At 68.5% G+C, this 50,811-nt stretch carries 37 protein-coding genes and 2 riboswitches; of the genes, 3 read left to right on the top strand and 34 right to left on the bottom strand.

Going from position 1 to position 50,811, the window contains the following annotated elements:
* The 27 genes from AZG88_RS46105 to AZG88_RS55920 form a co-directional block, all read right to left on the bottom strand.
* Positions 1-2,214, bottom strand: a 2,214-nt coding sequence (locus tag AZG88_RS46105; protein ID WP_156517771.1) for an AMP-binding protein, incomplete at its 3' end; no start/stop codon positions are given.
* Positions 2,201-3,061, bottom strand: coding sequence for a 3-hydroxyacyl-CoA dehydrogenase family protein (locus tag AZG88_RS46100; RefSeq protein ID WP_061701383.1), 861 nt, complete (start codon positions 3,059-3,061; stop codon positions 2,201-2,203). The genes AZG88_RS46105 and AZG88_RS46100, both read right to left, overlap by 14 nt.
* Positions 3,058-7,500, bottom strand: coding sequence for a condensation domain-containing protein (locus tag AZG88_RS46095; RefSeq protein WP_061701382.1), 4,443 nt, complete (start codon positions 7,498-7,500; stop codon positions 3,058-3,060). Before AZG88_RS46095 ends, AZG88_RS46100 begins: the two co-directional genes overlap by 4 nt.
* 20 nt (positions 7,501-7,520) lie before the next feature.
* Positions 7,521-16,667 carry a non-ribosomal peptide synthetase gene (locus AZG88_RS46090; protein ID WP_061701389.1) on the bottom strand — a complete coding sequence of 3,049 codons (9,147 nt, stop codon included), beginning with the start codon at positions 16,665-16,667 and terminating at the stop codon, positions 7,521-7,523.
* Positions 16,654-18,225, bottom strand: a complete 1,572-nt coding sequence (locus AZG88_RS46085; protein WP_061045022.1) for an amino acid adenylation domain-containing protein — start codon at positions 18,223-18,225, stop codon at positions 16,654-16,656. The genes AZG88_RS46090 and AZG88_RS46085 overlap by 14 nt, the downstream gene beginning before the upstream one ends.
* Positions 18,222-19,274, bottom strand: a complete 1,053-nt coding sequence (locus AZG88_RS46080; RefSeq protein ID WP_061701381.1) for an HAD-IIIC family phosphatase — start codon at positions 19,272-19,274, stop codon at positions 18,222-18,224. The genes AZG88_RS46085 and AZG88_RS46080 overlap by 4 nt, the downstream gene beginning before the upstream one ends.
* A complete protein-coding gene (locus AZG88_RS46075) occupies positions 19,271-20,281 on the bottom strand; it encodes a 3-oxoacyl-ACP synthase (RefSeq protein WP_061045020.1) in 1,011 nt (336 codons plus the stop codon). The genes AZG88_RS46080 and AZG88_RS46075 overlap by 4 nt, the downstream gene beginning before the upstream one ends.
* On the bottom strand, positions 20,278-21,375 hold the full coding sequence (locus AZG88_RS46070) for an acyl-CoA dehydrogenase family protein (protein ID WP_061045019.1): 1,098 nt from the start codon (positions 21,373-21,375) through the stop codon (positions 20,278-20,280). Before AZG88_RS46070 ends, AZG88_RS46075 begins: the two co-directional genes overlap by 4 nt.
* Entirely contained in the window at positions 21,372-21,671 is a 300-nt protein-coding gene (locus tag AZG88_RS46065; RefSeq protein ID WP_005251675.1) for an acyl carrier protein, read from the bottom strand. Before AZG88_RS46065 ends, AZG88_RS46070 begins: the two co-directional genes overlap by 4 nt.
* Positions 21,672-21,715: 44 nt before the next feature.
* Positions 21,716-22,858, bottom strand: a complete 1,143-nt coding sequence (locus tag AZG88_RS46060) for an LLM class flavin-dependent oxidoreductase (RefSeq protein ID WP_005251674.1) — start codon at positions 22,856-22,858, stop codon at positions 21,716-21,718.
* Complete coding sequence (locus AZG88_RS46055) at positions 22,855-23,769, bottom strand: LLM class flavin-dependent oxidoreductase (protein WP_061045018.1); 915 nt, start codon at positions 23,767-23,769, stop codon at positions 22,855-22,857. The genes AZG88_RS46060 and AZG88_RS46055 overlap by 4 nt, the downstream gene beginning before the upstream one ends.
* A gap of 2 nt (positions 23,770-23,771) precedes the next feature.
* Positions 23,772-24,569, bottom strand: coding sequence for a DUF1684 domain-containing protein (locus tag AZG88_RS46050; RefSeq protein WP_061045017.1), 798 nt, complete (start codon positions 24,567-24,569; stop codon positions 23,772-23,774).
* The gene (locus AZG88_RS46045; RefSeq protein ID WP_005251671.1) at positions 24,566-25,930 is read right to left on the bottom strand and encodes an NtaA/DmoA family FMN-dependent monooxygenase; all 1,365 of its coding nucleotides are present in this window, start codon (positions 25,928-25,930) and stop codon (positions 24,566-24,568) included. Before AZG88_RS46045 ends, AZG88_RS46050 begins: the two co-directional genes overlap by 4 nt.
* A gap of 4 nt (positions 25,931-25,934) precedes the next feature.
* Positions 25,935-27,071 (bottom strand): LLM class flavin-dependent oxidoreductase, encoded by a 1,137-nt coding sequence (locus AZG88_RS46040; RefSeq protein WP_061701380.1) that lies wholly within the window; start codon positions 27,069-27,071, stop codon positions 25,935-25,937.
* A complete protein-coding gene (locus tag AZG88_RS46035; protein WP_061045015.1) occupies positions 27,064-28,740 on the bottom strand; it encodes a dipeptide ABC transporter ATP-binding protein in 1,677 nt (558 codons plus the stop codon). Before AZG88_RS46035 ends, AZG88_RS46040 begins: the two co-directional genes overlap by 8 nt.
* On the bottom strand, positions 28,737-29,657 hold the full coding sequence (locus AZG88_RS46030; RefSeq protein ID WP_061045014.1) for an ABC transporter permease: 921 nt from the start codon (positions 29,655-29,657) through the stop codon (positions 28,737-28,739). Before AZG88_RS46030 ends, AZG88_RS46035 begins: the two co-directional genes overlap by 4 nt.
* Positions 29,650-30,639, bottom strand: coding sequence for an ABC transporter permease (locus tag AZG88_RS46025; protein ID WP_005251668.1), 990 nt, complete (start codon positions 30,637-30,639; stop codon positions 29,650-29,652). The genes AZG88_RS46030 and AZG88_RS46025 overlap by 8 nt, the downstream gene beginning before the upstream one ends.
* Positions 30,640-30,642: 3 nt before the next feature.
* The gene (locus tag AZG88_RS46020; RefSeq protein WP_061701388.1) at positions 30,643-32,268 is read right to left on the bottom strand and encodes an ABC transporter substrate-binding protein; all 1,626 of its coding nucleotides are present in this window, start codon (positions 32,266-32,268) and stop codon (positions 30,643-30,645) included.
* Positions 32,269-32,418: 150 nt separating this feature from the next.
* Positions 32,419-32,502: a putative leader peptide gene (locus AZG88_RS55410; RefSeq protein WP_310794466.1), complete on the bottom strand. Its 84-nt coding sequence runs from the start codon at positions 32,500-32,502 to the stop codon at positions 32,419-32,421.
* Between the two features lie 4 nt (positions 32,503-32,506).
* Positions 32,507-32,600: riboswitch (SAM riboswitch) on the bottom strand.
* 47 nt (positions 32,601-32,647) lie between these two features.
* Positions 32,648-34,042, bottom strand: a complete 1,395-nt coding sequence (locus AZG88_RS46015) for an NtaA/DmoA family FMN-dependent monooxygenase (protein WP_061701387.1) — start codon at positions 34,040-34,042, stop codon at positions 32,648-32,650.
* A gap of 15 nt (positions 34,043-34,057) precedes the next feature.
* Entirely contained in the window at positions 34,058-35,116 is a 1,059-nt protein-coding gene (locus tag AZG88_RS46010; RefSeq protein ID WP_061701379.1) for an LLM class flavin-dependent oxidoreductase, read from the bottom strand.
* Positions 35,113-36,174 carry an LLM class flavin-dependent oxidoreductase gene (locus AZG88_RS46005; protein WP_061701378.1) on the bottom strand — a complete coding sequence of 354 codons (1,062 nt, stop codon included), beginning with the start codon at positions 36,172-36,174 and terminating at the stop codon, positions 35,113-35,115. Before AZG88_RS46005 ends, AZG88_RS46010 begins: the two co-directional genes overlap by 4 nt.
* A complete protein-coding gene (locus tag AZG88_RS46000) occupies positions 36,171-36,713 on the bottom strand; it encodes a GNAT family N-acetyltransferase (RefSeq protein ID WP_005251659.1) in 543 nt (180 codons plus the stop codon). Before AZG88_RS46000 ends, AZG88_RS46005 begins: the two co-directional genes overlap by 4 nt.
* Before the next feature lie 11 nt (positions 36,714-36,724).
* Positions 36,725-37,696: an ABC transporter substrate-binding protein gene (locus tag AZG88_RS45995; protein WP_037230740.1), complete on the bottom strand. Its 972-nt coding sequence runs from the start codon at positions 37,694-37,696 to the stop codon at positions 36,725-36,727.
* A 37-nt stretch (positions 37,697-37,733) separates the two neighbouring features.
* Positions 37,734-38,516: an amino acid ABC transporter ATP-binding protein gene (locus tag AZG88_RS45990; protein ID WP_005251656.1), complete on the bottom strand. Its 783-nt coding sequence runs from the start codon at positions 38,514-38,516 to the stop codon at positions 37,734-37,736.
* Complete coding sequence (locus AZG88_RS45985) at positions 38,513-39,493, bottom strand: amino acid ABC transporter permease (protein WP_025433180.1); 981 nt, start codon at positions 39,491-39,493, stop codon at positions 38,513-38,515. The genes AZG88_RS45990 and AZG88_RS45985 overlap by 4 nt, the downstream gene beginning before the upstream one ends.
* A gap of 144 nt (positions 39,494-39,637) precedes the next feature.
* A complete protein-coding gene (locus AZG88_RS55920; RefSeq protein ID WP_368681154.1) occupies positions 39,638-39,712 on the bottom strand; it encodes a putative leader peptide in 75 nt (24 codons plus the stop codon).
* 7 nt (positions 39,713-39,719) lie between these two features.
* A riboswitch (SAM riboswitch) is annotated at positions 39,720-39,816 on the bottom strand.
* Positions 39,817-40,028: 212 nt separating this feature from the next.
* Here AZG88_RS55920 and AZG88_RS45980 point away from each other — a divergent pair.
* Positions 40,029-40,796: a sulfite exporter TauE/SafE family protein gene (locus AZG88_RS45980; RefSeq protein WP_061701377.1), complete on the top strand. Its 768-nt coding sequence runs from the start codon at positions 40,029-40,031 to the stop codon at positions 40,794-40,796.
* A 76-nt stretch (positions 40,797-40,872) separates the two neighbouring features.
* Complete coding sequence (locus AZG88_RS45975) at positions 40,873-41,664, top strand: HAD-IIA family hydrolase (RefSeq protein ID WP_005562415.1); 792 nt, start codon at positions 40,873-40,875, stop codon at positions 41,662-41,664.
* Positions 41,665-41,685: 21 nt separating this feature from the next.
* Here the strand turns inward: AZG88_RS45975 and AZG88_RS45970 are convergent, their stop codons facing one another.
* A complete protein-coding gene (locus tag AZG88_RS45970; RefSeq protein WP_231914437.1) occupies positions 41,686-42,201 on the bottom strand; it encodes an LppA family lipoprotein in 516 nt (171 codons plus the stop codon).
* 17 nt (positions 42,202-42,218) lie between these two features.
* A complete protein-coding gene (locus AZG88_RS45965; RefSeq protein ID WP_061701375.1) occupies positions 42,219-43,883 on the bottom strand; it encodes an alpha/beta hydrolase in 1,665 nt (554 codons plus the stop codon).
* Positions 43,884-43,975: 92 nt separating this feature from the next.
* On the opposite strand from AZG88_RS45965, the gene AZG88_RS45960 reads away from it, so the two are divergent.
* On the top strand, positions 43,976-44,296 hold the full coding sequence (locus AZG88_RS45960; RefSeq protein WP_061701374.1) for a type VII secretion target: 321 nt from the start codon (positions 43,976-43,978) through the stop codon (positions 44,294-44,296).
* A 68-nt stretch (positions 44,297-44,364) separates the two neighbouring features.
* On the opposite strand, the gene AZG88_RS45955 is transcribed toward AZG88_RS45960, so the two are convergent.
* The 5 genes from AZG88_RS45955 to AZG88_RS45935 form a co-directional block, all read right to left on the bottom strand.
* Positions 44,365-45,273: an alpha/beta fold hydrolase gene (locus AZG88_RS45955; protein WP_063886969.1), complete on the bottom strand. Its 909-nt coding sequence runs from the start codon at positions 45,271-45,273 to the stop codon at positions 44,365-44,367.
* Positions 45,274-45,424: 151 nt separating this feature from the next.
* Positions 45,425-46,408 carry an ABC transporter permease gene (locus AZG88_RS45950; protein ID WP_082833656.1) on the bottom strand — a complete coding sequence of 328 codons (984 nt, stop codon included), beginning with the start codon at positions 46,406-46,408 and terminating at the stop codon, positions 45,425-45,427.
* 2 nt (positions 46,409-46,410) lie between these two features.
* Positions 46,411-47,982, bottom strand: coding sequence for a sugar ABC transporter ATP-binding protein (locus AZG88_RS45945; protein WP_082764839.1), 1,572 nt, complete (start codon positions 47,980-47,982; stop codon positions 46,411-46,413).
* Positions 47,983-47,998: 16 nt separating this feature from the next.
* On the bottom strand, positions 47,999-49,306 hold the full coding sequence (locus AZG88_RS45940) for a sugar ABC transporter substrate-binding protein (protein ID WP_061701372.1): 1,308 nt from the start codon (positions 49,304-49,306) through the stop codon (positions 47,999-48,001).
* A complete protein-coding gene (locus AZG88_RS45935) occupies positions 49,299-50,471 on the bottom strand; it encodes an agarase (RefSeq protein WP_197436330.1) in 1,173 nt (390 codons plus the stop codon). Before AZG88_RS45935 ends, AZG88_RS45940 begins: the two co-directional genes overlap by 8 nt.
* Positions 50,472-50,811 lie beyond the last annotated feature (340 nt).

The following is a 50,811-nucleotide window of genomic DNA, read 5'->3' as shown; positions in this document are numbered from 1 at the left end:
CACCGGCACCGGCCGCAACCACCCATCCAGCACCACCACCTCCACACCCACCGCCGGACCCCCCACCGTCACCGCACCCCCCGCCACCAACGCACCACTGACCGTCGCCTGCACCGTCACCTCCGTCGGCCCATACGCATCGAACAACTCCCGCCCCGCCGCCCACCGCGCCACCAACTCCGGCCCCAACACCTCCCCCGCCACCACCAACACCCGCACCGACCCCAACACCCCCGACTCCACCGTCGCCAACACCGACGGCGTCACAAAACAATGCGTCACCCCCTCCACCGCCAACCACTCCCCCAACGCCGCACCCCCGAACACCCCCACCGGCGCCACCACCAACCGCGCCCCCACCGAAAACGCCATCAACCACTCGTACACCGACGCATCAAAACTCGGCGACGCCACATGCGACACCCGACACCCCGACCACAAACCAAACCGAACCCGCACCTCCTCAACCAAATTCGCCAAACCCCCATGCGTCACCACCACCCCCTTCGGACGCCCCGACGACCCCGACGTATACATCACATACGCCGCATCCCCCCCCCACAACCGCCGCACCCGATCCCCATCCGACACCCCCACCCCCGACACCCCCACCACCACACCCCAATCATCAACCCGCAACCACTCCACCACCGACGGCAACACCACCCCCGACACCGACAACCCCACCACCGCACCCGAATCCACCAACAACTCCCGCACCCGCACCTCCGGCAACCCCGGATCCACCGGCACAAACGCCGCCCCCGACTTCACCACCGCCCACACCGCCACCACCAACTCCACCGACCGCGGCACCGCCACCCCCACCACCACACCCGGACCCACACCCCGCCCGATCAACACCCGCGCCCACCGATTCGACCACTCATCCAACTCCCCATACGACAACTCCACACCCCCACACGACACCGCCACACCACCCCCACCCAACCCCACACCCCCCGCCAAAATCTCCGGCAACAACCGCACCCCCACACCAGCCCTACCCCGCACCGGCACCAACACCCCCCGCTCCACCACACCCAACACATCCACACGAGCCAACGGTGTATCCGGTGCCTCGACCGCGGCGGCGAGAATGTGGGAGAGGCGCTGCGCGTCACCGGGACCGTGCACGTCGACGGTCCAGGAACCGTCCCGGTCGTCGACCTCCACGAACACCCCGCCACCGGCGGAGTCCCACCGCTTCACGACGGCGACGGCACCCGCGCCGATGCGCTCGACGCCGAGCGGTTCCCGCATGCCGCCCGCGACGGACCACGAGTCCACCGGACCATCTGTGGAAGCGAGGAACCGGTGTCTCCGGGATCTCCGCAGTTGCAGACCCACGTGCCGTGTCAGCGCATCGAACGTGAGTTGCGGTGCGAGGGAGAGCCTCACGGGTGTGGTGGACCCTTGCGACCGGTGCCCGACCACCACGTCGTCGACGGCCGTGCGGCTGTGCCAGTACACCGCCAGCGCGGCGAGTAGGACGGCGGCGGGACCGCCACCGCTGCGGCGTGCGAGCCGTACGAGCGCGCCGTCGGCGGGAATGGTGAACGGGCCGAGGTTCTCCTCCTCGGAGATCGGACCGGGCGGGGTCTCGTGTCGCGGCGCTCCGGCGAGCAGGTGCTCCCAGTAGCGGCGGTCGTCCGCCCACGAGTCGCTCTCGCGGTACCGCGCATCGGAGGTCAGCGGGACGGAGGGCGACACGAACGGCCGGGACTCCTGCGGCGGGGTGGGGGCGGATTCCCCCGACACGTAGGTCTCGGCGGTGCGGTGGACGATCGCCGTCATGCCCGGTTCGTCGTTCACCAATCGGTGGTAGCGCTGGAACCACCCGTATCGGCCGTGCGGCAGTCGGAACAGGACGTGCACGTACAGCGGTCCGGTGCCGGGGTCCATCGGGCGGTTCAGCTCGTGGTCGATCCATGTCGTCACGAGTCGGCCGGGGTCGTCGGACGCGGCGGCGTCGAGGACGTCCGGACCGGTCACCGGGGCTCCGGCAACCTGCCCGGGTTCCGGGCCGTCGAGCACGAAAGTGCTGTGCAGTCCGGTGCATTCGGCCAGCGTCTGCTGCAGCACCCGGCAGAACCGGTCTTCGTCGAGCGGGCCGTCGAGTTCGAGATACTGGCCGAAGGAGGCGTCGGGAACACCGGCGCGGAGCACCGCGAGCTGGTCGTAGGTGAGGGGCAGCACCTCACCGGTACTCATGGAATCCTCGCCCGGTCTTACGCCCGAGATGACCGGCCTCGACCAGGTCGACGAGCGGCTCGGGCGGGCGGTAGTGGTCGTCACCGGTCAACTCACGCAGCGCGGTCATCGTGTCGTGGACGTTGTCCAGGCCGATCAGGTCGGCGGTCCGCAGTGGTCCCATCGGGTGGCCGAGGCAGCCTTCGAACAACGCATCGGTGGTGTCCGCGTCGGCGATACCGTCGCCGAGCGCGGTCGCCGCCTCCGCGATACACAGCATGAGGACACGGTTCAGCAGGAATCCAGGTCCGTCGCCGACGACGATGCCGGTCTTGTCGAGTGTGGCGAGGAGCGTCAGCGCACGGTCCAGCGACTGCGGCGACGTCCGCGGCCCCCGCACCACCTCCACGGTGTCCTTGAGCGGGGCGGGGTTCATGAAGTGCAGTCCGACAACCTGTTCCGGTCTCGTGGTACTCGCGGCGAGTCTGTCGATGGGGATGCCGGAGGTGCACGACGCGAGTAGCGCGTCGGGTGCGCACACACGGTCCAGTTCGGCGAAGACCTTCTCCTTGAGGTCGATTCGCTCGGGGACGCATTCGATGACGACGGCGGCGTCCCGCAGATCGGTCAGCTGCCCGGTCCAGTGCACCCGCGCGGCGGCTTCGGCGGGTTTCGGACCACCGGCCCGGCCGAGGAGTATCGCGAGCCGCAGCGAGTCGCGCATCCGAGACCGCGCCTGTTCGACGGCCCGCGGGTCGGGGTCGACGACGATCACGTCGTGGCCGGCCTGCGCGAGACATTCGGCCACCCCGGCGCCCATGGTCCCCGCCCCCACCACACCGACGCTCATCGCACTGCCTTCACTCATCGCGCCGCCTCCGTCGAAAAGCCTGTGTCGTCCTGGTGCACGTACTCCATCGCCACCTCCTGGGTGGGCAGGTCGGGATGAGCCACGAGTCCGGCCAGCAGCCGCCGGAGGTCGGTGAGCATCGCGGTAGCCGTGCTCCGGTCGAAGAGGTCGGTGGCGTAGTCGAGTTCGAGGGTGAGTGCCGTCGGACCGCGGGTCCACGACAGCCCGAGTTCGACGGGCGACAGGTCTGCCCGTTCGGCGCTGTCGTCGCGCTCCCCGTCGCAGCGCACGGGGAAGTCCTGCGCCGCCGTGTCGGCCGCGCGAGGATCCGAAGACAGCTCCCGGCGTACGGTCTCCACCAGCTCCGGGTAGGTGGGATCTCCCGACAGGTCCGCGACCACGAGCCGCGGCGATGCCCCCGGTCCCGGGGCGGTGCCCACGGCCACCTCGTCCTGCGCCGTGTACCAGGCGAGGAGCGTGAGCCAGGCGGCGAGCAGTTCCGGGTGGCCCGGTTGTCCGTCGAGTGTCGCCGTCACCCGTGCGGTCGAGTAGCTCGGCGGTTCCGCGCCGGTCGAGGGTTGCCGGGGCCGGTCGGCCGGGACCAGGGGTGGCGCCACCAGCCGCGCCACCGGGGCGGGGGCCGCGTCGGTCAGGAACACGGAAACAGGTTGTGTGCGAGGCGCATCCGCGACACCTTCGAGGATGCGGACGTATTCGGCGCACAGCGCGGCGGCAGTCTGCTCGGTGAACAGTTCCGTGCTGAACTCGAGCCCGGCCGCCATGCCGTCCTCGCCGCCCCGCTCCGTGGTGACGAGGGTGAGATCGAACTTGGCCGTGCCGGACGGCACCCCGCCGAACGCGATGGCCGCGGGATCCTCCTGGTCGAACAGCGTCTCGGTGAGTCCTTGCTGCGACTGCAGCGCCGGCAGTTCCTGGTGGACGTGGCAGACGTCGAACAGTGGTGTCCGGCTCAGGTCCCGGTCGCCGGTGAGTGCGGTCACGACGCGGTCGAACGGGATCTCCTGGTGTTCGAGGGCGCCGAGCACGACATCACGCACGCGTGCGCACAGCTCCGTGATGTTCGGGTCCCCGGACAGGTCGGCGCGCAGTGCCACCGTGCTGTTGAAGTACCCGATCATGCCGGACAGTTCCGGCCGGTTGCGTCCGGTCGTCGGTGTCCCGACCACGAGGTCGCGCTGGCGGCTGCGGCTCGCCATGAGGAGGTAGAACGCGGAGAGCAGCACCACGAACAGCGACACGGACTCCCTCCGGGCCACGGCCCGCAGGCTCCGGGTCAGCTCCTCGGAGACGGTGAACGTGTGGAACGCGCCGGTGAAGTTCTTCCGCTCCGGACGCGGGAAGTCGGTGGGCAGCCGGAGCAGCGGTACGTCCTCCAGAACGGTTCTCCAGTATTCGAGTTCGGAGTCGAGCGCGGCACTCGCGATGAGTTCCCGCTGCCACAGGGCGTAGTCCCAGTACTCGATGGGGAGCGGTGCGAGGTCGGCGCGGCGGCCGGCGCGGCGTGCCGCGTACAGGGCGGGCAGTTCCTGCTCGAAGATTCTCGGCGAACCCCCGTCGTTGACGGAATGGTGGGTGGTGACCTGCAGGACGTGCTCGTCGGGGCCGATCCTGATGAGCAGTGCCCGCACAAGCGGGTCGGTGGCCAGGTCGAACGGTGCCACCGCGGCCTCGTGCACGAGGGCCCGGGCCGCGGCCACCGGATCCGGTTCGCCCGACACGTCGGCGGTGCGGAAGAAGTCGCCGAGGGTTTCGCGGATCCGCAGTTCCGGCTCCCCGTCGACCTCGACGTAGTTGGACAGCAGCACCCGGTGCCGTGCGGCGAGGTCGTCCCACATTCCCCGGACGGCGGATTCGTCGATCGGCCCGTGCAATTCGCTGACCATCGGCAGGTTGTAGATGGTCGTGTCGGCGTCGAGTTGGTGATGGAACCACATGCGTACCTGACCGAACGACATCACGTGCCGCCCCCGCGGCATGATCGGAGGCAGCCCACCGGACGCGGACGTGCCGTCCGCGAGGAGTGCGGCGAAATCTGCGACCTTCGGCCGCTCGTAGAGGTCGATGAGTTTGGGCCGGACCCCGTATCGGTCCGACACCCGGTCGACGAGTTGCATGCCGATGAGCGAGTTTCCACCGAGGTCGAAATAGTCGTCGTCGGCGCCGACGTCCCTCTCGCTGTGGAGCAACTCGCGCAGTGTCGTCTGCAACCAGTCGAGGCTGTCTTCCGGCGCGGCCGTCACCGATTGCGGGCTCGGTTCCGCCGACGGATTGTCCGCGGCGTCGTCCCAGTCGGGTTGGCCCGGGAGGTCGAACCAGCACCGCGAACCGCGCATCGGGTGGCCGGGTAGGCGCACTCGCCAGGCGGAGTCGTCACCACGGTCGACGGCCGCCCAGTCGAGGTCGACTCCGCGCTCGTACAGCCGGGCGAGGAGATGGGTGACCGCGTCGGACGTGTCCGGCGCACGGAGTATGTCGACGTCCGGCGTGTCGCGGAGAGCGTCGGCGAGCAGTGCGCCGAGGCGTCCCTCGGGGCTCGGCTCCACGAAGACGACGGGGCCGTCCGCGAGCATTCCCTTCGCGACGGCGACGAGCCGGTCGGTGTCGATCGAGGGGTCCGCGGCCGCGGCGGCGATGTCTGCAGCCTCCACCGCCGACAGTGTGTCCCGCAGATACCGGGCCGCGTACCGGGACACGCCGCCGCTGAGGACGGCGTCGACGGTGACGCCCGCGGCCCGGAGGTCACGGTGGACGGCGATCTGGCCGGCGAGGAGGTCCGCCTCGTCGCCGGTGGCCGGAAGCTCCGACGGCAGGGTGCCTCCGCGCAGTGCGGGCGGCATCCGGTCGGGCGACAGCAGCAACGCCACGGCGGGGCGTTGCCGGGTGGTCGGTGCGGAGTCCTCGCCGCGGGCGTCGAGTTCGGCGGCGCGGGCAGCGAGCGACTGCGCGAGTTCGGCGATGCTGCGTGCGTGCACCGCCACCCGGTGGTCGTGGTGCGGGCGGCCGTGATTGAGGGTGAAGACCACATCGTCGAGGTCGTGCCCGCGCACGGCCGTCGCCAGTTCCGTACACAGCGTGGCGAGGGCGCCCACGCTCTTCGCCGACACCCCGACCAGTCGACTCGTAGTGCCGGCGCGCGATCCGGTGGCACGCGCGGGCGGTTGTTCCACCACGCAGTGCGCGTTGATGCCGCCGAGGCTGAACGAACTCACCCCCGCCCGCCGGGGTCCGGTCTCGTCGCTCCACGTCCGGGCCTCGGTGACCACCTCGATTCCGTTGCCCGCGAGGTCGACTCCACCGGTGGGTCGTTCGAAATGCAGCGACGGGTACAACTCGCCGTGCTCGACGGCCAGGATCGCCTTCACGAGGCCGGACACCCCGGCGGCGTGATCGAGGTGACCGATGTTGGTCTTCACCGAACTGATCGGCAGTACGCCGGGACGGCCCCGGAACGCGGACGTGATCCCTTCGAGTTCGACCGCGTCGCCGAGTGGAGTTCCCGATCCGTGGGCCTCGAGGTACCCGGCATCGTCCGGGGTGAGACCCGCCTTCTGCCAGGCCCGGGAGATGACGGCCACCTGCGCCCGGGCGCTCGGGGAGCTGATCGTCGCGGACGAATGCCCGCTGGACACCGTTGCGGTGCCGCGGATCACGGCGTGGACGGGGACGCGGTCGGCGCGGGCGCGGGCCATCGTGGTGAGGAGGAGCGCCGCACCGCCCTCCCCGACCGCGGTGCCGTCCGCGTTCGCGTCGAACGCGCGGCAACGCCCGCCGGGTGACATCAGTTCCGCGGATCCCTCCGCCATGTCGGCGCGGAGACCGTTCACCCGCAGACTGACTCCGCCTGCGAGGGCGAAGTCGGCGTCACCCGACCGCAGCTCCCGGCAGGCGTGGTGCACCGCGATCAGCGACCCGTTGCAACCCGAGTCGACGGCGTAGCAGGGGCCGGTGAGGCCGAGCTGGTAGGCGATCCGGGCCGGCACGGCGAACGGAACGTTGCCCAGTGTGCTCAGCACACCCGGTTCCGCCCACATCGCCGGATACGTCGAGGTGGCGGCGCTGAACACCACCGCCGTCGCGCTGTCGCGGAACTCCGCCACCGAGTATCCGGCGTCCTCGACCGCCTGATACGCGAGGACCAGTGCGAGCCGCTGCTGCGGGTCGATCAGCGTCGCTTCCCGTTTCGACAGGGTGAAGAAGGCGTAGTCGAACGTGGAGATGTCCTCGACGAAACCCATCGCGTGGTAGTGGGAGGGAGGTCCCAGCCCGGTCGCCTTCGCCCGTGACCGCGACAGCGGGCGCACCGAATCCCGGCCCGCCGCGAGATTGGCGCGGAACTCCGCCAGGTTCGCGGCCTCGGGGTAGCGCGCGGCGATGCCGACCACGGCGATGTCGTCGTCGCCCGGTGCAGGATCCGGTGTGGGATGTCGCACGGTCACGGTTGCCTCCTCCCGGCTGGTCAGAACTCGTAGGTGGCGGGCGCGGACGCCTCGCTCGTGTCGGTGGACTGCGAAATCGCCTCGGCCTGCGCCGCCACGGTGACGAGGTCGAACAGCTGGCCCACCCGCAGAGCCCCGGGCCAGCGTTCGTCGAGACGACGTTGCAGTTCCACGACGCGATGCGAGTTGCCGCCGACGTCGAAGAACCCGTCTTCGGGACCGAAGTCGTCGTGCCCCAGCACGGCCGCCCAGTGCTCGGCGACCGACCGTTGCAGCGTCGTCCAGCGTTGCCGCGACTCGCCGGGCGCAGGCGCTGCCTCGGAGACGAGTGCGCGCAGCGCGTTCTCGTCCACCTCGCCGTCCGCCGTCCGCGGGACGGCACCGAGTGCGACGAATCGCGTGGGAACCGATCGGGCGTCGAGCCGCCCGGCGCTGAACTCCCGCAGGTCGTCCGCCATCGGTAGCACGGCCGCCGCGGCTGCCGGGACCCAGAAGGCGGTGACACCCGTCGCGCTCGTGAGGACCACCGCTTCGCGGACCGCCGGATGACTCGCCACGACGTCCGTGACCGACCGCGCCGGACGCCCGGTGGCGCCTACGCTCAGCAGTCGTCCGGACCGGTTCCACCGTGCGAGCGCGCCGGTCCGGACCATCCGGGAGCCCGGGACGCCGAACGGATTCGCCACGAACGTCGCGGCCGCCGCCCTTGCCGAGGTGTGGTGCTCCCGCGTATCGGCCACGTACACCGCACCGGTCACGCCTTCGGGGGTGAGCTGCAACCGGGGATCGAGCACGACGGTCTCGGCCGCCGCGCTCCATTCGCGAATCCGGGTGCGCTCGTCCGGGGCCAGCACGTCGACGTCTCCGACGGCGACTGTCGGATCCGCGACGAACGCAGCGAGGATCCGGGTGAACCGATCGGCCAGGGCCTGCACGGTCGCCGCATCGAAGAGGTCGGTGGCGTAGGTGAATCCCGCCGTCATCCCTTCCGGTGTTCCGGCCTCGTCGTACCGCTCGCGCACCGTCAGCTGCAGGTCGAAGAGCGACACCTCGACATCGGGTTCGAGAACTTCGGCCTCCAGGTGCGGGAGGGCGAGATCGGGATGTTCGGTGTTCCGGAACTCGAGCAACACTTGGAACAGGGGTGAATGCGACTGGGACCGAGGCGGGTTCAGCGCCTCCACCACCCGCTCGAACGGCACGTCCGCGTGGGCGTAGGCCGCGAGGTCGGTCTCGCGGACCCGGGCGAGCAGATCGTCGAAAGTCCCCGACACGTCGGTCCGCAGCACGAGCGTGTTGACGAACATTCCCACCACGTCGTCGAGGACGGCCTCGCCGCGGCCGGCGATCGGCGACCCGATCACCACGTCGCCGGTACCGCCCGAGCGGGCCAGCAACACGGCGAGGGCCGTGTGCACGACCATGAACACGGTGCACCGGCGGGTCCGCGCCAACGCCACCGCGTCCCGGTGCAGGTCGGCGCCGATCCCGAACGTCACCCGGTCGCCGGTGGCCGATCGCCTCGGCGGACGGTCACGGTCCGCAGGCAACGCGCTCACCGCGGGCGCGTCGGCGAGGGCGGATCGCCAGTAGTCCAGTTGCCGCGACAGCAGGGAGTCCGCGTCGTCCTCCGAGCCGAGGAGTTCCCGCTGCCACACGGTGTAGTCGGGGTACTGCACCGGCAGCGGCTCCCATCCCGGCGCGCAGCCCTCGGACCGCGCGGTGTAGGCCGTCATCACGTCGCGGGCGAGCGGAACCATCGAGAACCCGTCGGCCGCGATGTGGTGCACCACGACGACGAGGGTGTGCTCCCGGTCGCCGAGTTCGAACAGCCTGGCCCGCATCGGGACTTCGGTGGCGACGTCGAAACCCGCGGACACGAGTTCCGAGATCTGTTCGCGTACCGGATCGTCGGACGTCGACACGGTGAGCTGCGCGACGTGGCCCGCACCGACGATCACCTGGGTGGGTCCCGAATCGCCGTACGGGTACCGGGTGCGGAGCGATTCGTGCCGGTCCACCACGTCGGCGAGGGCGGCGGCCAGTGCGTCGGCGTCGAGGTCACCCGACAGCCGGACGATCATCGCGACGTTGTACGCGGGCGAGGACGGGTCGAACTGATTGAGGAGCCACATCCGGTGCTGCGCCCACGACAGCGGCACCGGGTCGGGGCGCCGGGGCACTGCGATCGCAGGCCGGGCCTCGCCGCCCGCGGTCTCGCGCGCGATCCGTGTCGCGAGCGCCCGCACGGTCGGGGTCTCGAACACGTCCCGCACACCGACGTCCGTGCCGAGCGCGGAGTTGATCCGCGCAACCACCTGCGTCGCGGTCAGCGAGTTGCCTCCGGCCGCGAAGAAGTCGTCGTCGGCTCCGACGACGCCGGTCCCGAGTACCTCGGCGAACACGTCGGCCACCGCGGATTCGAACGGGGTGGCGGGGGCACGGAAGATGCGGGGTGCGAATTCGGGCTCCGGCAGTGCGTGCCGGTCGACCTTGCCGTTGGCGCCCAGCGGCAGTCGGTCGAGGACCGTCACCGAGGCAGGCACCATGAACGGCGCGAGGACGGATCCGGCGAACTGCATCACCTCGCTCGTGTCGAGGTCTGCGCCGTCCTCTGCCGTGACGTATCCGGCGAGGACCGCCTCGGCAGCGGGCGTGTGGCGGACCACGACCACCGCCTGCGCGACACCGGGGCAGCGGGTGAGCGCCGCCTCCACCTCCCCCGGCTCGACCCGCTGGCCGCGCAGTTTGACCTGGAAATCGTTGCGGCCCAAATATTCCAGCCGACCGTCCTTCGTCCAGCGCATCAGGTCGCCGGTGCGGTACATGCGTGATCCCGGGTGGTCGAACGGGTTCGCCACGAACGAGGCGGCGGTCACTCCCGCCCGCCGGTGGTAGCCACGCGCCAGACCTTCGCCCAGCACGTACAGCTCACCCACCACACCGACCGGCACGGGACGCAACCACTCGTCGAGGACGAGTTCGCGGACACCGCGCATCGGGTGGCCGATCCGCACGGGGTCGCCGGGTGTCATCGGGTCGCCGATGTTCGACATCACCGTCGTCTCGGTCGGACCGTAGCCGACGAGCAGGGTGCGCCCGGACGCCCAGCGGGCCAGCAACTCCGGCGGGCAGCGTTCGCCGCCGACGACGAGCGTGCGGAGCAGCCGCAGACCTCGCGGGTCGATCGTGGCCAGGACCGCGGGGGTGGCGAACGCGTGCGTGATCCTCTCCGCCGCCAGCAGTTCCGTCAGTGCGGCGCCGCCGTAGACGTGCGGCGCCGCGATCACCAGTCGCGCACCGGCGCCGAACGCCGCGAGGTATTCGAGCATCGTCGCGTCGAACCCGGGCGACGCGAGATTCAGGACACGCGAGGCATTCGTCGTCGCGTACCGGGTGCGCTGATCGATCGTGAAGTTCTGCAATCCCGCATGGGGGATCACGACGCCCTTCGGTGCCCCCGTCGATCCGGACGTGTACATCAGATACGCCGGATGGCCCGGTCTCAGCGGCACGACCCGGTCGTCGTCGGTGATCGGACGGGACTCCCATCGCCGCGTCGGGCCCGGATAATCGAGGAGCAGCCACTCCACGCCGTCCGGCATCCGGTCGCGCTGTTCGGCGACCGTGAGTCCCGCCACCGCCCCGCAGTCGGCGAGGATGTCGGCGATCCTCCCCGGCGGCAGACTCGGATCCACCGGGACGAACGACGCACCCGACTTCGCCACCGCCCACACCGACACCACCAGTTCCACGGATCGGACGAGCCCGATCGCCACGTGATCCTCCGGTCCGATTCCGCGGCGGATCAACACCCAGGCCAGGCGGTTCGACCAGTCGTCGAGTTCGCGATACGACATCACCGCGTTGCCGTACGACAGCGCGACGGCGTGCGGGTCCCGGGCGGCCGCGGCGGAGAGGATCTCCGGCAGCAGCCGGGTCGTGCCGGTGGGCCGCCCGCGCACCGGGACGAGTGCCTCGCGCTCGCCGGGGGACAGCAGATCGAATCGGGCCAGGGGAACGTCCGGGTCGGCGACCACCGCGTCGAGGAACCGTACGTATCGTTCGGCGAACTTGCGGACGGTCGCGGCGTCGAAGATATCGGTGGCATAGGTGAATCCCGCGCTGATCCCGGCCGGCGACCCGTCCTCTCCGAATCGTTCGGCCAGGGTCAGCTGCAGGTCGAAGGTGGAGACGGAGACGCCGAGGTCGATCTCCGCCACCTCCAGTTCCGGCAGGCTCGGAGTGGGCCGCACGACGTCCTGGAATTCGAACAGCACCTGGAACAACGGCGCGTGGGCCGTGGTGCGCGGGAGAGCGAGCGCCTCGACCACCCGCTCGAACGGCACCTCCGCGTGCGCGAACGCCTCCAGGTCGCGGTCCCGCACGGCGGTGAGCAGCGCGGTGAACGACTCGGCGCCGTGGACGGGGGTGCGCAGTGCCAGGGTGTTGACGAACATCCCCACCACGTCGTCGAGGACGGCCTCACCGCGTCCCGCCACCGCGGATCCGATCACCACGTCGGTGGTGCTTCCCAAGCGGGACACCAGGACCGCGAATGCCGCGTGCGTCACCATGAACACGGTCGCATCGTGTTCGCGTGCAAGGGCGACCACCTTCCGGTGCAGGCGGTCCCCGATGTCGAACGACTCCCGCTCGCCGGCGAGCGACCGGTGTTCGGGACGTGCGCGATCCATCGGCAGGTCCGTCACGACCGGCGCGTCGGCGAGCGCGGAACGCCAGTACCCGAGCTGGCGGGACATCAGGGAGCCGGGATCGTCCTCCGATCCGAGCAGCGCCCGCTGCCAGATGCTGTAGTCGGCGTACTGCACCGGAAGCGGCACCCAGGCCGGCGCGTGGCCCCGCGCCCGGGCGGTGTACGCGGACGTGATGTCCCGGGCGAGCGGGCCCAGCGACAGCGCGTCCGCCGCGATGTGATGGACCACCAGGGCGAGGGCGTGATCTCGCGGACCGACCTCGAACAGGTGCGCCCGCAACGGAACCTGCGCGGTCACCTCGAAGCCCGCGGACAGCGCCGCCGCGAGCCGGTCCCGGAGGTCGCTCTCCCCCGACACCGTGACCGCGCGGAGACGGGGCACCGCCTCCGCCGCCGGGATCACCGACTGCACGGGCGTGTCGCCCCGCATCGGGAAGATCGTCCGCAACGCCTCGTGCCGGTCCACGACGTCCGTCAGCGCCGTGTGCAGCGCCGCGACGTCGAGGTGGCCGCGCAATCGGAAGGCCGCCGCGATGTTGTAGGCGGGCGACGTCGTGTCGAACTGGTCGAGGAACCACATCCGCGTCTGCGCGAGGGACACCGGCGCCGCCGCGGAACGGTCCATCGCCACCAGCGGCGGCCGGTCCGCCGATGCCGCTCGGCTCACCCGTGCCGCCAGCGACCGCACCGTCCGCGCCTCGAAGACGTCACGCACTCCCACACCCGCACCGAGCACACCGTGAATCCGCGCCACGACCTTCGCCGCGATCAGCGAGTTGCCGCCGAGCGCGAAGAAGTCGTCGTCGACCCCGACCGCGGGCACGCCGAGCAGCGCGGCGAAGATGACGGTGAGCGACTCCTCGACGGGAGTGCCCGGCGCCGCGAATTCGGCGCGGGAAGCCGTGACGGGCGCCGGAAGTGCCGCCCGGTTCAGTTTCCCGTTGACGGTGAGCGGGAGCCGCTCGAGGATCGTCACCGAGGCCGGGACCATGTACGACGGCAGAGCGGTTCCGGCGAATTCCAGCACGGCCTCCGTGTCGACGGTCGCACCCGGCTCGGGCACCACGTACGCCGCCGGAGCCGGGCCGGTCACCGGATCCTCGTGCAGGGTCACCACTGCCTGCGCGACCCCGTCGCACCGGCCCAGCACCCATTCCACTTCGCCGAGTTCCACCCGGAATCCGCGGATCTCGACCTGGAGGTCGTCGCGTCCGAGGTAGTCGAGACTCCCGTCGCGTCGCCACCGCACGACGTCCCCGGTCCGGTACATCCGGGCGCCCGACGCATCCGCGACGAAGCGGGACGCCGTGAGCCCGGCGCGGCCCAGGTAGCCGCGCGCGACCTGCGGTCCCGCCACGTACAGTTCGCCGGCCACACCGACCGGCACCGGATGCAGCCGCGCGTCCAGCACCGACACCCGGAATCCGGGGATCGGCCGCCCTACCTTGCTCGTCCACGCGGCGGCGGCGAGCCCGCGACCGAGCGGGAGGTGCGTGACGTGCACCGTCGTCTCGGTGATGCCGTACATGTTCACGAGCACGGGCGCGTCCTCGCCGTGGCGTGAGTACCAGCGTTCGAGCTGCCCGAAGTCGAGCGCCTCGCCGCCGAGCACGACGTAGCGCAGCGGCGGCGGGCCGGCGCCGTCCTCCGTGTCGTTGGCCTCGATCAGCTGCGAGAACGCCGTCGGGGTCTGGCTCAGCACCGTCACCTGTTCGCGGCGCAGCAGCGCGAGGAACGCGGCGGGCGACCGGGTGGTGTCGAAGTCGACGACGACGAGCGTCCCGCCGTGCAGCAGCGCGCCCCACAACTCCCAGACCGAGAAGTCGAATGCCGGGGAGTGGAACATCGTCCACACGTCGGTGTCCCCGAACCGGAACAGGTCCCGGGTGCTCGTGAAGAGCGAGACCACGTTGCGGTGCGACACCGCGACGCCCTTCGGCCGTCCCGTCGATCCCGACGTGTAGACGACGTAGGCCGACGAGTCCGGATCGTCCGGTGCCCGTTCCGCGTCGGTCAGCGGGTCCGCGGAGCTGCCGCCGAGATCCGTGTCCGTCGAATCGAGGAGCAGGACGGGAATGTCCGATGCCGGCAGCGACTGTGCGGTGTCCCGGGTGGCCAGAGTGCACACCGGGTGGGCGTCGTCGAGGACGAGCGCCGAGCGCTCACCGGGATGGTCCGCGTCGATGGGGAGATAGGCGGCCCCGGCCTTGACGATCGCCACGAGTGCGACGACGAGCGCCGCCGATCGCGGCATCGCGACCGCGACCGACGACTCCGGACCCACGCCCCGCGCGAGCAGGTGCCGTGCAAGGCGGTTCGACCGGGTATCGAGGTCGCCGTAACTCATGCGCTCGCCGCCCGACACGACGGCGATGGCGTCGGGGCTCCGCGCTGCCCGGGCGGCGAACAGCGCACCGAGTGTCGTCTCGTCGGCGGCATCCGCCGGACGGGACGACCAGTCCTGCAGCAGAGCGCGTTCGGCCGATCCGACCAGGTCGATGTCGCCGATCACGACGGACGGATCCGCGGCGGCGGCCTCGGTGGTCCGCACGAACCGCCGAGCGATTCCCGCAACGGTGGCGGCGTCGAACAGGTCTGTCGCGTAGGCGAATCGGGCCGTCGTGCCCGACACCGTCACGCGCAGGTCGAGGTCGCCGAGTTCCGCTGCCTGGTCCGAGAATTCGAGCAGTACCTGAAAGAGCGGTGCGTGTGACGTGGACCGCGGTGGGTCGAGGATGTCCGCGATTCGCCGGGCGGGCACACCGCGGTGGGCGAAGGCCTCCGCGGCGGCGTCCCGCACGGTGCCGACGTACTCGCCGAAGCGGTCCGAGCCGCGCACGTGGGTCCGCAACACCACCGGGTCGGTTTCCGTCCCCGTGCCGATGACGACGTCGTCGGTCCGAGCCGATCGTGCCAGCACCAGCGCCAGCACCGCATGGATCACGGTGGCGGCGTCCGTGCGGTGTCCGGCGGCGAACGCTTCCAGGGTGCGCCGCAGATCCGGGTCGAGTGCGACATCGACGGCGGCGCTGCGGTGGGACGGCCGCGCGGGCCGCGGACGGTCGGTGGGCAGGTCCAGCACCGGGGGTGCGTCCGCCAATGTGCGCGTCCAGAAGTCGATCCGGGCCGTCTCCTCGTGGACGGTGCTGAGCGCGGCGTCCGCGTCGGCCGCGACGAAGTCGCCCAGCAGTTCCAGGAATTGCCGGTGGTGTTCGCCGACCTCGTCGGCGTCGTACCGGTTGGGGTTGGCCAGGAAGTGGACGAAGGTCCGGACCGGTGTGCCGCTCCGGTACACGTTGACGAGCAGGTCCTCGACCGGCCCGGACGTGACGATGTGGTACTCGCCGACGAGCGGCCCCAGAGCGAGTTCCTGGTGGAAGAGCATCACGTTGACCATCGGTCCCGACAGCGTCTCCGTGGCACCGGCGCCCGCGTCGCGCCGGATGTCGCCGAGCCCGAAACGCTGGTGTCGCAGCGCGCCCATCAGGTCGAGTTGCACCCGCGCCACCAGCTGCCCCACCGTGTCCCCGGGGCGGATCTGCACGGGAAGCGGCACGACGCCCGCCACCATTCCGCCGGACCGTCGCAGGGTCGCGGTGGTGCGTGCCGACACCGGGATCTTCACGAGCACGTCCCGGCGTCCCGTCGTCCTCGACAGGTAGCAGGCGAACGCGGCGATGATCTTCGCGGTCCCGTGGGCGCCGGCGTCGCCGAGCGCTCGCTCCGCCGCGTCCGGCAGGGGCGCGGTGACGTCGGTGCTCGTGGCGACCGCGGGCCCGGTCCGTCGGGCCAGGCTCGATCCGGGTCCGAGACCGCCGACCCGTTCGGCCCAGAACTGCCGGTCCGCGGCGAAGCGGGACGACGACCGGTACTGCTGATCGGCGTCGTACAGATGCCGGGGGTCCACGGCCTCGTTGGGCGGCAGTTCCCGGTCGAGCACCTCCGCGGTGTACCGGGCCGCGATGCGGTTGAGCATCGTCATCGCACCGTAACCGTCCAGGGCGACGTGGTGAATCTTGCTGTACCACAGGTAGTGCGCGTCACCGACGCGAAGAATCGACGATTCGACGAGGCGGTCGCGAGTCGGATCCAGCGGGGTCTCGCAGTCGGCGCGCATCCATCGGCGGGCGGCGTCCACCGGTTCGGCGTCCCCGCGGAAGTCCATCAGGCCGATCGACCGGTCCGTCGACGGGTCGACCAGTTGGAACGGCTGACCGTCCTTGTCGATCAACCGGAGGAAGGGCGATCCGAATTCGTCGGCGGTCGCGACGGTGGCCTCGCGCAGAAGGTCGACGTCCAGGTCGCCGTGCACCTCGACGTACTGGGCGATGCACAGCGGCACGTCGGGGGCCAGTTGCTGGGCCAGCCACGCCTCGTATTGGGCCGACGACAGCGGGAACGGTGCTTCCGCGCTGCCGGCGGCCTCGGTATGGTGCTCACGCAACGCCACCACCTCCGCCGGGCAGCAGGCGGCGTAACGCCGCCTCGTCCACCTTGCTGCTCGGTGCGAGCGGAAGGGCGCCGAGCGCGAGGAAGCGGTCGGGCACCGCCTGCGCGACGAGCCGCTCGGCGCAGTGCGCGATCAGGTCGCGCGGCGTGGGCAGTACGGTCGCTGCGGCCGCGGGCACCCAGAACGCGGTCAAGGCCGTCTCCCCGTGTTCGTCTGCGGTCGCGAGAACCACGGCCTGGTGTATCGCGGGGTGACCCTCCAGGACGGCCTCCACCGCGTGTCTCTCGACCCGGGCGCCACGCACTTTCACCTGTCCGTCGAACCGGCCGCAGAATTCGATGTCGCCGTGCGGATCGACGCGCGCGAGGTCACCCGTGTGATACATCCGGGCGCCCGGCCGCTCCGCGAAGGGGTCGGCGACGAAGCGGGCCGCGGTGACGGCCGGGCGGGACGCGTAGCCCTCGGAGATCTGCGGACCGCCGACGTACAGGTCCCCGACCGTTCCGTACGGCACCTCGACCAGTTTCGCGTCGAGGACGTAGGCCGTGCTCGCCCCCAATGGTCTGCCGATCGGCGCGATCGAGGCGGGCACGTCGCGCACCGGATGAGCCAGGCAGCTGACGGTCGTCTCGGTCGGACCGTACTCGTTGCTCAGCGGGACCCCGGGCAGCACCGCGCGATGCTGTTCGACGAGCGTGCCCGGAAGTGCCTCTCCCGCAAGCGTCACCAACCGCAGACGTTCGCGCAGCGGGGTGAGATGCGGCAGCAGCAGCCGGTAGAAGGACGGGGTCGCGACCAGGTGGGTGGTCTGCCACGTCCGGGCGAGCGCGGCGACCGCCTCGGCGTCCATCAGTGCGCGAGCGTCCGGGAGCACGCTGGTGCCGCCGGTGCACAACGCCCACAGCGTTTTCAGCAGGGAGCCGTCCCACGTGAGGCGGAACGCGGAGAATGTGACGAGGTCGCCGTCGTCGTAGTCATAATTGCGCCCGTCGACCATGTTCGCGAGGTTGGCGCGGCTCGCGACGACAGCCTTGGGGACGCCGGTCGACCCGGACGTGGTGATCACGTAGGCGGCGGTGCCCGCGGGCACGTCCTCGGGAAGATCGGCCGGTTCGGCGACGGGCGGGTGGTCGGCGTCCCGGTCGTGCAGTGCGGGAACACGTCCGCCCGCACTCCGGGCCAGGTCCCGGACCGACTCCGGCGGCGTCTTCGGATCGGTGGACCCGAAGACGATGGCACCGCAGTCGATGTCGCCGAGGAGTGCGCGGAGCTGAACCACCGGGTGTCCGGGTTCGATCACGCACCAGGCCGCACCCAGTCGCAGCGCGGCGATCATCCCGACCACCGTCTCGACGCTCTGCCGCTGGTGGATCAGCACCACCTGGCCCGGCCGCACGCCCAGGGCAGCGAGTTGCCGCGCCAGTGCCTCGCTCGCCGAGTCGAGTTCGCGGTACGTCAGCGACCGCTCGCCCACCACGATCGCGATCCGGCCGGGAACCCGCGCGCACTGGCGGAGAATCCCGGACATCACCCCACCGTTCGCGACCACGTCCGTCATGGCGCCACGTCTCCCGAGAGGACCGCGACGTGGTCGGCGTTCGGCGCCGCAGTACTGCGAACGTCATTGCACAGCAGCAGTATCCGATCGGGGTTCGGGTCGACGACGTCGAAGCCCGCGAATCGCAGGGTCACCAGCATGACCCGGTTGACGTCCGTCGGCACGAACTCGGCGAGCGCCCGCCTTCCGTGCGCGCGGGCCCGCTCGACGACGTGCCGGATCAGCGCCGTCCCGACCCCACGGGACATCACCCGGCACGACATCAGCAGCAGTTGCAGGACGGAATCGTCGCCACGGATCTCGGAGACCGCGAGACCGATCGTGCCGTACCCGCCGAATCGGTCGCCGAGCGACGCCACGAGCACCTCATGGTCGTCCGAGGCGCACAGCCGGCGCAGTTCGTCGATGCCGAAAGTCCGGCCCGTCGTGTTGAGTTGATGAGACCGGACGGTCAGTTCGTGGGCGCGTTCGAGGTCGTCCTCGGTCGCGCGGCGGACCGTCATGACAAGTTCGAGCGAGGCCAGGAACTCGGAGTTGGACCCGTGGAACTCCTGTTCGCTCACCTGACGGATCCGTTCGGCGCGGTACAGCGACCTCCGCTGCCTCGCCTCCTCGGTGACGGCGGGCGGAGTCAGCTCGGGAAGGTCGGGGAACGACGCGATCTGCTCGGCGGGATAACAGCGCACCGGGGGAAGCGCCTCGGACACCTCGGCCCGCTCGACGGGATCGTTGTCGACGAAGGCGATGGTGTCGAGACCCAGATTCAGTGTGTCCGCGATGCGGCGCACGGCTTCCGACTTCGGGCCCCAGCCGACGTCGACGGCGCAGAACAGTTCCTCGATCCCGTGCATGCGCAGGTGCGCGGCGGCGGGTTCGTATTCGCCGCGGCTCGCCACGGCGTGCAGGATGCCGCGACGGTCGAGCACGTCCAGGGCGCGGAGGGCGTCGGCTTTCGGCACGGGGGCGTCCTGTTCGAGGACGACGCCGTCCCAGATGGTGTCGTCGAGATCCCAGACCACGCACTTGACCGTCTGCTCCATCGCGATCACTTCCCGTGCCCGGGTCGATCCGGCAGGCGTCGGAGCAGCGCGCTGCTCCACGCCGCGACCGGGCTGCTGTTCATGATCACGCAGTAGTCGCCGGGCGCCTGTGCGGACGCAGCGTGCTCGAGGTTCGCCGCGACGTCGACGGATCCGAGGTGGCCGAACCGGGCCAGGTTGTCGCGGCAGACCGGATCGATGGTGACGTCGAGTGCCTCCTGCCAGAACGTGAACGCGCCGAGCGACAGGTTCTGCATGAGGAACACGCCGATGGCGTCCTGCTGCAGCCCGTTCCGGGCCAGCAGGTCCGCGTTGATCTCCGTGAACCGCTTCCGGCTCTCGACCGCGAGGCGGAACGAGTACGTGGGTTCGTCGGCGCATTCCTCGACCCAGTCGGTTTCGCGGACGTCGCGGTAGTCGATGTGGAACAGGTCGGCGTATTTCCCGTCGCTGCGGATCATCTGGTCGACGAGTTCGTAGCGCCCGGTCCCCGACGTCGTCAGCAGGACCGCGGCGGCGCCGTCGCCGAGGAGCGTCATCGGCGACCGGTACCGCGACCGGGTCGGTGTCTTCGCCGCCGCGACGACGAGGACGTTCTGGCAACGGGAGTCGCCGCGGAGCAACGCCGACGCGAGCGCGAACGCCCCCGAGACGGACACGCACCCGAGGTCACCCACACTGGTGGTGAACGCCTGGGTCGCGCCGAGCCGGTGCTGCAGCCGCGTCGCCTCGGACGCGAGCAGATACTGCGGAACCCGGCCCTGGACGAGCAGCAGCGCATCGAGCTGAGTGGCGTCGAGGCCCGCCGTCCGGAGCACCTCGTCCGCCGCGGCGTGGGCCAGATCCACCTCGGAGAGCCCGATTCCGATCCGCACCGTGTCGATGCCCAGTGACAATGCGTGCTCGCGCTGAGCGATCGGCAGTTCGTCGAGCTCGGGCAGGCCCGCCACGGTCACCTCGTCGTCCGGGAACCAGAGCGCGACCGAATCGATCGTGACCGGTCGGTCGGCCGTCATCGCGCACCTCCCCCGAGCACGTAGTCACCGATCTGCAGTTCGGCGACCTCCGTCGCGCCCTCGATGATCTGCATGACCTTGGCGTCGCGGAAGAAGCGACCCACCCGGCTGCCGGGGGCGCACCCCGCGGCCCCGAGCACCTGGACCGCCTGCTGGCTCACCGACGCGGCGACGCGGGCAGCGGCGTACTTCGCGGCGATCGTCGTGAACAGCGCGCTCGGCTCGTGGGCATCGCGTTGTTCGGCGGCCCGTTCGCACAGCGCCCGAGCCCCCGCGGCATCGACCCAGCTGCGACCGATGATCGCGCGGACCGAGTCGTGCTCGGACAGCACGGCGCTGCCCTGCACCCGGGTGGACGCGTGTGCGGCGGCGTCGGCGAGACACCCACGCGCCATCCCGGCGCACCCCCAGGCGATTGTGTACCGGCCGTGGTCCAGGGCGGTGCCGACGACGTGGGACAGTCCGAATCCCGGCGGTGCGATCAGGTGGTCGGCGGGGACGACGACGCCGTCCAACGCGATGTGCGCGATCCGGGCGCCGCGCATACCCAGCTGCCCGTGGATCGGTTCGACGGACACTCCGGGTGCGTCCGTTTCGACCAGCGCCGTCGTCAGCCCGGCCTGCGAGCGGCCGAGGACGAGCAGTACATCCGCGACCTCGCCGAACGTGACCCACAGTTTCCGTCCGGAGATCCGGTGATCCGAGCCGTGCGCCTCGAAACTGGTAGTCACAGAGGAGAGGTCGCTGCCGGCTCCGGATTCGGTGGCGGCGAATCCGGCGAGGAGTTCACCGGTCGCCAGGGCCGGCACCCACTGCGCCCGCTGTTCGGCGGTGCCCCACCGATCGAGGGCGGCGTTCACCATCCCCTGCACGGTCAGCAGCGAGCGCAACGACGTGCAGACCGCCCCGAGTCTTTCTGCGACCGAGCCGAGTTCGGCCGCGTTCAGGCCGAGTCCCCGGCAGTCCGTCGTCCGGTCCAGCCCGAGGACTCCCGCCCGCGCGGCGGCCTCGATGACATCGACCGGCAGTCCGGTCTCGTCCCAGGTGCCGGCGTCCGTCTCGGCGGAGGCGACGAGTGTGTCGATACCGATCACGGCGCCGCCCCGTCCGTCGCACGAAGCTGCTCGCCCCGCTTTCTCCGAATGAAGCCCGCTACCCGCGCTGCGGTACGGAAGTTGTCGAGATCGAGATCCTCCACCTCGACCACGACGTCGTGGGAGCCTTCGATGTACGTGACGATCTCCAGGGCCCGCAACGAACTCACCAATCCCAGGGTGAAGTAGTCGTCGTCGGGGCCGAGTTCCGTCGACGTGATCGAGCTCAGGTACTGCCGTAGCTGCTCGACCAGCTCGTCACGGGACTCGGGCACAGGGGCATTTGCTGTGTCCATGGGCCTGGGATTCCCATTTGGACCAGCGTTCAATCATCGTGCTCTCAGGCGGCCAGCAGGCCCGGCAGTCCCCACTCCGCTGCCAGCAGCTCATAGGAGCGCAACCGGTCGCCGTGATCGTGGGTGACGCTGGTGATCACCAGTTCGTCGGCGTCGGTGAGCCTTCGCAGACTGTCGAGTCGGTCCGCGACGGTGGCCGGTGCCCCCACGAACTGGGTGATCAGCCGGTCCTCGACCGCCGCGCGTTCCGTCTCGCCGAGCGGTGCCGTGTGCGCCGGGTCCGGATACGGGATCGCACCGTGCCCACTGCGGATGCTGTGCGTCCAGTGCGCGAACGTCGACGCCAGTTCCTTCGCGGTCGAGTCGTCCTCCGCCACGACCGCGTCGGCGGAGACGACGACGTACGGTTTCTGCAGCTTCGACGACGGGCGGAACGCGGCGCGGTAGGCCTCGACCGCCTCTATGGTTGTCGACGGGCTCACGTGGTAGTTCGCGCCGAAAGGCAGCCCCAGCCGGCCGGCCAGTTCTGCGCTCGGTCCCGCGCTGCTGCCGAACACCCACACTTCGACGTAGGCGCCCTCGCCGGGGCTCGCGTGGAGCTCGATCCCGTCCGGGGTGCGGTACGTGCCGCCGAGCAGTGCCAGGATGTCGTCGACCTGCTGGTCGAATGCGGGTGACAGCGCGCCGGGCTGCTGCAGAACCGACTGCGCCGCCGCGAGCCGCGGAGACAGCAGGAGCCCGGACGGATCGAACGGCGCCGGGATCACGACGCCGTCGCGGATCTCCGTCTCCCGGCGGGGCGGGGTCGGCTGGTTGTTGCGTTCCGCAACCGCTTTCAGCGCCTCGGCCCGCCGCTGACCCGACCGTCCGAGCCCGAGGTCCAGGCGACCCGGGTACAGCGCGTCGACGGTGCCGAACGCCTCGACCACCGCCGCTGCGGTGGTGTGGCCCAACTGCACCGCGGCGGCGCCGACCCGGAGCGTGCTGGTCGCCGCGGCCAGGATCCCGACGAGCACGGCAGGCGAGGAACTGGCGACGCCCACGAAGTGGTGTTCGGCAACCCAGTACCGCTTGTATCCCCACGCTTCGGCGTGCCGGGCGAGGTCGACGGTGTTCCGCAGCGCGGTGCGGGCGGTGGTGCCCTCGCTGACGGGCGACAGGTCGAGGACGGACAACGGAGTGGTCATGAGGGCACCTTCTGGAGAGAGCGGGGATTGACAGCGCGATGGCTGCGCGGGGCACCGAGTCCGAGGTGCTGCCGCAGCGTGGCGGTGGTGTATTCGGTGCGCAGAACGCCGCGGTCCTGCAGCAACGGCACCACCGTGTCGGCGAACAGGGCGAGTTCGTCCGAGGTGAGGTGAGAGGGCAGGACGAACCCGTCCGCTGCGTCCTCGCGGACCCACCGGACGATCCGGTCCGCGACGGACGCGGCGGTACCCACGAACGTCGCGGCGGACAGGACCTTCACCGCACCGGCGGGTCTGCCTGCCTCGACCGTGCGGCGCGCGAGGTCGTCGTAGAACGCGCGACCGGCCTCGAACGTGCCGAGCGGCGCGATGATCACGTCGCCGTGCCGGGCGGCGAGATCCCGGGCCGCCGGGCCGTCACCCGACACGATCACCACCGGTTGCGCTTGCGGGCTCCGCGGGACGGTGAAGCGTCCACCGATGTCGAAGTGCCTGCCCCGGTGATAGAACGCGCCTGCGGTGGGATCCGAGACGAATCGCCCCGCATCCCGGTCGACGGTCACGACCCCCTCGGCCCAGGAATCCCACAGCGTGCAGGCGGTGTCGACGAACTCCGCGGCCCGCTCGTCGCCGGAAGCCCAGGTGTTCCACGCCGCCCGCCCGCCGGACAGGTGATCGAGTGAGGCCAGCCGGCGGGCCACGTCGTACGGTTCGGTGGAGGTCGTGTCCAGCGTCGCCGCGAGCCCCACCGTGTCGGTGAACCCGGCCAGCGCGTTCGCCGCGGTGACGCCTTCGGCGAGGAAGAAGTCGAATCTCCCCCGCTCCGCGGTACGGGCGGCATCCGCGAGGACGGCGAAGTCCGCCCGGCCCACGGGCGCCGCCGCCCCGAGCACGACCCGCTTCTCGGCCATGCCTACCGCGGGTTCTTCTCGCCGGCCTCGACCGCGAGCGTCAACCGGTTCTCGGCGGGCGCGACCGGGCAGGTGGCGTAGTCGGTGAACGCGCACGGCAAGTTGGCCGCCCGGTTGAAATCGAGGATCACCCGGCCGTCGGCGGCGGGTGCGTCCACGGCCAGGGACCGCGCCGCGGGGTACGTGCTGACCCCGCTGGTGGCGTCCGTGAACAGGACGTGCAGGCCACCGTTCGTGCCTGCGAACGCGACGAGTTCGTGTGCGGCGCCGTCGTACTCGAATGCGAGTGAGCCCAGCGCCGTGTGGTGGTGCTCGAGACCCTCGACGACCGCACCCGTCGTCACGACACGGGACTGCGGGAACGGGGTGAACGTTGCCGGCACGGCCCACTGCCGCGCGGGCGGGAACGCCGGGATGCCGGTGAACGCGGCGAGGGTGCCCGCCTCGGGGTCGTGGATCCGCAGGGCGACGTCACCGGTCCTCCGGATCACCTCGATGTTGCGGCTCCCGTGCCGCACGAGCAGACCGGGTGCACCCTCCAGAGGTGCGAGGGTCGCCGTGCCGTCGACCGCGTCGCCGTCGACCTCGAGACCGGCGTCGGCGGTGGCCGTGATCACCACCCCGTCCGCGTCGGCCCGCCACTTCCCGGGCAGGTCGGGGAACGTGGTGTCGGTCTCGACGAGCCAGTGCAGGGCGGTGAGACTCAGCCATCCCAGCGGGTCGCGGAAAGACTCCTCCCGCGCCGAATGCCAGTCCTGCCAGCCCTGCTCGAATGTCGCGCCTGCCGTGACTGCGGTCATGATGCCCGAACTCCTTCTGTCTGGTGATGCGGATGGCGCAGTCCGAGATGGCTGCGCAGGGTCGTCCCCGAGTACTCGGAGCGGAAGCTGCCGCGGTTCTGCAATTCCGGGACCACCTTCTCGACGAACTCGTCGAGCCCGGCCGGTGTGAGGTGCGGTACCAGGATGAAGCCGTCGCACGCGTCCGCCTGCACGTAGCGGTCGATCTCCTCGGCCACCTGAGCGGCGGTGCCGACGAATTGCTGGCGGGTGGTGACCGCGATGATCAGTTCACGGATGCTGAGCTTCTCGGCTTCGGCCTTCGCCCGCCACGCGGCGGCGATCTCGCGGGGGTCCTTCGCGTGCCGGACCCGGCCCCGGGTGATGTTCGTGTCGTCGGCCGGTTCGACGTCCGGTAGCGGACCGTCCGGGTCGTATGCGGAAAGGTCACGACCCCAGACCTGTTCGAGAAACGCGATCGCCGTCTGCGGGCCCACCTGCTGGTGCCGGATGTGATCGGCGCGCTCGGCGGCGTCCGCCGCGGAGTCGCCCAGCACGAAGGTCGCCGCGGGCAGGACCTTGAGATCGTCGTAACTGCGCCCGTACTTCGCCAGCCTGCCCTTGACGTCCGTGTAGAACTTCTGGCCGTCCTCGAGCGACCCGTGGATGGTGAAGATCGCGTCCGCCTGCGCGGCCCCGAATTCGCGGCCCTGATCGGAGTCACCGGCCTGCAGCAGCACCGGGTGCCCCTGCGGGCTCCGGGGAATCGTGAATCGTCCCCGGATGTCGAACTGGGAGCCGGAGTGGGTGACGTCGCGGATCGAGTTGTCCGCGGCGAACACTCCCCGGGCGCGGTCGATCTGCAACGCATCCTGATCCCAGCTGTCCCAGAACTTGCGGGCGCCCTCGATCAGTTCGCCTGCACGGACGTACCGGTCGGCCTTGTCGAGGTATCCCCCGCGCCGGAAGTTCTCCCCCGTGAACGCGTCCGAGGACGTCACCATGTTCCACGCGGCCCGGCCGTCGGACAGATGGTCGAGCGAGGCGAATTGCCGTGCCAGCTCGTACGGTTCGTTGAACGTGGTGTTGATCGTCCCCGCCAGGCCCAGATGCGTGGTGACTCCTGCGAGTGCGCCGAGCACCGTCACCGTGTCGGGGCGGCCCACCACGTCGAGGTCGTGGATCAGGCCCCGGTGCTCACGCAGGCGCAGGCCCTCGGCGAGGAAGAAGAAGTCGAACAGTCCGCGTTCGGCGGTCTCCGCGAGGTGCACGAACGAGTCGAAGTCGATCTGGCTCTTCGAGGCGGGGTCGCTCCACACGGTGGTGTTGTTGACGCCGGGAAAGTGGGCGGCGAGATGAATCTGCTTGCGCTGGTTGCTCATGAGGTCAGTCCTGTCCGGCGAAGTGATTGACGGGACGGGTGAAGCCGAGCCGCTCCCGGAGCACTCCGCTGTCGGACGCTCGGCCGCCCGGCCGCAGCAGCGGCAGGACGCGTTGGGTGATCTCGTTCAGGCCGGACGTCAGCGCCAGCGGCCGGAGGGTGACACCGTCGACGCCCCCGGTGTCCACCACGTCGGTGATCAGCCGGGACAGTCCATGCGCGGCGCCGCGGTGGAGAATCGACGCCGGCTCGTAGCGGCTGCCGGACCAGTTCTCGAGCTGGGCGAGGTCGCGTTCCGCCGTGTCGGCGGTCTCGGCGATCACCACCTCGACGTCCAGCAGGATCCGGAGCGAAGCGGGGGCCCGGCCCGCCTCGACCGCGGCACGTCGCACCCGGTCCGCGACGTCACGCGCCGCGTCCACGGTGGGTGCGCCGATGCGGATCACGTCGGCGCGCGCCGCGGCGACCCGGGTGGAGTGCTCGTCCCGCGCACCGATCACGATCAGCGACTGCCCCTGCGGCGACCGCGGCGTGATCGAGGGACCCTTCACGGAGAAGTGCGTGCCATTGAAATCGATGTAGTGCAGCTTGTCCCGGTCGATGAAGCGGCCGGTGGCGACGTCGCGGATCTCGGCGTCGTCCTCCCAGCTGTCCCACAGCAGACTGACGACCTCGATCGCGTCGGCCGCCTCCGCCCACAGACTCTCGGCCTCCTGTGCATAATTGCGTCCGAACAGATTCGCCTGCGCCTGACCGGCCGACACGTCCACCTGCCACCCGGCGCGGCCGAGCGACGCGTGGTCGAGGCTCGCGATGGCCTTGGACACGTGGAACGGTTCTGTGTGGGTGACCGTCACCGTGGGAACCAGGCCGATGCGCTCGGTGGACGCGACGGCCCGTGCCGCGATCGCCACGGCATCCAGTTGCCCACGCTGATCGGCATGTCCCGTGGTGGCGATCGCGAAGGTATCGCCTACGAAGGCGAGGTCCACTCCGGCCGAGTCGGCCTGCCCGAGCAGACCGGTCCAGTAGCCGGCGGTGAAGAGGTCCTCGGCGCGCGAGTCCGGACGGCGCCAGGACTGCGGATGGATCCCCGTACCGTACAGATCGACGGCGACGAGCGGGTCGTGTGGCTCAGGCATGAATCGATTCCTCCAGCTGTGCAGAACGTGGGCGCACGACGGATCGTCCCGGGATGGCGTCGAGCAACTGCCGGGTGTAGTCGTGGCGGGGATTGTCGAATACTTCTGCCGCGGTGCCCGATTCGACGATGCGGCCGGACCGCATCACCGCGACCGTGTCGCTGATCTGCCGGACCACGGCAAGGTCGTGTGAGATGAAGAGGTAGCTGAGCCCGAGTTCCCGCTGCAGGCTCTCGAGCAACCCGAGGATCTGTGCCTGCACCGAGACGTCCAGCGCCGACACCGGTTCGTCGAGCACGACGAGTTCGGGGTGCAGGGCGAGCGCGCGGGCGATGGCGACCCGCTGCCGTTGCCCTCCGGACAGCTCGGCCGGCCTGCGTTCGAGGTAGGTGCGCGGCAGCGCGACCTGTTCGAGCAGTTCGGCGACTCGGGCCGTCCGTTCCGCCCTGGTCCCGACACCGAACGCACCGAGCGGTTCCGCCACGATGTCCGCGATCGCCAGCTTCGGATCGAGGGACGCATACGGGTTCTGGTACACGATCTGCACTCGGCGGCGCAGGGCGCGCAGCGCGCCGCCGCGCAGGGTGGTGATGTCCCGGCCGTCGAACTCGACGCGGCCCGCCGAGGGAGATTCCAACCGGATCGCGATCCGGGCCACCGTGGACTTGCCGGACCCGGACTCCCCCACCAGCGACAGCGTGCGCCCGCGCGGAACCTCGAACGACACGTCCTGGACGGCGTCGATGGCCGTGCGCCGATCGATCCGGAACGTCTTGGACACCCCGGAGACGCGCAACAGGACATCGGGTTCGGCTCCGCCCGCCGCCGCGGCGCGGCTGGACCCCCGTCCCACCGAGAGACTCGGCGCCGCGGCCAGCAGGGTGCGGGTGTACTCGTGCTGTGGATTCTCGAGGATCTCGCGGGTGGGACCGGCTTCCACCACCTCACCCTGGCTCATCACCACGATCCGGTCGGCACGGTCGGCGGCGACACCCAGATCGTGCGTGATCAGCAGGACCGCGGTACCGGACTCGGCGATCCGCGCGTCGAGGTGATCGAGAATCCGGCGCTGCACCGTGACGTCGAGCGCGCTGGTCGGCTCGTCCGCGATCACGAGTTCGGGGCTGCACGCCAAGGCGATCCCGATCAGGACGCGCTGCCGTTGCCCGCCCGAGAGGTCCTGCGGGTACTGCCTCGCCCGCGCCTCGGGCCGGTCGATCCCGGCCTCGGCGAGAATGCGCACCGCCTCGATGCCTGCTGTCCGCCGGTCGGCGAGACCGTGGATCCGGAGCACCTCCGCCACCTGGGCGCCGACCCGCAGGACGGGGTTGAGCGATGTCGTCGGGTCCTGGGGAACCAGGCCGATCCGGGCGCCGCGGACCCGCCCGAGTGCGCGCTCCGACTTGGTGTCGAGACGCTCACCGTCGAATGTGACGGTGCCGGCGACGGCACGCCCGGATCCGCTGAGCAGTCCGAGGATGGCGTGCGCGGTGGTGGATTTTCCGGAGCCGGACTCGCCGACCACGGCCACCACTTCGCCGCGCGAGACCATGAGGTCGACGCCCTTCACGGCCACGACGGGATCGCTCACGCTCCCGTACGCCACCCGCAGTCCGGAGACCTGGAGGAGCGGCGCCGTGGTGCCTGCCGCAGTAGTAGTCGAACTCATCGCACTTCCCTCTGTTCGAGTGCATGCCCGAGTCGGTGCGCCGACAGCACGACGGCCACGATCACCAGTCCGGGCAGGGTTGTCATCCACCATGCGGTGGCGAGGTAGTTCCGGCCCTCGGAGATCAGCGAGCCCCATTCCGGGGTGGGCGGCACCGCACCGAACCCGAGGAAGCTCAGCGACGACACCGCGAGGACCGCCATCCCGAACTCGACGGCGGCGAGTGCCACGACGGGCGCGTACGAGTTCCGCAGCACGTGGCGGCGCAGCACCGTGTGCCAGCGGACACCCGACGCGAACGCCGCCTCGACGTACAGCGACCGGCGTACTCGCAGCACCTCCGAACGCATCACGCGGGCGAAGTTCGCGATCAGCGACACGCCCACCGCGATGGCCACGTTGACGGTGCCGAACCCCAGCGCGGTCACCAGTGCGAGCGAGAGCAGCAGGGCGGGGATCGACAGGAGGACGTCGACTACCCGCATCAGGACGGCGTCCAGCGCACCTCCGACGGCACCGGACAGCAGGCCGATCAGCGAACCGACGACCAGTGCGATGCCCACGGCCAACAGCGTTGCGGTCAGCGACAGTCCGGCGCCGTGAACCACGCGGGTATACACGTCGCGGCCGATGTTGTCGGTGCCGAACCAATGCGCGGCACTCGGCGCCTGCAGTTTCTGGGCGGGCACCCCGACCAGCGGGTCGCCGCTCGCGAACACCGACGGCGCCACCGCGAATCCGACCGCGACAAGGAGCACGGCGGCCGAGGCCACGAGCGCGAGATTGCGACGCAACCACGTCACCACGCGGCGTCCGCGGCTGTCCGACTCGGACACGATCACGGGAGGCGGGTCGATCGGTGGAGTGCCGAAACCCTCGGCCTCGTCGATCAGTTCCCTGGTGAGGATGTCAGACATGAACCTTCTCCTCCACACCCGCGGTGGTGCCGGCGCCGGAACTGCGTCTACCCTCGACGATCCTCGGATCGATCAGCGGGTAGAGCAGATCGACGGCGAGATTGACGAGTACATAGACGACGGAGCTCAGCACCACGATTCCCTGGACCACCGGAATGTCCTGCGCCATCACGGAAGTCTGGGTGAGTCGCCCCACTCCGGCGCGCGAGAACACCGTCTCGACGACGACCGATCCGGCCAGCAGATTACCCACGAGCACACCGGCGATGGTGAACGCGGGAATGCTCGACAGGCGCAGCGCGTGCCGGGTCTGGATCTGCCAACGGGACGCGCCCTTCGCCCGCGCGGCTTCGATGAACGGCTGCCGCCACGTGGTCTGCAGACTCGCCGCGAGCACCTGCGCGATCACGGCGCCGGTCGGCAGCGCGAGCGTCACCGCGGGGAGCACCAGCGTCGCGATCCCCTGGTCACCGAACGCCGGGAAAGCCTTCAACCGGAACGAGAACAGCTGCAGCAGAATCAGTCCCACCCAGAATGTCGGCACCGCGACACCGAGCGGAGGAAGTGAGAACAGCAGATTCCGCACCCAATGGACCCTCGTGTAGGTGGCGAGGAACGCGACCGCTGCCCCGAACACGACCGCGAGAACCAGCGCCGCGGACGCCAGCGCGAGCGTGCTGGGCACCGCGTTCCCGATGGCCTCGGTCACCGATTGCCCGGTGGCGATCGAGTACCCGAAGTCACCGCGGACGGCGTGGCTCAGGGAGTTCCAGTACTGCACCCACACCGGCTGGTCGAGGCCGTACCGGGCCTGCAACTCCGCGACGGCAGCCGCGTCGACCGTCGTTCCGGTGGTCGCCGAGTCGACGGCGATGCTCACCGGGTCGGACGGCAGCAGGAACAGCACGGCGAACGACACGGTGAACGTCGCCCACAGGACGGCGATCGCCTGCAGCACACGTAGTCCGAGGTAGCGAATCATGGCTCAGCGTCCGCTGATCCAGGTGTCGAAGAACTGGAGCCGGGCCGAGGCCTCGAACTTCAGGTCCTGCACGTTCGGACCGGCGCCGATCGCCTGCGACAACTCCACCGTGGGGATCCACAGGCCGTTGTCGAGCACCTGCTGCTGGGCGTCGGCGACGAGCGAACTCCGCTCGGTGGTGTCGGTGGTGGCGAGCTGCTTCGCGAGCACGTCGTCGAGCGCGGGAATCGGTCCGCGGTTGTTCAGGTTGCGGCCTTCGAGGCCGAACTGGGTGCGGAGGATGTCACCGTCGGCGCGGGTGCTGTTGTAGTAGGTGGCGTCGAAGTCCTTGGCATTCTGGCGGGCGGTGGCCTCAGGAGTGGACACGAGATTCAGCTGCAGATCCACTCCCACCTCTTTGAGCTGCTGCTGCACCAGTTCGAGAATGGCCTGGTTACCGGCGAACACCGAGCTGAACAGAACGGGGAAGCTCAGCTTCTGACCGCCCTTCTCCCGGATGCCGTCGGCACCGGGAACCCAGCCCGCCTGATCCAGAATCGACTTCGCCTTCTCCGGGTCGTACGTCACGTCCGGCAGCGACACGTAGCCGGGGGTGCGGCTGGCCAGCGTGCTCGTGGCGGGCTTGAAGTTGGGCCCGAGCACGGTGTCGACCAGTTCCTGCCGGTTGATCGCCGGGACCAGCGCGCTGCGCACGACCGGATCGACGAGCGGCCCGCGAGTCACGTTGGGCTGGAAACCGAACGGCGTCCCGGGGTTCGACGTGGTGAGCACCTGCCCGCCCGCGCCTTCGATCTGCGGGGCGTCCTGCGGCAACGCGTCGCTGATCGCGTCCAGCTGTCCCGAGGACAGGCTGCCCGTGCGGACCCCGGATTCGGGCACGACACTGAACTCGATGGTGTCGAGGTAGGCCTCGCCGTCGTGGCCGAACACGTCCGAACCCCAGTTGTATCCGGCGCGCTTGGCGAGGGTCGCCGACTTGTCCTGCTGGTAGTCGGCGTACGTGAACGGCCCGGTGCCCGAGATGTTGCCGGTGCACCGCTCTTCGGCGGACCTCGCGACGGACGCATCGGACAGGATGCCCAGCTGCGGGGTCGACGACGCCTGTAGGAACTGCGCGTTGGGTGCGGCGAAGTCGACCTGCGCGGTCAGCGGGTCGATCACGGTGGTGCCGGTGTAACCGGCGAGGTAGCTGGCACCGAGCGGGGCCTTGGCGCCGGAGAGGGTGTTCACGATGGCGTCGAGATTCCTCTTCACCGAATCCGCGGTGAAAGGTGTTCCGTCACTGAACGTCACACCCTCCTTCAGGTGGAACGTGAAGGAGGACGCGTCGGCGTCGGTTTCCCAGTTCTCGGCGAGCCACGGCTTCAGTTCACCCGTTGCCGGGTCCTGGTCGGTGAGCGAGTCCACCACCTGACGAGCCACGTAGATCGTCTGGTTCGTGCCCGACTGCGCCGGGTCGGCGCACGTGGGTGCCTGGGAGAGGCCGTAGCGGAGTGTGCCGCCCGGCTGTGCGGGGCCCGCATCTGCGGAGGAACTGCTGGAACCGCCACCGCAGGCGGTGAGCGCCGTGGCCAGCACGGCAGCGGCGCCGATACCTGCTGCGATGCGGTAGGGCGAGGACAAAAGCACTGATGGCACCGAGAACTCCGTGATCTCGAAGTGCCGTGCGCGCTGCCGAGACGATTCGGCAGCGCTCACGCGCACAGGAAGGTGAGGGACACCGGATCCGACGCGGATGCGGTGTGAAGAGCCGGAACCCCGACGGATCGGGGTATCAGGTCAGCTGTGACAGATCGAGGTGGACAGCCGGCAGAGATCGACGTGGAGACGCCCCCAGGCGCTCACGAAACCTTCGGTCAACATCGTTCCTCCATCGATCCCGGCGGTAGCACCCGCACCCGCAGGGCGGGGGGTTGCTGCGACGTCAACGAGCCAGGTCTCTCGGTCGCTCTGGATGGTCGTCACCGAGTGTAAGAGATCGCCGGTCGCCCCGCCACACGGGCCCCCGTCACCCCACGGCCTGCCGGGTCGGGAGTTCCCGTCGCGACAGAGCGGGCCGGAGACCGAGATGTTCGCGCAGAGTGGAGCCTTCGTATTCCGTTCGGTACGAGCCTCGCTCCTGCAGTTCGGGCACCAGCAGGTCGACGATCTCGTCGAGTCCGGCGGGCACCAGGTACGGCGAGATGTTGAACCCGTCCGTCGCTCCGCTGCGAACCCACCGGGTGAGTTCGTCGGCGACCTGACCGGGGGTGCCGGCGAAACCGGACCGCTGGGTGGTCGCGATCGCGACCTGCCGGAGCGAGAGGTTCTGCGCCTCCGCCAGTGCCCGCCATTCCCGCGCGATCGCGAGCGGATCCTTCCCGTCGCGCGCCGCCCCGCGGGTGACCGAGATCGGCGCGGGCACCGGATCGAATTCGGGCAGTGGCCCGTCCGGGTCGCGATCGGACAGATCACGGCCCCACACCTGACCCACCAGAGACAACGCCGTCTGCCCGGTGTACTGGCCTTCGAGGACCCAACGGATCTTCTCCTCGACCTCGGACTCGTTCTCCGCGAGCACGATCTGCGTGCCCGGCAGAATCTTGACGTCGTCCTCGGGGCGCCCGGCACGGCGCAGTCTGGCCCGGATGTCGTCGGCGAACGCGAGTGCCTCGTCGAAATGCGTTCCGTGCCGGGAGAAGATCACGTCGGTGTGCGCGGCCGCGAAGTCCCGGCCCGCCGGTGAGTCGCCGGCCTGGAAGATGACGGGATGCCCCTGCGCGCTGCGCGGCAGCGTGGGGGTGATCCTGACGTCGAACTGCGACGTGCGCCGGGACACCTCCGGCACACCGTCCGGCGTCGACCACGACGGCGCGTCGGTACTCGTCGCGACCGCGCCGTCGGCCCACGCATCCCAGATCGTCCGGGCGGTGTCGAGGAACTGCCCGGCCCGCTCGTATCTGTCCGCGTGATCGAGGAAGCCGCCGCGCCGGAAGTTCTCCCCGGTCCAGGCGTTGTCCGTGGTGACGGCGTTCCAACCGGCACGGCCACCGGACAGCAGGTCCAGCCCGGACAGCCGCCGGGCGAGGTCGGCCGGCTCGTTGTAGGTGGTGTTCTGGGTGGCCACCAACCCGATGTGCCGGGTGATGCCGGCCAGCGCCGCGAGCTGGGTGATCGCGTCCGGCCTGCCCACGATGTCGAGATCGAGGATCTTGCCTTCCTGTTCCCGCAGACGCAGGCCCTCACCGAGGAAGAAGGCGTCGAACAGGCCCCTCTCGGCGGTCAGTGCCACCCGCCGGAACGTTTCGAAGTCGATCTGCGATCCGCTCGACGGATCCGACCAGATCGTCGTGTGATTGACGCCCTGGAAGAAGACACCGAAGTGCACCTGGGCGCCGGGCCTGGCGTACGAGTAGTCGGTCATGTTCTCCACAACCTTTCAGCGAGAAGAGTCTTCGAGGCGCTCGGCCTGGAATCGGGTGACGGGACGGTCGAGGCCCAGCGTGCTGCGCAGGGTCGAACCGGGGACGGGGCGGTGGGCGATGCGGGCGCGCAGGAGTGCCGGGAGCACGGACCGCGCGAGCACCGGAAGATCCTCGTCGACGACGGCGGGATGCAGGCGCACACCGTCGACGTGCGCATCCAGTGCGCGCAGCAGTTCCAGCAGCCCGGTGGCATCGCCGGCGAACGACAGCCGTCCGCTCGGCGGGGCGGGCGGGGACGAGCCGAGTGCCACATCCAGTTCGGCGAACACCAGCGGTGTGCCGCCTGCCTTCGCGCGCCCGGCGGCCGCGGTGGTGTCCTCGAGTGTCGGTCCGGACACCAGCACCACGTCGACCAGGGAGGGATCGGTGTTCCCCTCGGGGCCGAACACCACCAGTTGCCCCTGCGGCGGTCGTGGCACGATGGCCGGACCCTTCACCGAGTAGGTCTCGCCCTGGAAGTCGATGTAGTGCAATCGGTCGCGGTCGACGAAACGCCCGGTGGTGTGGTCGCGGATCACCGCGTCGTCCTCCCACGAATCCCACAGGTCCCGGACCACGGTGATCGCGTCCCGTTCCTCCCGCGCGAGGTCGGCGGGTGCGGTGACCTCGGCCCGGCCGAGGGCGCTCGCGACCCGCGGGTCGGTGTCGCGTGCTGCGATCCAGCCGCCGCGACCGCGCGACGCGTAGTCGAGCGTCGCGAGCTGGGAGGACGTGTGGAACGGCTCGGCGTATGTGGTGCCGACGACCGGTACGAGACCGATCGTGCTGGTGGTCGCGGCGACGAACGCTGCGCGGTTCACCGCGTCGATCCGGCCCACGGGTCCCCCGTCCGCGCCGGGCGGCAGGAGCGAATCGTCGAAGGAGGCGAACGTGAAACCGGCGTTCTCCGCTGCCGCGACCCGGTCCGCCACCGTTCGCCCGGTCAGCAACCGGTCCGGTGTGTGCGCGGCTCGTCGCCAGGCTTCGGGATGCGCACCCTCGCCGTCGAGTTCGATGCCCAGAACCAGGCTCATGCGTTTTCCTCCTCGGTGCCGGCCGTGAGGGGGCGGCTCGGAATGGTCTCGCGCAGCGCGGGTGCCACCTCGGCCTGGAACAGCTCCAGGCTTTCGCGGTGCTGCTTGTCGCTGCCGACGCGGTCGGCGCTCAGGTGGATCACCTCGTGCCCGAACTGCTCGTGGTAGCGCTGCACCTTGTCGATCACCTGCTGCGGGCTGCCGATCAGTGCGGAGCTGCGTTCGACGAAGTCCTCGACGGTTTCGAACACCACCGGAAGTCCTGCCCTGCGGGCGAAGTCGAGGCGGGCGGCGTGAATCGGCCGCCACACGTCGAGCGCATCCTGTGAGTTCGGCGTCACGTAGAACCCGGCAGTTCCGGCGCCGACGAGGGCGTCGGCGGGATCGTGACCGTAGTGGGCCCACCGTTCGCGGTAGTGGCGGACGAGTTCGGCGTACGAGTCGATGGGGTAAGTGACGTTCGCGGAGAAGATCGGATCACCGTAGCGGGCCGCGAGATCCACCGATTCCTTGCTCGTCGCGCTGCCGTGCCAGATCCGGATCCGCCGCTGCAGCGGGCGCGGCAGTGCGACAGCGTGCTCGAGAGACGGCCGGAACGTGCCTTCCCAGGTGACGTCCTCGCTCTGCCACAACTGCCGGAACAGTTCGTAGCCCTCGCGGTTGCGGTCCCACTGATCGTCCGAGGTGACGTGGAACAACTCCGCCTGCGCGGTGCCGTTGCCCTTGCCGATGATGAGCTGCAGCCGGCCGCCCGACAGGTTGTCCAGCGTCGAGTAGTCCTCGAACGCACGGACCGGGTCGAGCAGGCTCAGCGTGGTGACCGCCGTCCACAACTGCAGCGTGCTGGTGCGCGCCGCGATGGCGCTGAGCACCACGGGTGGGGACGAGGACAGGAAGGGATGTTCGTGGCGCTCGCCCACCGCGAACCCGTCGTACCCCAGTTGCTCGGCGAGGACGGCGGACTCCACGACCTCCTGCAGCCTCGCCGCAGTGCCGATCTTCTCCCCGGTCACCGGATCCGGTTGGTGAGTGATCAGGCTCATCAGCAGAAACTTCATACGGACTCGTACTCCTTTGCGGCACAGGCGGAAGGCAGAGTGGTAGCGGTGTGCAGGATCTTCTCGAATCCGTGGATTCCGACGTCCTGCGGTGGGAGGGTGCGGTCGAACAGTGCCGTGTACCCCGCGGCCAGATACAGGGCCACCGCCTCGGGCTGCCGCGGCCCCGTGGTGAGGAAGATGCGGGAGAAACCGGCCCGGACGATCTCGGCCTCGAGCTCCCGCAGCACGATTCGTCCGAGGCCGCGGCGGCGGTGCGCCGACGAGGTCCAGATCCGTTTGAGTTCGGCAGTCGTGTCGTCGTAGCGGCGGAAGGCCCCGCCCGCCACGGACGCCCCCTCCTCGACCACGACGAGCAACGCGCCACCCGGTGCGGCGAACTCCTCCGCCGGATACGTGCTGAGATCGTCGTAGATCTCGTCGCGGGTGCGCCCGTACCGAGTGCTGTACTCGATCGCCAGTTCTTCGAGCAGCGGCGCGGCCAGTGGATCCGCCTGGTCGACGAACACGGTCTGCACGGATTCGGTCCTCTCGGTCACTGGTCCTCCTGTCAGCTGGTCTTCGGGAGTCCGGGCGGGTTGACGACCGACGTGCCGACGGCCTCGCTCGCGATGTTCCAGCGGTCGAGAACCTGCGCATACGTGCCGTTCTCGATGATGTGATTGATGGCCTCGTTGACGGCAGTCACCAGTCCGTTGTCCTTCTTGGTGAGCACGGCGATCTCACCCTGGAGGGCGTCGCCTGCCCCCGAGAACGTTCCGGCGATCTCGCTCTCCCCTGCCTGCGCCACGTGGAACGACGAGGACGGGTTGGGCCCGAAGTAGGCGTCGATCCGGCCCGACGCGAGGGGAAGGTAGTAGTCGGTGACGTTCTGGTAATAGGTGATGTCGGTGGGTTCGAGCCCCGCCGCGACGTTCTGCTCACTCCACTTCACCAGCAGCGCTTCCTGATTGGTGCCGGAGGAGACCGCGATCTTCAGGCCCGCGACGTCCTTGGGCTCCTTGATCTGGATGCCGCTGTCCTTCTTCGTCTCGAACGCGACCGTGTCGAGGCGGTACGTCGAGAAGTCGTACTTCTCCTTCCGCTCCTCGGTGACGGTGACGTTCGAGATGAACGCGTCGGCCTCCCCCGAGTCGATTCGAACGAAGTTCTGCGCCCAATCCGCGGCCTGGAGGTCGACCTTCAACCCGAGAACGTCGCCGATCAGGTACGCGAAGTCGGTCTCCGAGCCGATGAGCGTCTTGTCGTCGTCGGCGTAGAAACGCAGGGGCGGGGCGGAACCGGCACTGCCTGTCACGATGAGCGTGCCGCGGTCGCGGATCTGCTGGGGAACCTTCGCGGCGATCGACTCGACCTCGTCGGTGGTGATGCGATTCTGGTCTGCGGTGAGGTTGTATCCGGCGGCCGAGGTCGGCCCCGATCCCTCGTCCTCGACGTCGCCGCCCCCGCACGCGGCGGCGAGCAGCGCGACGGTGGTGAGGGCCGAGGCCAGAATCTTCGTACGGAACCGTGCGGTGGACATGTGTGCCTTTCGGGGATCCACACCGAGGTGTGGAGAATCAGAGAACTCGGGAGAGGAATGCTGTGGTGCGGTCGTGCTGCGGGTTGTCGATGACCTGCGAGGGCGGGCCCTGTTCCACGACGACGCCGGCGTCCATGAAGACCGCCGTGTCGGCGACCTCCCGCGCGAAGCCCACCTCGTGGGTGACGATCACGAGGGTCGCGCCGTCCCGTGCCAGTTGTTTGATCACGGCGAGGACCTCACCGACCAGTTCGGGGTCGAGGGCCGACGTGGGTTCGTCGAACAGGATCACCGCCGGGCGCAGTGCGAGGGCCCGGGCGATCGCGACCCGCTGTTGCTGGCCGCCGGACAGTTGTCGCGGGTACTCGTGGGCCTTGTCGCGCACGCCGACCCGTTCCAGCAGCGCGATCGCCTCGGCCTCGACCTCGGCGCGGTCGCGGCCCTGCGCCGACACCGGCGCCTCGATCACGTTCTCCAGCACCGTGAGGTGGGGGAACAGATTGAAGGTCTGGAACACGAATCCGATCCGGGAACGCTGCTTCAGGATCTCGCGTTCACGCAGTTCGTGGAGTTTGTTGCCCTTGCGCCGGTAGCCGATGAGGTCGCCGTCGATGCGGATGGTGCCCCGGTCGACCTTCTCCAGGTGGTTGAGTGTGCGCAGCAGCGTGGACTTGCCGGAACCCGAAGGCCCCAGGATCACCGTCACCTCGCCCTTGCGGACCAGCAGGTCCACACCCTGCAGGACTTCGAGTGCGCCGAAGGACTTGTGGACTCCGCGAACTTCCACCGCGAACTCCGCCGGAGTGGCTTCGACCGTCATTTCGTGGCACCTCTCGGTACGGAGACACCGGCGTCACGGATCTCGGCGAACTTCCGGGTGAGCTTCTGCCACGGAGTCGGCGGCAGTGCCCGAGCCGATCCGCGCGCGTAGTGCCGCTCGACGTAGTACTGGCCGATCGACAACAGCGTGGTCAGGATGATGTACCAGATCGTCGCGACCATCAGCAGCGGTACGACGCGGCCGTTGCGGCCGAAGATCACCTGAACCTGGTAGAACAGTTCGGCGATCGCCATCGTCGACACGATCGAGGTGCCCTTGAACAGGCTGATCACCTCGTTCGCGGCGTTCGGCAGGATGCCGCGCATCGCCTGGGGGAGAACGATCTTGAAGAACTGGCGTCGGCGCGGGATGCCCAGCGACTGCGCCGCCTCGATCTGCCCGTGGTCGACCGAGATGATGCCGGAGCGGATGATCTCGGCGGAGTACGCGGCCTGGTGCAGGGCAAGCCCGATGACGGCGGCGGTGAAGCCGCTGATGACGCCGTTGACCTCGAACGTGAAGAACCCCGGTCCGAACGGAATGCCCAGCGACAGAGTCTGATACAGGTACGTGATGTTGAACCAGAACAGGAGCTGCACGATCAGCGGAATCGACCGGAAGGCCCAGATGTACACCCAGGCGATCACCTGCAGGACCGGGTTGTGCGACAAGCGGCTGACCGCAAGCACCACGCCGAGGGCGAATCCGAGGACCGTCCCCCACAGCGTCAGCTTCACCGTCATCCACAGCGCCTGCAGCACGGAGCCGGCGGTGAAGTACTTGGCGAACGTGGCCCAGTCCCATCCCGGGTTGGTGGCGAGGCCGTGGACGAACTGGGCGAGCAGTACCAGCACGGCGGCGCTGACGATCCACCGCCACGGATGCCACGTCCGTGCCACTTCCAGCGCGGCGTCCGCGTCGCCGGAGGGCACTGAATCGAGGGGCGCGGCCGAACGCGCCCGAACGGGGGCGCTCACGCTCCCTCACCACTTACGACAGTCATCACTGAGGCGGCCTTTCACCTGGAACGGGACGGGAGGAGGGCGCGTCTTCCGCGGGATGCGGGCGCGCGTCAGTCGCTCACCGGGCGAAATGCCCGGTGAGCGTGCTGTCAGACCTCGTCAACAGTGGCAGGAGGTGGTCCGGCACAGGTCGATGTGCCGTCTGCGCCACGCAGGGCGCGCAAGGTAGTTCATGTGCTGCCTTCCATCGATCCCGGCGGTAGCACCCGCACCCGAAGAATTCGGAAGGGTTGCTGCGACGTCAACGAGCCAGGTCTCTCGGTCGCTCTGGATGGTTGAAGCGAACACTAGCCGCATTCCCGAAGCCCGTCAACACGAGGTATTTCCCTGCAACACAGGGGAAATGGCGTCGAGCGGACACAAGAATCACCGTGCGCAGAAGTACTGACAGGCAGCGAATCATGCGGTTGGATTGTGCGTGCAGCCCTGTATTTCCGCGGCGGTGCGACCCGGCTGCCGGGCCTTCCGACGCCCTTGTAACGTCGCCTCGGTGACACCACTCGAAGTCATCGCGATCCTGGTAGCCGGCGTAGGCGCGGGCGCGATCAACGCCATCGTCGGCAGCGGCACGCTCATCACCTTCCCCACCCTGGTGGCATTCGGGTTCCCTCCGGTGACCGCCACGATGTCGAACGCGATCGGCCTGGTCGCCGGTGGCGTATCCGGCACTTGGGGTTACCGGCGGGAACTGGCCGGGCAGGGACCGCGACTGCGGTGGCAGATACCGGCGTCACTGTGCGGTGCGATTCTCGGCTCGTGGCTACTGCTGCACCTGCCCGAAACTGTGTTCGAACTCGTCGTCCCGGTGCTGCTGATCCTCGCCCTGATCCTGGTGGTGCTGCAGCCGAAGATCCAGGCCTGGGCAAAGCAGCGCGGCAGCCACGAGGCCGGCCTGAGCCCGGCGCGCCTCACCCTGCTGACCGTCGGGACGTTCGCCGTGGGCGTGTACGGCGGATACTTCACCGCTGCGCAGGGCATCCTGCTGATGGGTGTGATGGGCGCGATCCTGCCGGAGAGCCTGCAACGGATGAACGGCGCGAAGAACCTGCTCTCGCTCATCGTCAACGTCGTCGCCGCGACCGCGTACACGCTCGTGGCCTTCGAGCGGATCAGCTGGACGGCCGCCGGCCTCATCGCGGTGGGTTCGCTGCTCGGAGGCGTCCTCGGGGCCCGCTACGGCCGCAGGCTGTCGCCCACCGCGTTGCGGGGAACCATCGTCGTCGTCGGCCTCATCGGTCTGTTCCGCCTGCTCGCATAGTCGCGCATGCACCCTCCCCCTCCCTCATACTGAGTCGGTGAGCAACGACGTAGAGCACCCGGGCTGGACCTATCTCATGGACATGGACGGCGTTCTCGTCCACGAAGAGCACCTGGTCCCCGGGGCCGACCTGTTCCTGGCAGAACTCCGGGAATCCGGTACCCCGTTCATCGTCCTGACCAACAATTCGATCAGGACTCCGCGCGATCTCCGCGCCCGTCTGCTCCGCACCGGCCTGGACATTCCCGAGGAATCGATCTGGACGTCCGCCCTGGCCACCGCGACGTTCCTGGCGAACCAGCGCCCCGGCGGCAGCGCGTACGTCGTCGGCGAATCCGGGCTCACCACCGCACTGCACGACATCGGGTACGTCCTCACCGAGAACGACCCCGACTACGTGGTCCTCGGCGAGACCCGCACCTACTCCTTCGAAGCGATCACCACCGCAATTCGTCTGGTGGAGAGGGGCGCTCGCTTCATCGCCACCAACCCCGACCCCACCGGCCCGTCCCGAGAGGGGTCCCTTCCGGCCACGGGATCCGTTGCGGCACTGATCAGCAGGGCCACCGGTCGCGACCCGTACTACGTGGGCAAGCCGAATGCGCTGATGATGCGCTCGGCGCTGCGGGCAATCGGCGCGCACTCCGCGAACACGCTGATGATCGGCGACCGCATGGACACCGACATCGTCTGCGGGCTCGAGGCCGGGCTGCAGACCATCCTCGTCCTCACCGGAATTTCGACGCGGGATTCGGTGGAACTGTTCCCCTACCGCCCCACCGCGGTGCTCAAATCGGTCGCCGATCTGGTCGGCCGCACGTCGGATCCGTTCGGCGATGCGGCTCCGCCGCCCGTGAGTACTTCTTAACCGCGGGACGTTGACAAGTACTCACGGGTGACGGCAGCCGGTGATACCCCTGATGGTCGCTGCCCTGTACGTCCCGAACGTGATCCGGTTCCCGTCTCCACCGGCGAACGTCACGTCGTGGCGTCCGGGTCGGTCGGCGTGCACGTCGAGTCGGTCCATTCCGGCGTCGGTGGCGATCGCACGGGCCGCGGCCAGCACAGCGGGCCAGTCCGCGTCGTCGATCGGGGTGTCGGACAGCAATGCCTGCGTGGTGACGGAAAGCCCCTCCGTGTACGCATACGGGCCCGGGCATCCGCCGCCCTGGCTGCGTTCGCGATGCCACTGCCACCGGACATCCGGTGCAATCGCAGCGACGGCCTCGCTGATCCGCACCAGCGCATCGGTGACCTGCCGCTCGGTGACCGCGAGTGTCGGCCGGTCGCTCAGGCTCGCTGCCGCCGCCGCGATCTCCTCGTCGCTGAAGTTGCACGGGTTGTCCGTCACGCCACCACATCCGCTCGTCAGGATCGCCGCACCGATCACGGCGACCGCCTTCACTGCCCACCCGCCATCCGTCACCTGATCGCCAGTTCCGGCATGCCCGCGACGATCACCGCCATGTTGTAGCCGGACGTCCGCAGCTCTCCGTTGCCACTCGGCCGTGGGTACTCGCTGTGCCCGTCGGCGTCTTCCCGCCGCACGCCGTCGGGGGTGGTAGCCTCGCGCACCGACAGTTGCTCGAGGTGCGTCTGCACCGGGTCGGGGCCGAGCCTGCCGAATCCGTCTGCCACGGCGATGGGGTCGTCGTGCGCGCGCATCACGAATCCGTGGCCGGGCGCCAACCCGAGGTCCGATTCGTCGTTCGCGTCGAACCCGGGCGAGCCGTAGAACACGGCGTCGTCGACGGGCTGTCCCGGTCCCGGATCCTGCAACGCCAGGCCCTGGGTGTACGAACCGTACGAATGACCGAGGGCAGTGATGTGCGGGTCGGGTTTCTGCGAGGCGACGTCGAGGCCGTCATAGAATGACGCGAGTTTCGGGGCGCCCGCCGTCGCGCGGTCGGACTGCCAGGAATCGACGAGCCATCCGCGCCCGAGATTCTGGTCGAGGAACGGCACGTCGTAATTGCCCGGACCGGTGGTGGCCGGAGGCTGATACCCCAGCCACGCGATCGTCGACACCGTCTCACCGGTGCGGTCGGCCAGGTCCAATTGCCGTTCGGTCTCGGCCTTCAGCGCCGCCGCCTCGTCGGTCATCCCGCGCAGCGAGGGGACCGTCGTGTCGATGCCCGGTGTGGTGACGGAGATGTGGTCGGCGGTGTCCGGGTCACCGAGCGCGAACGCGGCCATCGTCCGCTCCCCCGACTGCAGGTCGAGCAGCATCAGCCGGCCGTCCGGGTGATCGCGCACGAGTTTCTCCAGATCGCCCAGGTCCCGCAGCTTCTGCTCGGCGTACCACAGCGCCGCATCGTCGTCGGTGAAGGCTCCGCCGAACCTGTTGCGGTCCAGCCTTTCCCGGATCCGGGCCCGTTCCTCCTCCCACCGCGACCGCTCGTCGTCGAACCGGCCGACGTTCGCCTCGTGCCGCACCGCGGACGGGATTCCGTCGCGATCACCCACCCACTCGGGATGCTGCTCGATCACCTCGCGGCGCTGGGCTGCCGGCAGGGCGTCCCAGTACTCGCGGTTGTCGAGCGGGGAGCCGTCCGGCGGCGGCGCCGGGGCGGACAGTCCGGTGCCCGGGCGATCCGTCTCACCGGGTTCGGTCGCGCCGTCCGCGGCCCGCGTCAGGACAGCGGCCGCGTCGGCGACGAGGTCCTCCGCCTGCAGGATCAACGCCCGGGCGGCGGCACGAAGTTCGTCACGCCGCGCTGCCGCAGCGTCGACAGTCGGTCCGGGCGCATCGATGATGTCCCCGTTGTCGGACAGGGCCATTCCGTGGGCGGCAGCCGCTTCGCGGAGGCCGTCGAGCTCGGCCTGCAGGTGCGTGACCGCGTCGACCATCTCACGGATCAACCGCTCGACGACAGTGATCGCCGCGACCTCGCCGGTCAGATCATCCGCGGCGATCCGGAAGCGTCGACGCGCGGCGTCGGCGGCGTCCGCCTGCCACGTCGGCAACCGGCCGATGTCGGCGAGACGGTCCTGCACGAAACCGATCGTGGCCAGTCGGGCGGACAGCGACCGTTGCACGGCCTGCAGCGCACTGGTGTCCCACCGGGCAATGTCCCTCAGATTCACGATCCCCCCCAGGATGCATAATGCCCGTACCCTAACGGATCGATCGCATCAGCGGAGTCCGATCTCGTCTCGACCGACACGAAGGATCGAAAATGAGCGATTCCACCCACGTCGACACAGCGGCCCTACGCGCAGCGGCCAGTCAGCTCGACATCCTGTTCGACGAGGCGTGCTCACAGCTGAACACCACCGACGCGGCCCTCGCCGACTCGGGTACGGCGTGGCCGGATGCGACCGGTGCCGCGTTCGGCCGGTTCACGTCCTACCTGGACGATCGACGGGAGTTGTTGCAGCAGTCTGTTGCCGAGATGTCGACGAACCTCGTCGAGTGCGCGCGCCGGTACGACGCTCAGGACAAGGCCACCGCCGGGCACCTCGACGAGGTCGCGCCGGCCACGAGCCTCGACCTCTAGGCGCTTCGCACCCGTGCGCCTTTGTGGTTGCCGGAACAACCAGAAAGGCGCACGGGCGGCGGAGCCGCCTATCCGAGCTCCGCCTCGGCGGCGGCCCAGAAGGCCACGATCTCTGCGGCCATCTCTTCGGGACACTCCTCCGGCAGGTGGTGTCCGATGCCCTCGAATACGCGGTCGCGGACGTTGGTACTGAACTGGCGCATCGTATGGAACAGGTTGTCGGCGTCAGCGTAGGAACCGCCGAGTGTCAGCATTGGCATGCCGAGTTGCTTCTGTTTGCGAGCTTCGCTTGCGGCACGGCCTCGCGGGCTGAATACCTCGCGGTAGTAGTTCAGTCCCGCCCGAACCGCCCCGGGCTTGGAGAAGACACGGAGGTACTCCTCGAATGCTTCCGAATCGATAACCCATGTGCGCGCAAGCTTGGACGGGCCGAAGAACCAGCTGAGGAATTCTCGTTCCCGGCCGTGGATGAGCGCCTCCGACAGTCCCTCGACTCGGTTGAAGTAGAAGTGCCACTGACGTGCGTTCAGACTGTCGTCGGGATAGCCGCGCTCGGGCAGAGGTGACACCCAGGGGATATGAGCGTCCGAGAGGACCAGAGTGCGTACATCCTGCGGATACGCCGCGGCGTGCGCATGTGCGATCCAGCTTCCCGTGTCGTGGCTGACGATGTCGAGGCCGTCCGGGCCCGCGAGTCCGAGTTGCTCGATCAAGACGTGTACGTCCTCGGCAACGTTGTCCAAACCATATCCCTCACTGGGCATATCACTGTCGCCGAATCCGCGTGGGTCGATGGCGTAGACGCGACGCCCAGCCTCGACGAGAAGGGGAATGATGTAGCGCCACGCATACCAGCTCTGCGGCCAGCCCGGTATCAGCAGGACTGGGTCACCCTCGCCCGCGACGACATAGTGCAGTCGCACTCCCTCGGCGACGGGGACGAGGCCGTGCTGCAGATCATGCATCTGGACGCTCATGTGGCTGTGCTGCGGCACTGGATAGGGTGGGGTCGCGGTTCCGAACCGGGTCGAAGCCGACGGGGTCGTTGTAGTGGCTCTGTCAGACATGACAGCGAGTAACCTCCATGTGGTCGTTGGGCAGTAGAGAGTCGGATGTTCGCGTGGGTCGCTATTTGATGAAGCTGTATCGGCTTCTGTCGATTGTCAGTGCGACCGACGCAACCACTACGAGCCCTTTCACGATCTCCTGGGTGAAGTTGTTCACGCCGGTGAGGTCCATACCGTTCGACAGCAGGGCGATGACGACGACGCCCAGAACCGTCCGATGTGCTCCCCCCAGTCCTCCCGAGAGGGCTGTTCCGCCCATGACGACCGCTGCAATGGAATCCAGCAGGAGCGCATCACCGGCGCTGGGCGAGCCGGCTTGAACTTGGCCGGTGAGGATGACCCCACCCAATCCGCACAACGCTCCGCCGAGCACGAAGGCGAGAATCTTGTACCTGCGCAGATTGATTCCGGACAGTACGGCCACCGGTTCGCCGCCCCCGATCGCATACAGATACCGCCCGAACTTGGTCCGGAACGAAACGGCGGTCAGGAGAGCCGCTACAGCCAGCACGATGAAAATCACATTGGGTATACCCAGGAGCGACTTCGAATTGACGAACTCGGGAAGCGCCGTGCTCGAGTAGACGATTGCACTACCCCCGGACAAGTGCCCGGCGACACCGGCACACACCGACATGGTTCCCAGGGTGACGAGGAACGAGGGCACCTTCAGTCCCGTGTAAATGGCGCCGTTGGCGAAGCCGATCGCCGCACCTGCCAGCACGCCGGCGGTGATGGCGCCCAGAAGCCCGATCCGATCGACCGCTGCTGCGGTCACGAGCCCTGACAAGGTGACATTTGCACCGACCGACAGATCGATCGATCCGATCACAATGACGATCGTCCCAGCCAATGCGACGAGAAGGAGGACCGCAGCCTGCCTTCCGATATTTGTCGCGTTGTCGAATGTCAGGAACTGAGGGCTGGTGATCGTGAAGTACGCGATGATCGCAAAGACCGAAACGAAAGGGTATACGAGCGTGCTGTTCTTTCGTAAAGTTTCCGATATGTCGAGGGTGGTTCTTTCGAGAGTCGCACTTGTCATGATCAGACCATCTCCTTGACGATATCTCGCTCGTCGGGCTTCGCGCTCGACGGGCTCTCCAGCGACGCGGTGATTGCACCCGATCGCATTACCAGAATCGTGTTCGACAGCCCGATGATCTCGGGCAGGTTGTCCGACACGAGGATTACGCTCCCACCTGATTCCGTGAAGGAGCGGACCAGTTCGTACAGTTCTTCTTTGGCACCGACATCCAGGCCGCGACACGGATCATCGAGTACCAGAATCGAAGGCTCACGTTCGAGGCATCGGCCGAATACCACTTTTTGCTGATTTCCCCCGGACAGCCTGCCGATCAACGCATCCGGTCCTGGCGCCTTGATACGTAGCCTGTCGATCCAGCGCTGTGTCATCGCGCGACTTCTCCGCAGGTTCAGGACTGCGGTGCCGCGGTACCTGAGCTTGTCGAGCAACGTGAGTGTCAGGTTCTTCTCGACGCTATGAGAAAGAATGACACCTTCGGTAGTCCGCTCCGCCGGAACGTACTGAATGCCCTGCCTGATCGCGTGGGAAATCGAACCATTACGTAGGGGCACGCCCGCGACATCGATGAATCCCCGGTCTGATTTCTGGATACCCGCCACGGCACGTGCAAGATCGGATTTACCGGAGCCGAGCACACCGGCCAGTCCCACGATTTCTCCCTCGCGAAGCTGGAAGTTCACATCCTGGAATCGTCCCGCGCAGGATAGACCGGACACGTCGAGAACCACAGGACCGAGAGCGTCCCGTTGGGCAGCCTCTTTGTAGTATTCGATGTCTCGCTTACGTCCAACCATCAACTCGTGCAACTGATCGTCCGTTGTCTCGGAGATCGGCAGCTGGGCAATCAGTGAGCCGTCTCGGAGTACCGCAACGTCATCGCAGAGCGCCTGAAGATCCGACAGTCGATGCGAAACCAGCACGAAGGTGGCGCGATCTCGCCACCTCCGCACGCTGTCGAAGAGGAGATCCGTCTCCACGGCCGACAGAGCACTGGTCGGCTCGTCCAAGAGGATTATCGGATGTGCATCGTGCGCGGCGGTGGTCGCGAAGGCTTTGCCGATCTCCACCAGCTGCCTCTGCCCGAAGGACAGGTTCTGGGTTGCCACGGTGGGATCGACTTCCACGCCGAGGTCGTGTAGCACCTTCGCGGACTCGTCGATCATCCGACGGCGCCGCAGAATCCCGTGGTGGATGAATCGCTTCTCCCGCCCGAGGAACATGTTTTCGTATACCGGTAGCGAGGGGATGAGACCCTGCTCCTGAAAGACAGTCGCGACGCCGTGCTCGGCGGCCTCGAGGGGATGCCCGTAGCCCACGACCGAGCCGGCGATTTCGATCGTACCGCTGTCAGGTTTGTTCGTTCCGTTGATAATCGACAGAATCGTCGACTTTCCGGCGCCGTTCTCGCCGACGAGTCCCAGAACTGTGTTGCGATGTACGCTGAGGTCGACGCTGTCCACTGCCGTGAACGACCCGTACCGCTTGGTGATTCCGGTCATTCTGAGAGCAAGAGTCCCAGGAGCGTCGTACGTCGTATCGAGCGAATCAGAAGGGGTCTGACTGAGTTTCATTTCCACGATTCCTCCTCTAGGACTTGAAGGGGCCGGACCGGTAACGATCCGCGTATTCCGCTGCCACTCGGTTGAACTCGGCCTTGAAACCGGGCTCCGAGTAAGCTCCGTTGAGGGAACGACCGGCCATGTCGAGACCCCGCCAGTGCAGCTCGGGATCGATAGGAATCATCAAGTTCTGGGGGTCCCAGTCTCTCGGATTCAGTGTGCGACTCATCTTTGCGACGTCGTAGGGAAGCCGGCCCCGGTAGACCTTGTCGTACGCGGCTTCCGCGTTCTCACGGGTGATCAAGGTGGATTCCTGGTACATCATCCGCTCCGGCAGGGCGGGTTTCCATCCATTGAGCGCGTCGAAGACGGCCACCGCCGAGTAGGCCGCCAGGTGCGGCGGAACGGACATGTGGGTCACCGCCATATTGGGCCCGGTCATGATCTTCTGCAGGTTCTCTTTGTTGCCGTCGATACCGGAGACTTTGACGTGCCGCATGTTTCGCTCCTCGAGCACGCTCAGGACACCGTTCGCCTGTGCGTCACTCTGAGCGAACACCGCGACCATGTCCGGATACGCGGTGACCATGTTCAACATAACGGATCGCGACTTCTCGCGATCCCACTCTCCGTACAGTCCGCCGACAAGTTCGATTCCAGGGTTTTCGGCGACGGCGCGAGCCAGCCCCGCACTCCGGTACAGATCGGGCGTCGAGCCCCTCAGACCGGCGATGTGAACGACCTTTCCCGCATTCCCGATCTGCCGAAAGAGCTCGGTCGCAACCTCGTACGCGATCTTCTCCGAGGGCGGCGTGACGTGAGCGACGAGGAAGTCCCCGACGTCGATCGGAGTCAGCCACGGCTGGAGTTCCCACGACGGCACCCAGTAGGTCTGATTTTCTTGAACGGTCCGTGCCATCGCCGGAACGATCCCTGCGGTCGCGGGCGCCCCGATCAGCATCCGACTACCGGTCGCCTTCACAGTCTGGAGTTGTCCGACCTGCTTCGCAGGATCGTTGTCGTGGTAGAACTGGCGAGCGTTGCACTGCAGTGCCTTCGTGGCCGCCTCGTATCCAGCGTTCCAGCTGTTCCAGTAGTCGTTGGTGAGACCGTAGATCTGTTGCGAGATGCGCCCGGTCTGAAGGTCGACGCCGGTGGCCGACCGGATCGTCCCGCTCATGGCGGCCGACTCTCGATTGCAGGCGGCGAGAAGCGGAGCAGCCGCAATGCCGGCCCCCGCCAGGGTCGCGAGCTTCAGAAACGACCGGCGGGCAAGAGGATCGCGGAGACCCGATGCCGCGTTGATGAGCTTCTGCTCGTCGGAAACCCTACGCATCGGACATCCTTGCCGCTACGTCGTAGATGGTCCCGTTGAACGCACGGACCCGGTTGACGAGATCGCCGCAAGGCTCATCCTCATGGTTTTTCAGTCCCCAGCCACGGGCGTCGTTCTCGATGTATCCGCACCAGTGCCAGCCGATCAGCCACGGTTCGCCGAGTACGCCGCCGAGACTCCGAACATAGTCGTCACCGCGTGCCGCATGATCGGGGAGCGCGGTGCGATCGGGGTTCAGCGCAGTGGGGGCGCAGTTACCGATGTCCGCGATGAGAACGGGCTTGTCGATGCCGGCGGACCACGTCGAAAGGTCGTTGCGCATGACTTCGTGGTTCTGGCGCTCATCTGTGAAGTACTGAATCGACAGGACGTCGATGAACGGCCGCGCGGCGTCGAGGACCGGCTGCGGAATGCCCTTGTTCCCGTTGTATCTGTCGCCCAGAATCAGGTGATTCGGGTCCTGTGCCTTGATGTGACGAGTCACCGTCTCGTAGTACTTGTGCGCAACCTGATACAGCCGCTCGTCGCGTTCCCGGGGGCCGAGCCCCTGCAACGTCGGGAAGTCACTTCCCGACGCATGGGGTAGCCACGCCGGGATGTCCACCATGAAGTATCCGAGCAACTTCTCGTTGTCGGCCTGGTCGAAACAGACCCGGCGCGCTTGGTACTCGACGAAGTCTTCCCAGTCAGACGAGAACACGTCCGGATGGATCGGGTTGCCGTTCCAGTCCTCGATCTGTGCCACCCGCAAGTTCTGGACGAAGGGCATCCCCGCAGTCTCGTAGTCTGCCGCGCTGAATCCCTGTGAGTGCTGCAGGTCGAAGGTCTTGTTCCAGTCGGTGATCAGCTCCCCACCACCGCTGACCCACTGCTGCGTCCAACCGAGAGTGTTGAAGCCCCATTCCGTCAGGTCGCGTACAACGCCATCGCGGATCCAGGTCTCGCGGTCGCCGTACTTCTCCCGCCAGATGTGTGCGTTGTAGTGGTGTTTGAGGTCTGTGTCCTCCGCGTGATTGACACCTGCCGAGAGGAATCCGTTCCCCGCGGGGTCGATGAACCACCATCGGCCGTCGATCCTCTCGACTCGAAAGAAGCCTGTAGCCCTCGAGGTGATCTCGGTGGTCCCGCCCCACGGGTTGAGGTGCCTGGGTGCACGTGCACTCATGTTGTTCCTTTTCTGGTGATCCAATTGCCTGACCTCGACGAGGCGCAGAATTACTCGAGACGTTTGCACTCGGGGAGGTCTGTTCTGGGAGAATTGGGTGATCCCCAACATTGCGATGCGTGCAAGAGTGCTACGTCACAGATGAATTGTCAACGGCTAATCGAGAATGGACGCAGAATTGCCAAACACTAGAGACAGCAGCCCTTCTAGCTGCATGGATCCCGAAAACATCGGATCAGAATCGCTATTCAGAATGCATATTCAGACGCAGTAATCAGAACCGCGGTTCCAGGCCCTCGCCAATTCCGGAACAGGATTCCGTATTCCACTTTTATCCGCT

This window comes from Rhodococcus sp. LB1 (assembly GCF_001583455.1).
GTDB lineage: Bacteria > Actinomycetota > Actinomycetes > Mycobacteriales > Mycobacteriaceae > Rhodococcus_F > Rhodococcus_F opacus.
The sequence above is the reverse complement of the archived record's forward strand: the minus strand, read 5'-3'. Positions and strand labels throughout refer to the sequence as shown.

Coding starts and splice junctions, on each gene's coding strand:
- AZG88_RS46100 (WP_061701383.1), bottom strand. CDS start 3,061: ATGAGTGAAGGCAGTGCGATGAGCGTCGGTGTGGTGGGGGCGGGGACC.
- AZG88_RS46085 (WP_061045022.1), bottom strand. CDS start 18,225: ATGACGGACGTGGTCGCGAACGGTGGGGTGATGTCCGGGATTCTCCGC.
- AZG88_RS46075 (WP_061045020.1), bottom strand. CDS start 20,281: ATGACGGCCGACCGACCGGTCACGATCGATTCGGTCGCGCTCTGGTTC.
- AZG88_RS46065 (WP_005251675.1), bottom strand. CDS start 21,671: ATGGACACAGCAAATGCCCCTGTGCCCGAGTCCCGTGACGAGCTGGTC.
- AZG88_RS46060 (WP_005251674.1), bottom strand. CDS start 22,858: ATGACCACTCCGTTGTCCGTCCTCGACCTGTCGCCCGTCAGCGAGGGC.
- AZG88_RS46055 (WP_061045018.1), bottom strand. CDS start 23,769: ATGGCCGAGAAGCGGGTCGTGCTCGGGGCGGCGGCGCCCGTGGGCCGG.
- AZG88_RS46050 (WP_061045017.1), bottom strand. CDS start 24,569: ATGACCGCAGTCACGGCAGGCGCGACATTCGAGCAGGGCTGGCAGGAC.
- AZG88_RS46045 (WP_005251671.1), bottom strand. CDS start 25,930: ATGAGCAACCAGCGCAAGCAGATTCATCTCGCCGCCCACTTTCCCGGC.
- AZG88_RS46040 (WP_061701380.1), bottom strand. CDS start 27,071: ATGCCTGAGCCACACGACCCGCTCGTCGCCGTCGATCTGTACGGTACG.
- AZG88_RS46035 (WP_061045015.1), bottom strand. CDS start 28,740: ATGAGTTCGACTACTACTGCGGCAGGCACCACGGCGCCGCTCCTCCAG.
- AZG88_RS46030 (WP_061045014.1), bottom strand. CDS start 29,657: ATGTCTGACATCCTCACCAGGGAACTGATCGACGAGGCCGAGGGTTTC.
- AZG88_RS46025 (WP_005251668.1), bottom strand. CDS start 30,639: ATGATTCGCTACCTCGGACTACGTGTGCTGCAGGCGATCGCCGTCCTG.
- AZG88_RS55410 (WP_310794466.1), bottom strand. CDS start 32,502: ATGTTGACCGAAGGTTTCGTGAGCGCCTGGGGGCGTCTCCACGTCGAT.
- AZG88_RS46015 (WP_061701387.1), bottom strand. CDS start 34,042: ATGACCGACTACTCGTACGCCAGGCCCGGCGCCCAGGTGCACTTCGGT.
- AZG88_RS46010 (WP_061701379.1), bottom strand. CDS start 35,116: ATGAGCCTGGTTCTGGGCATCGAACTCGACGGCGAGGGTGCGCATCCC.
- AZG88_RS46005 (WP_061701378.1), bottom strand. CDS start 36,174: ATGAAGTTTCTGCTGATGAGCCTGATCACTCACCAACCGGATCCGGTG.
- AZG88_RS45995 (WP_037230740.1), bottom strand. CDS start 37,696: ATGTCCACCGCACGGTTCCGTACGAAGATTCTGGCCTCGGCCCTCACC.
- AZG88_RS45990 (WP_005251656.1), bottom strand. CDS start 38,516: ATGACGGTCGAAGCCACTCCGGCGGAGTTCGCGGTGGAAGTTCGCGGA.
- AZG88_RS45975 (WP_005562415.1), top strand. CDS start 40,873: ATGGACATGGACGGCGTTCTCGTCCACGAAGAGCACCTGGTCCCCGGG.
- AZG88_RS45960 (WP_061701374.1), top strand. CDS start 43,976: ATGAGCGATTCCACCCACGTCGACACAGCGGCCCTACGCGCAGCGGCC.
- AZG88_RS45955 (WP_063886969.1), bottom strand. CDS start 45,273: ATGAGCGTCCAGATGCATGATCTGCAGCACGGCCTCGTCCCCGTCGCC.
- AZG88_RS45950 (WP_082833656.1), bottom strand. CDS start 46,408: ATGACAAGTGCGACTCTCGAAAGAACCACCCTCGACATATCGGAAACT.
- AZG88_RS45945 (WP_082764839.1), bottom strand. CDS start 47,982: ATGAAACTCAGTCAGACCCCTTCTGATTCGCTCGATACGACGTACGAC.
- AZG88_RS45940 (WP_061701372.1), bottom strand. CDS start 49,306: ATGCGTAGGGTTTCCGACGAGCAGAAGCTCATCAACGCGGCATCGGGT.
- AZG88_RS45935 (WP_197436330.1), bottom strand. CDS start 50,471: ATGAGTGCACGTGCACCCAGGCACCTCAACCCGTGGGGCGGGACCACC.